The organism is Stagnimonas sp. FW305-C-60, assembly GCF_058782965.1.
On sequence record NZ_JBYSYF010000010.1, the window covers coordinates 1 to 55,123 of the forward strand.

The following is a 55,123-nucleotide window of genomic DNA, read 5'->3' on the forward strand; positions in this document are numbered from 1 at the left end:
GCTACGCAGGGGTGTGCTTTCTTTTGCTTACTTTTCTTTGCACAAGCAAAGAAAAGTGAGTCGCCAAGAGGCGAAAAAAGACCTCAAACCCTACACACCTAAAAGAGCGCGAACGCGCGAACCACACAGCAGTAAGCCAACGCGAAAGCACTGCACTCCGCCACGGCATTCCCCCTCCCCTAGCCTGGCCGGCCATTCCGCCCAGGCATGTGCAACGGTGTTCATCGGTACAGGGGAGAGGAGCCGCCGACTCAAACCGCAGGCAGAGGAATGAACTCGGTCTCTCCCGGCACTTCCGCAAACCGCCGCTCCGCCCAATCCCGCTTGGCCTCTTCGATGCGCTCGGCACGGCTGGAAACGAAGTTCCACCAGATCTGCCTAGGGCCATCGACCGGCGCGCCGCCCAGCAGCATCACCCGCGCCCGGGCATCGGCTTGCAGTTGCACCGCCGCACCGGAAACCAGCATCGCCATCTGACCTTCCTCGATCCAGCGCGCGCCAAGGCGCACCCGGCCGTTGACCGGGTAGACCGCGCGCTCCTGGTAGTCGTCCGGCACCGCCAGCGTCGAACCGGCCGGCATCTCGGCGTGGACGTAGAACGTCGGCGCGCGTAGCGCCACCGGCGAAGTCAGGCCGTAGGCGCTGCCGGCGATCACCCGCAGCGCCACGCCGCCAATCTCCGCCTGCGGCAGGCTGGCGGCCGGATGGTGCACGAAGCTCGGTTCGCATTCCTCGTCGGCGGCGGGTAGCGCCACCCAGGACTGGATGCCGTGTATCGGGCGGTCCAGCAGCCTGTCTGCCGGCGTCGAGCGCTCGGAATGCACGATGCCCTGTCCGGCGGTCATCCAGTTCACCGCCAGGGGTTCGATGTCCTGCTCGTTGCCGAGGCTGTCGCGGTGGTGGATGCGGCCCTCGAACAGATAGGTGACGGTCGCCAGGCCAATATGCGGATGCGGGCGCACGTCCATGCCGCTGCCGGCCTTCAGTGTCGCCGGGCCCAGGTGATCGAAGAAGATGAAGGGGCCGACGGTCTTGCGATGCCCGATCGGCAGCACCCGGCGCACGGCAAAGCCGCCGAGGTCACGCGGGCGGCCAGGGATGAGATCGAGAATGGGTTCCATGGTCACTCCTGGGCGGACTTGTAGACCACGCCGTCCTTCATCACGAAGGCGACGCGCTGCAGGGTGCTGATGTCGGCCAGTGGATCGCCGGGCACCGCGATGAGGGCGGGTGGGGTGGCCAGCAGCAGCGGGCCGGCGAGCAGGGCAATTCGCATTGCGGTTCCTTCCATGGACATACGCCGATGGTAGCCGCAGGCCGCCGCCAAAACGAAAACGGGGCCCGCTTGAGGCCCCGTTTCCATTTGCCGCCGTTTACTCGAAGGCGAAGTGCTCGACCGGCAGCTTGGTCAGCGTCTTGCTCGGCTTGACCATCGCGCTGGCGTGGCCCTTGGCGCGCGGCAGCAGATGGTCGAAGTAGAAGCGCGCCATCGCCAGCTTGGCCTTGTAGAACTCCGGCTTCTCGGCGCCGCCGTGGGCCAGCTTGTCGTTGGCGACCGAGGCCTGCAGCGCCCAGAAGTAGGCCATCATCACGTAGCCGGAGTACATCAGGAAGTGATGGCTGGCGGCGCTCACCACGTCGCGGTCCTTGCGGGCGCTGAGCATGATGCGCATGGTCAACAGGTTCCACTCGGCGGCGTAGCGGCCGAGGTCGGTGGCGTAGCGGCGCAGCTTGGGGTTGCGCAGGTGGTCCATCGCGAACTTGGCGATGGTGCCGGTGAACTCGCGCACGCACTTGCCGCGGGTGGTGAGCAGTACCTTGCGGCCCAAGAGGTCCAGCGCCTGGATGCCGGTGGTGCCTTCATAGAGCGTGGAGATGCGCGCGTCGCGGGCGATCTGCTCCATGCCGTGTTCCTTGATGTAGCCGTGGCCGCCGAACACCTGCATGCCGAGGTTGGCCGACTCCAGGCCCATCTCGGTCAGAAAGCCCTTGAGGATGGGGGTGAAGAAGCCTAGCTTGTCGTCCCACTCCTTGTACTTCTTGGCGTCGCTTTCGAGGATGCCGTTGACCATGTGATCCGCGTACTGGGCGGCGAAGTAGATCATCGCCCGGCCACCTTCGGCGAAGGCCTTCTGGGTCATCAGCATGCGGCGCACGTCGGCGTGATGGATGATGGCGTCGGCGACCTTGTCCGGCTCCTTCTTGCCGGACAGCGCGCGCATCGAGCGGCGCTCCTTGGCGTAGGCCAGCGCACCCTGGAAGCTCAGCTCGGCATGCGCCACGCCCTGCACGGCGGTGCCGATGCGGGCGGTGTTCATGAAGGTAAACATGGCTTCCAGGCCCTTGTTCGGCTCGGCGATCAGATAGCCGGTGGACTGCTCGAAGTTGAGCACCGCGGTGGCCGAGGCCTTGATGCCCATCTTGTGTTCCAGCGCCGAGCAGACGACGTTGTTGCTGCCGTCCAGCGAGCCATCGGCCTTGACCTTCATCTTCGGCACGATGAACAGCGAGATGCCACGGGTGCCGGCCGGCGCGTCGGGCAGGCGGGCGAGCACGATGTGGACGATGTTCTCGGTCAGGTCGTGGTCACCGGAGCTGATGAAGATCTTGGTGCCGGTGATGCGGTAGCTGCCGTCGGCATTGGCCTCGGCCTTGGTCTTCACCTGGCCCAGGTCGGTGCCGCACTGGGGCTCGGTGAGGCACATGGTGCCGCCCCAGCGGCCCTCGGTGAGCGCCGGCATGTAGAGATCCTTCAGCTCCTGCGAGGCGTGCTGGAGGATGGTGTTCATCGCGCCCAGTGACAGGCCGGGGTACATGGTGAACGACCAGTTGGCGGTGCCCATCATTTCCGACTTCACCAGGCCCAGCGACATCGGCAGGCCCTGGCCGCCGTACTCGGTGGGGTGGGAGAGACCCTGCCAGCCGCCGGCCACGAACTCGTCATAGGCCGCCTTGAAGCCCTTGGGCGTAGTCACCTTGCCGTCCTTGAGGGTGCAGCCCTCTTCGTCGCCGGAGAGGTTCAGCGGCGACAGCGTCTGCTCGCAGAACTGGGCGCAGGCGTCGAGGATGGCGTTGACGGTTTCCGGGTCGGCGTCCTTGCCGTTGGCAAGGCTGGCGTAGTGGGCCGGGTAGTCGAACACCTCGTTCATCAGGAAGCGGGTGTCGCGCAGCGGGGCTTTGTAGGCGGGCATGGAAATCACTCCGAAAATTGGCGGGGCGAAGGATGGGCGAGGTAAGCCGCCTTGCCATTGGCCGCAATGACGCGAGTCTGAGGCGCCGCAGTGCAGCAAAACGAGTCCCGACGGCCGTTTGGGCCCCTCTCAGCCGCGTGCCAGGGGCGGCAGGCGTGGCTTGAAAGCCTCCAGTTCCACCAGGGCGTGCTGATAGGCGCTGTCCAGCAGCCGGTCCAGGGCCTTCCATTGGAACAGGCCGACGCCGGCGGTGGGCATGCGGATCAGGCAGTCGGCATGCGCCGCCTGGCCCCGGCTGCCGCCGGCGCTGGACAGCGTCGCCGAGCGCAGCAGGATGTCGAACAGGCCCGGCCGCGGGCTAGGTCCCGTCCAGTGGAACAGCGCGTCGAAGTCGGGGCCGGAGACCCCTTCGGCGCGCAGGGCGGTGTCGCTGCTGACATCGCAGGCGATCACCGCACCCCGGCCGAATTGGCGCATCACGTCGGCCGGCAGATTGTTGATCACCGCGCCGTCGGCCAGCAGCTCCTCGTTCCAGACCATCGGCGGAGCGATGCCGGGCACCGCCATGCTGGTGCCCACCCAGTCGCGCAGCCGGCCGCTCTCGTGCACCACCGCGACGCCGCGGGTGAGGCTGGTGCTGACGCAGAAGTAGGGCGTGGCCAGCTGCTCCAGCCGGCGCTCGCCGAAGATCGTGCCCAGCCGCTGGCGGAACTTGCGGGTGCGCAGCAGCGCCACCCGCGGCAGCATGTAGTCGTTGAGGAAATTGCGTTGCACGAAGGTCTCGCGCATCAGCTCGGTGATCTCCTCCACCGGCCGGCCCTCGGCATGCAGGGCGCCGATGAAGGCGCCCATGCTGGTGCCACCGATCAGGTCGATGGGGATGCCCAGTTCGCGCGCCGCCCGCAGCAGGCCCAGGTGGGCGAAACCGCGCGCGCCGCCACCGCCGAGTACGAAGCCCACCGCCTGGCCGACCAGGCTGCGCGCCAGCGCCGGCACGTCCTGCGCATCGCGTAGGAAGTAGTGCAACTCGGCGCCGGCCGCCTGGCACCAGCCCAGCGGCTCGCTGGCGCTCAGCGCGCCGCGCGGCCATTGCAGCGCCACCGAGACCACCGCCTCGACATCGGTTTCCGCCAGCAGACGCAGCATCGGCGTCTGCCGCGCGCTGCCGCTGTTTTGGTCGGCCACCACCAGGATGCGGTCGGCCTGGCGCATGCAGCGCCGCGACCAGGGGCCGGGCTGCTCGTCGGCGAGGTAGATCAGGTAGGCGTATTCGCTTTCCTGCGCGCTCAGCCAGCGGACTAGGCGGGCATTGTTGGCGGCGTCATCGAAGCGGCTCCGGGCCATGCCGGCGCCCAGGGCCGCGTCCACCGTGGCGGCGTCGAGCAGGCAGACCCGGCCGAGCTGGCCGTAGCAGGCCCGCAACTGCTCGCCGAGCGCGTGGACGTCGACGCCCGGCGTGGCCGGCAGCAGGCAGAGCGTGCGCGGCCCGGGCGGGCCGGGGTCGGGGTTGCGCAGACGGTCGAGCAGGCGCGCCACCACCACCTGGGAGATTTTCAGCAACGCTTCCGGATGCTGGCGCAGCAGCGCCATCAGTGTCTCACGGTCGAGGCTGAGGATGGCGCTGTCGCGCACCGCCCGCACCGTCGCGGTATGGCGTTCGCCGGCCAGCATCACGATCTCGCCGATGGTTTCCAGCGCGCCAATCTCACCCAGCGCCTGTTCGACGCCGGAAGTCTTGCCATAGGCGCGCAGGCGGCCGACGCCGACCACGTACAGCGCGGCGACCGTATCGCCCTGCTGGAACAGGGTTTCGCCGGTGTGCAGCAGCCGCAGCTGGCAGCGCTCGGCAAAGGCTTCGATGACTTCGGTCGGCAGGCCGTGGAAGGCCTTGGTCTGGGCCAGCAGGCTGGCGGCGGAGCGACGGTCGGTAGGCATGACGGCAGGTTCTGGTGATGCCTGGCAGTCTATCGGCGGACTGAAACCTTACAATCTGCGCCCCCACCGGCCGCCAGAGCAGCTTAGAGCCATGTCCGAGCCCCTCAACAGGAAGTCCAAGACCATCACCGCGGGCGTTGCCCGCAGCCCCAATCGCGCCATGCTGCGCGCCGTCGGCTTCGGCGATGGTGACTTCGTCAAGCCCATCGTCGGTCTGGCCAATGGCCACTCGACCATGAACCCCTGCAATGCCGGCATCCAGCCGCTGGCCGAGCGCGCCGCCGCGGCGCTGAAGGCGGCCGGCGCCATGCCGCAGTCCTTCGGCATCCCCACCGTCACCGACGGTATCTCGATGGGCACCGAGGGCATGAAGTACTCGCTGGTGTCGCGCGAGGTGATCGCCGACGCCATAGAGACCGCCGTCTCCAGCCAGTGCATGGACGGCGTGCTGGTGATCGGCGGCTGCGACAAGAACATGCCGGGCGCGATGATCGGCATGCTGCGCATGAACATCCCTGGCGTGTTCGTCTACGCCGGCACCATCAAGCCCGGCAGCTGGAAGGGCGTGCCGCTGACCGTGGTGTCGTCCTTCGAGGCGGTGGGCAGCTTCCAGGCCGGCAAGATGAGCGAGGAAGACTTCCTCGGCATCGAGAAGCACGCCTGCCCCAGCGTCGGCGCCTGCGGCGGCATGTACACCGCCAACACCATGTCGAGCGCCTTCGAGGCCCTGGGCATGTCGCTCCTGGGCTCCAGCCAGATGGCCTCGCCGGACCCGGAGAAGGCCGATTCCGCCGCCGACTCGGCGCGCGTGCTGGTGCAGGCCATCGCCAAGGACCTCAAGCCGCGCGACATCGTCACCCGCAAGGCCATCGAAAACGCCATGAGCCTGATCATGGCCACCGGCGGCTCCACCAATGGCGTGCTGCACTTCCTCGCCATCGCCCATGCCGCGCAGGTGCCGTTCACGCTCGATGATGTCGAGGCGATCCGACTGCGCACGCCGGTGCTCTGCGACCTGAAGCCCAGCGGCAAGTACGTGGCGGTGGACTTCCACCGCGCCGGCGGCGTGCCGCAGGTGCTGAAGATGCTGTTGGTGCACGGCCTGCTGCACGGCGACGCGCTGACCATCACCGGCGAGACCCTGGCCGAGGCCCTGGCCAGCGTGCCGGACGCGCCGCGCGCCGACCAAGACGTCATCCGTCCCTACGACAAGCCGATGTACAAGCAGGGCCATCTGGCCGTGCTCAAGGGCAATCTCGCACCCGAAGGCGCGGTGGCGAAGATCACCGGCCTGAAGAACCCGGCCATCACCGGCCCGGCGCGCGTCTTCAACAGCGAGGACGAGTGCATGGCGGCGATCATGGCCAATGGCATCAAGCCGGGCGATGTGGTGGTGATCCGCTACATCGGCCCGCGCGGCGGCCCCGGCATGCCGGAAATGCTGGCGCCGACCAGCGCTCTGGTCGGCCAGGGTCTGGGCGAGAGTGTCGGCCTGATCACCGACGGCCGCTTCTCCGGCGGCACCTGGGGCATGGTGGTGGGCCATGTCGCGCCGGAAGCCTACGTCGGCGGCCCGATCGCCCTGGTCGAGGAAGGCGACAGCATCACCATCGACGCCAAGCAGCAGCTGATCCAGCTGAATGTCGACGACGCCACGCTCGCCGCCCGCAAGGCCAAGTGGGTGCAGCCGCCGCCGCGCTACACCCGTGGCGTGCTCGGCAAGTTCGCCAAGCTGGTGAGCACGGCTTCCAAGGGCGCGGTCACCGACGGCGAGTAGTTCGCGCCAGGGCCTGTTAACGCCGCAGCGAGCCCCGTAGCGTTAACAGGCCCTAAAGCCGGTAGAAACGCCGGGCGTTGGCGGTCGTGCGCGCCGCCAGCGCCTCCAGGCTCTCGCCGCGCAGTTCCGCCACCGCCTGCGCGACATAGGGCAGATAGCTCGGCTCGTTGCGGCGGCCGTCGATGCCGGGTTTGTCGCTGTGCAGGCTGGACGGCCGCTGGCCGCGCGGGATGTTCTGCGGCAATAGATACGGCGCATCGGTCTCGATCAGCAGACGCTCGGCCGGGATGTGCGGCACCACCTCGCGCAGCGGCGCGCCGCGCTTCTTGTCGCAGGCCCAGCCGGTGATGCCGATGTAGCAGTCCAGCTCGGCGTAGCTCTCCATCGCTTCGCGGCTGTCGGTGAAGCAGTGCACGCAGGCATCGACGAGTTGCGGCCGGTATTCGCGCAGCATCGGCAGAAAATCGACATGCGCGCCGCGCTGGTGCAGGAACACCGGCTTGTTCAGCGCGATGGCCAGTTCAAGCTGCGCCGCAAACACCCGCCGCTGCACCTCGCGCGGTGAGAGGTCGCGGTAATAGTCCAGCCCGCATTCGCCCAGGCTCACCAGCTGCGGCAGCGTCGCCAGCTCGCGGATCAGCTCGGCGTCTTCGGCACTCCAGTCGCTGGCGTGGTGCGGATGCAGGCCGGCGGTGCAGGACAGCCGCGCCGGATCGGCCGCCGCCAGCACCGCCACCTGTTGGTTGGACTCACGGCAGGAGCCGGTCAGCACGATGTGCTCCACGCCCGCCGCCCAGGCGCGTTCGAGCACGGCGGGGTAGTCCGGCGCGAAGCTTTCGTGCGCCAGGTTTGCGCCTATATCGATCATGGGGTCTTGGCTTCGCTGTCGCTGTCGGCCACCGAGGGGAAGCACTCGTGGCTCCACAGGGTCTGCTGCTCGGTGTGCAGCGGCTGGCCCGGCGGCGGGGTCACCTCGAACACGTAGTTGATCTTGAAGCGCAGCAGGCGGTGCTCGCGGTCGGCGCTCAGTTTGTCGGCGTTCCACTGCCGGCACAGGTACTTGCCGAACCAGAGGCGGTGGCGGGCGTAGTCCTTCTCGGCCAGGCGGCCCAGGTAGGTGTGCCAGCGGATGTTGCGGTGGCTCTGCGAGAGCTGCTCGGGCTTGTCGTAATCGGGCGCCTGTCCGGGATGCAGTACATCGACGTTGTCACCATTGGCGAGCAGACCGTCGACCACCATCCAGCCGTCGTCCTTGAGCGGGTAGGGCGCGAACATGTTCCAGAACTGTTCCAGCCGGCTGAGCTGGAACAGCGGCCGCAGGCCGTCCTGCACGCTGGCCGGCAGCACCTGGATGGTGCTCAGGTTCCAGGCCGCGACCAGCACCAGGGCCAGCGCCGCCAGTCTTTGCCCGCCTGCGCCGGTTTCAAAGCGGGTCTCGCGCTCGGCCAGCAGCGGCGCGCTGAGCTTGGCGAAGGCATCGCGGTGGCGGCCGACGAAGTCGTAGGCGCGCTCGCCAGCGCCGGCCAGCGCCGGCGCTGACAGCGGCCGGTACAGCCAGCCGAACAGCGGCGAAGCCTGCAGCAGGCGCAGGTAGGCCTGCCACTTCAGGTAGGCGCGGTCGTCCTGGTCGATCACCACCCAGGACCAGTTGGCCTCCAGCAGCGCGCGGGCACGCGGATGCGGCTGTGCCGGCTGGATGCTGGCCTGCTGCAGGCCGAGGAACACCCGGAACAGCTGGCTGGTCTTGCGGCAGAAGCCGCAGTCCTGGTCGTAGTAGATCGCCAGCCGCTGCTGCGCGCGTGGTCGACGCGCGCGCCAGTCCCAGAACCAGGCGCCCAGAAAGACGGTGAGCGAGCTCAGGCTCACGAAGGGGAAATGCCCCAGCTCCAGACACAGCAGGAAGCCGACATGCAGACTCATGAAGGCCAGCATCAGCAAGGCGCGCAGGACGGTGCCGAGGCGGCCGGGCAGCAGCGGTGCGAGCAGGATCGCCGGCGGGCCGAGCAGCTCCAGCCACCAGACGTAGGCGGTGAGTCCCTGCAGCAGGTCGGGGAAGTTGAGCAGCCACTGGCCCAGCGGCGTGGCGTAGCGATCCAGGCTCAGCGCGTAGTAGACCGCCGTGTAGTCGGGCAGCCACTCCGGCCCGCTCTTCAGGATGGCGCTGTAGAAGTACACCGACATCACTTGCAACAGCAGGCCGGCGCTGGCCCAGGACAGATGGCGCGGGTCTTCCGGTGGCGGCTTGGCCGAGAGCGCGGCATCGGCGCTCCAGCGCGCGCCCAGCGGCAGCAGGCAGGCCCAAAACAGCAGGCAGGCCATCAGCAGATCGCCGCCGATCAGCACCAGGGGATTGCGGTTGCTCAGCCAGCCCCACATCAAAAAGCTCAGCACCGCCGCCAGCCGCGTGCGCCAGCCCAGCAGCAGGGCCAGCGCCGCCAGCGCCTGCACTGCCAGCAGCAGGCCGGTGATCAGTGGCGTGCCATTGATGAGGTAGATCGACAGGTGCCAGGGCGTGTCGGACTGCACCAGCCAGCTGCGCGGCATCACCCCGGCGTCGCTGTAGAGGCTGCTGAGGTCGCAGTAATGCCGGAGTACGTCGAACAGCAGCACCGAGGCCAGGGTGGCGCGGAACAGGGCCAGCGTGCGCAGGTCGATGCCGAAGATGGCATGCAGCCGCGGATGGCGGACGGCGAGGCTGTCGGAACTCATGGGCGGAACGTGAGCGGCAATAAAAAGGGGAGCCGGCTGGCTCCCCTGCATTCAAGCAAAAAACGGCTCAGCGCGGGGCGAGGTCGCCCATCTGGCCGCTGCCGCCGTCGAGCCAGTCGGCGTATTCGGCGCTGCGGCGGTCCTCGCCATTGGCGCTCTGATCGGTGTAGCCACCGAGCAGACCCCCAAGCAGGCCACCGCCGGTGGTGGTGCCGCCGGTGGTGGTACCACCCGCCGAGCTGCCGCCGGAAGAGCTGCCGGCGGCCGGGTCGGGCGTGTCCTTGGAATCGGCGACCTGCGAGATCGCAAAGCCGACGCCGACCGCGCCGACCGCCAGCAGGGTCCAGTCCAGCGCCGAGTAATTGCTGAACATCCCGCCCTCGCTACCACCGCTGCCCTCGTCCTGGTTGGCGCTCAGGCGGCGGGTGAACGGCAGGCCGTTGAGACGCGCGCTCTCGAAGCCATTGCGGTCGAAGGCGAGCTGGGCGATGGGAGCGGCGCCACGCAGTTCCGAGCGGCTGTCATGATCCAGGCGCAGGCCGTAGAAGAACTGGCTGGGCACCTGCTTCGCCTGTCCGTAGCCGATCGACAGATAGGCCCGCGCCTCCGGCGCCTCGTCACGCGGCGCGGCGGCAAACACCAGGCCGACACTGCTGACCAGCAAAGCAAGGGTTTGGACAGTCTTCCGCATGAGATCTCCTTAAAGGCCGCCAATGGTTTGTTATCACTACGATTGTGCCGTACGGCAGCGGCACTTCCGACTATAGATTCGGGCCAGGGCACTGGCAAGCCACAATCGCGGGCTTTTGTAGTGCGCGTGCAAGCTCTTCAGACTAGCGCTCCTTAACCGAAATGCCGGCCTGCCATGTCCGATTCCAGCGAACTCGATCAACCCCTGCCTGCTCCTGGTCAGAGCCGCGCCGGACTGGTGCGCGGTGCCGCCGGGCGCGTCGAGATTCTGTTCGCAGCACCCGCGCAGCCAGTGCGCGGCGGCGTGCTGATCTGCCATCCGCATCCGCTCTACGGCGGCGCGCTCAGCAACAAGGTCACCTACAGCCTCGCCGCTACCGCGCTCAAGGCCGGCTTTGCGGCGCTGCGCTTCAATTTTCGCGGCGTCGGCAAGAGCGAGGGCTTGCACGATGATGGCGCCGGCGAGACCGAGGACGCGGTGCTGCTCGCCGAATGGCTGCGGCAGCGGCTGCCGGCCGGCGCGCCGCTGGTGCTGGCGGGTTTTTCCTTCGGTTCCTACATCGCCCTGAAGGCCGCCAGCCGCGTGCAGCCGGCAGCGCTGATGAGCGTGGCGCCGCCCTTGGGCAAGTACCTGGGCTACCAGGCGCCGCCGCACCCGCACTGCCCCTGGCGGGTGCTGCATTCACGCGACGACGAGGTGGTGTCCTACCAGACCACGCTCACCGAGTTGCAGCAGTACCAGCCGATGCCGGAGCTGATCACGGTGGATGGCTGCGGCCACTTCTTCCACGGCCGCCTGAACGAGGTGCAGGACGCCTTCGGCGGCCTGCTCGACGCGGTGTTCGGCCCGCCCGCCTGAGTGCGCACCGCTGCTATCCTCAGCGTGCGTCAACACAGCCTAGAACTACACAACAAACCTGGAGATTATCGATGCGCGCATTTGCCGCCCTGTCCTTGAGTCTGTTCGCCGGTGTCGCCGCTGCGTCCGACTTTGACCTGCTGCCCGGTGGCAGCCAGGCCGATTTCCGCAGCATCGCCAAAGACATCGTTTCGACCCTGGACTACAAGGCGCTGAACCCCGCCGAGGCCGGTGGCCTCACCGGCTTCAGCCTCGGCGCTTTCGCCACCTACGCGCCGACGCAGGACAAGGGCGCCTGGCAGCGCCTCACCGGCGAAGAGGTCGATGCCATCGGCATGGTCGGCGTCGGCGCCACCAAGGGCCTGCCCTTCGACATCGACGTCGGCGCCTACTACTCGCAGGTGCCGAGCACCGACGCCAAGCTCTTTGGCGGCGAGATCCGCTGGGCGGTGCTGCCGGGCGGCGTCGCCACGCCGGCCGTCGCGCTACGCGCCAGCTACAGCAAGCTGAGCGGCGAGGACGATCTGAGCTTCGACTCCAAGGCGGTGGATGTGTCCATCTCCAAGGGCTTTGCCTTTCTCACGCCCTATGCCGGCGCCGGCTATGTCTGGGGCACGGTCACCCCGGGCAGCGGCCTGGGCCTGAGCGAGGAGGAGGTCAACCAGGCCAAGTTCTTCGCCGGCCTGCGGGTGGCGCTGGGCTTCCTGCAGCTCACCCCCGAGTACAGCCGCAGCGGCGACAGCAACGCTTACAGCCTGCGGCTGGCGCTGGGCTTCTAAGCGGCCTTGCGCTGACTGCGCGCTGGTTGAGCGGACTCAGCCCGCGCGCAGTTCGTAGAGCGCCTGCTCGCAGAACAGATTCGGCAGCAGGCGGATGGCGAGACCGCCGTGATGGCGGCGGTCGAGCAGGGCGCGCCGCGACACCGCCCAGCCGCGCTCTTTGCACAGGGCTTCGAAGTCGGCCACCGTGCAGAGGTGGATGTTGGGGGTATCGAACCAGCGCTCCGGCAGCGAGGGCGTCACCGGCATGTGCCCGGCCAGTAGCGCTGCGCGCACCCGCCAGTGCCCGAAGTTGGGAAAGGTGACGATGGCGGTGCGGCCCACCCGCAGCATTTCCGCCAGCACCGCGTCCGGCCGCTGCAGGGCCTGCAGCGCCTGGCTCATCACCACCACGTCGAAGGCGCCATCGGCGAAGTCCGAAAGGCCCTCGTCCAAGTCCGCCTGGATCACGTTGATGCCGCGCGCCACCGCGGCGCGGACGTTGTCCGGGTCGATCTCCAGGCCATAGCCGCGCACCTTGTGGCTGGCGGCCAGATGCGCGAGCAGGGTGCCGTCGCCGCAGCCGAGGTCGAGGATGCGGCTGCCTTCGGGGATCCAGGGGCTCAGTGCGGCGAGATCGGCGCGCAGCGGCGAAAGGGCGTTCATGCTACCTCCTCCGCCACCCGCTGCAGATACGCCCGCAACACCCCGTGGTACTGCGGTATCGGCATCAGAAAGTCGTCATGCCCCAGCTGCGAGTCGATCAGCGCATAGCTGACCTCGCGGCCAGCGGCCACCAGGGCGCGGACGATCTCGCGCGAGCGCGCCGGCGAGAAGCGCCAGTCGCTGGAGAAGGCGATCACCAGGAACCGGGCGCTGGCCTTGCGGTAGGCGGCCAGCAGCGAGCCACCGGCATCGCGCGCGGGGTCGAAGTAGTCCAGCGCCTTGGTCATCAGCAGATAGGTGTTGGCGTCGAAACGATCAACGAAGCTCTGGCCCTGGTGGCGCAGATAGCTTTCCACCTCGAACTCGACATCGAAGTTGAAGGCCGGCATCGCCGACTTCAGCTCGACGCCGAACTTGGCGCGCATCGCCTCGTCGGACAGATAGGTGATGTGGCCGAGCATGCGCGCCAGCTTCAGGCCGCGCGAGGGCACCACGCCCTGGGCGGCGTAATGGCCGCCGTGAAAGTCCGGGTCGCTGAGGATCGCCTGGCGGGCGATCTCGTTGAAGGCGATGTTCTGCGCCGACAGCTCCGGCGCCGAGGCGATCACCACCGCGTGCCGCACCCGCTGCGGAAACTCGATGCTCCACTGCTGCACCTGCATGCCGCCCAGCGAGCCGCCGACCACCGCCGCCCATTGGCGGATGCCCAGGCGGTCGGCCAGCCGCGCCTGCGAGCGCACCCAGTCGCCGACGGTCAGCAGCGGAAAGTCGGGGCCGTAAGGCGCGCCGGTTTCCGGGTTGAGGCTGGTGGGGCCGGTGGAGCCCGCACAGCCACCGAGGTTGTTGAGCGCGACCACGAAGAAGCGGTCGGTGTCGATCGGCTTGCCGGGGCCGATGCAGTTGTCCCACCAGCCGGGCTTCTTGTCGTCGGGCGCGTGCAGGCCGGCGGCATGGTGATCGCCAGACAGCGCATGGCAGATCAGCACCGCATTGCTGGCCTGGAGGTTGAGCCGGCCATAGGTCTCGACCATCAGCTCGTAGTGCGGCAGGCTGCGGCCGCAGTCGAGTTGCAGCGGCTGCTCGAAGACGAAGCGTTGCGGCGTGACGACGCCGATATTTCCGGGGCTGGGATTCACCGCAGGATCAGGGGCAGCGGGATCAGCCGGTTCAGCACCTGCAAAGCCAGCATCACCACCAGCGGCGAGAGATCCAGGCCGGAGATCGAGGGAATGAAGCGGCGCACCGGGCGCAGCAGCGGCTCGTTCATGCTCCACAGGATGTTGGCGGCCGGGTTGTTCACCCCGGGGCCGAGCCAGGACAGGATCGCCTGCACGAACAGGCTCAGGGTGTAGAGATTGATGGTCAGCACCAGGCACTTGAGCAGCGCGTACCAGACCAGGCTGGCGCTGCCGATGCCCAGGCCGAACATCCAGCCGATCAGCAGCATGTAGAGCACCGCCACCACCAGCAGCACCGCCAGCGCGGCGGTATCGAGCTTCTGCCAGCGCGGGATCAGCTTGCGCAGCGGCAGCACCGGCGGGTTGGTGAGCTTCCAGATGATCTGCGACAGCGGGTTGTAGAAGTCCGCCCGCACCCATTGCAGGATCACCCGCAGCAGCAGGGCGCCCAGGTACAGGTCGAACAGGGTGGTGACCAGGAAGAACAGTGCGTTGGAAGAGTTCGGGCCCATGGGTCGGGTTCAGGCTCTAGGGAGCGAGGTCTAGGGCATCGCCCAGCTGCTTGGCGCGCGCATCGGCACGCGCCAGCGCTTCGGCGAAGATGGCGCGCAGGCCGGCGGATTCAAGATGCTGCACCGCCGCCTCGGTGGTGCCGCCCTTGCTGGTGACATTGGCGCGCAGGGTGCTCACATCCTGCCCCGCCTCGGCGACCATGCGGGCGGCGCCGATGCAGGTCTGGGCGGCGAGCTGGGCGGCGACCTCGGGCTTCAGGCCCAGGGCGCTGCCGGCCTCGCGCAGGGCCTCGACCAGCAGGAAGAAATAGGCCGGCCCGGAGCCGGACAGGGCGGTGACCGCGTCCAGCTCCTCCTCGCGCTCCACCCAGACGCAGGCGCCGGCGGCGGCGAGCAGGGTCTGCGCCAGCTCGCGCGTGGCGGCCGGGGTGGTCGGCGGCGCGTACAGGCCGGTGATGCCGGCGCCGAACAGGGCCGGGGTGTTGGGCATGGTGCGCACATAGCTGAGGCCTGGCCCGAGCAGGCGTTGCAGGGTTGCCAGGCGCACGCCGGCGGCGATCGACAGCGCCAGCGCGCCGGGCTTGGTGGCGACGCTGGCCAGGGCCTCGCGCATCTGCTGCGGCTTCACCGCCAGCACCAGGGCGTCGGCGTCGGCGCTGACTTCGGCGGCGCTGGAGGCCACCCGCACCCCGAACTGCTGACGCAGCCAGTCGGCGCGCGCCGCCAGGGGCTCGGCGACCGCGATCTGCGCCGCCGGCCAGCCGGTCTTGAGCAGGCCGCCGATCAGGGCGGCCGCCATGTTGCCGCCGCCGATGAAGGCGACGCGGGCGGTGGGGGCTGGCAGGGTCACGGTGGTGGCGTAGGGCAGGCGAAAGGGCGGTCCGGAAAGCGCCGCGTATCATACGCGACCCCCGAAGCCAGACCGACCTCGGTATTGCCTCCAAACCCTCGCCGCTACAGGACTCCCGCGCGTGAAGCTGAAAGCCCCCCTAAGCCGTTTCGACGCCGCCACCACCAAGCTGCTGGCCGACTACCGCGCCCGCATCGAGGCGGCCCGGGTCTATGACGTCGCCAAGGTGACGCCGCTGGAAGAGGCCCGCAAGCTCTCGGCCCGGCTGGGCAACCGCGTGCTGCTCAAGCGGGAAGACCTGCAGCCGGTGTATTCCTTCAAGCTGCGTGGCGCCTACAACAAGATCGTCCGGCTCACCGACGAGCAGCGCGCCCGCGGCGTGGTCACCGCCAGCGCCGGCAATCACGCGCAGGGCGTGGCCCTGGCCGGCAAGCGTCTGGGCATCCCGGCGCTGATCTGCATGCCGCGCACCACGCCGACGATCAAGGTCGATTCGGTCCGCGCCCTGGGCGGCAAGGTGGTGCTGCACGGCGATGCCTACGACGACGCGCTCGAGCACGCCCAGCAGCTGATCGCCGAACGCGGCCTGACCATGGTCCATCCCTACGACGATCCGGACGTGATCGCTGGCCAGGGCACCATCGCCAAGGAGGTGCTGGAGCAGCTCGGCGAGACGCCGCTGGACGCGATCTTTGTCCCGGTGGGTGGTGGTGGCCTGCTGGCCGGCGTCGCCGCCTGGATCAAGTCGGAAAGCCCGAAGACCCGGGTGATCGCGGTGGAGCCGGAGGATTCCGACTGCTTCGCCCGCGCCCACGAGGCCGGCCGGCGGGTGGAGTTGAAGCAGGTCGGCCTGTTCGCCGACGGCGTGGCGGTAAAGCAGGTCGGTGCCGAGACCTGGCGGGTGGCCCGGCATCTGGTCGACGAGGTGCTGCGGGTGGATGTCGATGAAATCTGCGCCGCGATCCGCGACGGCTTCAACGAGAACCGCACGATCTGCGAGCCGGCCGGCGCCCTGGGTGTGGCCGGGCTCAAGAAGTGGGTGGCGCAGCACGGGCTCGGCGGCTTGAACCTGGCGGCGGTGGTGTCCGGCGCCAACATGAACTTCGACCGCCTGCGCCACGTCGCCGAGCGCGCCGAGCTGGGCGACCACAGCGAGGCGATCCTGGCGGTGACCATCCCCGAGCAGGCCGGCAGCTTCCGGCGCTTCCTGAAGCAGCTCGGCCGCCGCGTGGTCACCGAGTTCAACTACCGCTACGCCGGCCCCAAGGAGGCGCATGTCTTCGTCGGCTTCAAGGTGGCCAGCGACGCCGAGACCGCCGAGCTGGTCGCGCAGTTGCGCGCGCTCGACTACCCGGTGGTGGATCTGAGCCAGGACGAGATGGCCAAGACCCATGTCCGCTACATGGTCGGCGGCCGCGCGCCGGGCTTGCTGGACGAGCAACTGTTCCGCTTCGAGTTCCCTGAACGCCCGGGCGCCTGCCTGGATTTCCTCAACGCCATCGGCACCCGTTTCAACATCTCTCTGTTCCACTACCGCAACCACGGCGCTGCCTACGGCCGGGTGCTGGTCGGCTTGCAGGTGCCGCGCGGGCAGTCGCGGGAATGCCGGGAGGCGCTCTCCAGCCTCGGCTATCCCTATTGGGACGAGAGCGCCAATCCCGCCTACGCGCTGTTTCTGGGTAGCCTGGAGAAGTAGTCCGGGCGGTGACTAGAACAGGTCTACCGCCGAGTTGAGCTGGGCGGTGGGCGCCTCGTGCTGCTTGACCAGCTGCGCGTAGTCGCAGACCTGGTTCCGGCCATGGGCCTTGGCGTGGTAGAGCGCCTGGTCGGCATGCCCCACCGCATCGCTCATCAGCACCTCCGGCTTGAGCTCGACGAATCCAATACTGACGGTGATCTGTTCCAACTGCGGGAAGCGGTAGGACGACACCTGGCGCCGGTAGCGCTCCAGCGCGGCCTGCGCCTCGATCAGGGTCTCGGCTTCGAGGATGACGATGAACTCCTCACCGCCATAGCGGAACAGCAGGTCGTCGGTGCGGAAGCACTGCTGCATCACCCGCGCCACCAGCAGCAGCACCTCGTCGCCGAACAGGTGCCCGAAGCTGTCGTTGACCCGCTTGAAATGGTCGATGTCGATCACCGCCAGCCAGTAGCGGCCGCCGTGCTGCGGTGGCCGCTGGCCCTCCGGCCCGCGGCGGCTGGAATGGCGGGCGGCGCTGTACATCAGGCGGCTGACGCTGGTTTCCAGCGAGCGGCGGTTGAGCAGGCCGGTGAGGGTGTCGCGCTCGGTGGCGCGCACCAGGTCCAGATAGTTCTGGTAGAGCTGGACGATGGCTTTGGTCAGGCGGAAATCGTTGTCATTGTGGCGCGCCACCTCGACCACGATCAGTTCGTGCACCACGCCGCCATCCATGACCGGATGGATGTACAGCGGACTACCCTCTTCGTTGGCCGACTGCAGCGGCTGACTGGTTTCCACGCAGTGGCGCATCGGCTCGCTGAGTTCCACGGTGGCGCTGGAGAACAGCTTCAGCTCGTAGCCGTTGAGGCTGCTGGGCGAGCGCAGGGCCTGAAAGTCTTCCAGCCAGGTCTGGCCGCCGCGGGCGCGGACATGGCGCAGGAAACGCGTGGCGTTGGCGTCCAGCGCCTCCATCACGGTCTTTAGCAGGCTCAGACGCAGATCGTCGCCATTTTTCTGACGGCTGATCTGGACGATGGATTCGACCAACTCGGAGGTGCGGGTATCGCGCATGGGAGTCTCGGCGGTAACAGGCCCTTAGCGGCGGCATTCCGGCCGACTTGAGGCGTTTTTCGCCAGCGCTTTCGGTGGGGGCGGCGCGATAGACTGCGTGCCATGAGCAACAGCAAGAACCTGTACCGAGTCACCTTCCGCCATCAGGACCAGATCTGGGAGATTTACGCGCGCGGCATCAGCCACGGCGGCCTGCTGGGCTTCATCGAGGTCGAGAAGCTGGTGTTCGGCGAGCGCAGCAGCATCATCGCCGACCCCGGCGAGGAAAAGCTCAAGTCCGAGTTCGAGAACGTCGAGCGCACCTACATCCCGGTGCATGCCATCGTCCGCATCGACGAGGTGAGCAAGATGAACACGCCGCGCATCTCCGCCGGTGGCGAGTCCGGCAAGGTGATGCCCTTCCCCATGTTCACCCCGGCCGGCAAGAACTGATGCGCTGTCCGCAGCCCTGGCTGGTTTGGGGGGTAATCCTGCACTGCGGTTGCGCCAGGGACGGCAAGGCATGATCCGCTTTGCCATGCTGGGCTCCGGCAGCAAGGGCAATGCGACGCTGGTGGAAGCCGGCGGTGTCCGCGTGCTGGTCGATTGCGGCTTTGCGGTGCGCGAAGTCGAAAGCCGCTGCGCGCGCCTGGGCTTCGATGTCGCCAGCCTCGACGCCATCCTGGTCACCCACGAGCACGGCGACCACCTGGGCGGCGTCGCCCGCCTGGCCCGCGCTTACGACCTGCCCGTCTACCTGAGCCGTGGCACCTATGCCGCCTGGACCGACAAGGACGTGCCCGAGGCCAGCTACATCAGCCCGCACGAGGCCTTCCACATCGGCGCGCTGACCATACGGCCGTTCCCGGTGCCGCATGACGCCCGCGAGCCCTGCCACTTCGCCTTCGAGCACGGCGGCCGCAAGCTCGGCGTGGTCTCCGATCTGGGCTCGATCACCTCGCATGTGCGCTACGTGCTGCGCGACTGCGACGCCCTGCTGCTGGAAACCAATCACGATCCTGAGATGCTCGCCAACGGCCCCTATCCGCCGCGCCTCAAGCAGCGGGTGGGTGGCAACCTCGGCCATCTCTCCAACGCCCAGGCGGCCTCGCTGGTGCGCGGTATCGAGCGTGAGCGCCTGCAGCATCTGGTGCTCACCCATTTGTCCGAGAAGAACAATCTGCCGGAGCTGGCACGCTCCACCATCTGCGAGGCCCTGGAAGACGATCCCGCCTGGTGTCTGTGCGCCGATCAGCAACTGGGCCTGTCCTGGCGCGAGATCGTCTGAAGGCCTAGAGCCCGTTCCAGATCAGCGTCGCTCCTAGAACCAGGCTGGCCACCACATCTGCCCAGGCCACCCGGAGCAGGGCCGCGTTGCCGCCGCCCTCCAGCCCGGCGATAAGCACATAGCCCAGCATGCTCAACAGCCCCGCGCCGGCCAGCGGCGCACGCCAGGCCGGCACAAAGGCGGCGGCGATCATCGCGCCGCCGAGCAGACCGAACAGCAGGGCGCGATGGCGCAGCAGGATGCGCAGGCTGGGGTCGGTCACCTCCAGCCCGTACAGCGCCCGCAGTTGCGTCTGACCGAGCAGGCCCAGCGCCGGCAGGGCGTTGAGCAGCCCAGCCAGCAGCAGGGCGGTGGCCAGCGCCAACTCGGCCCGGCTCATCCGTGCACCGGCGCGCGGCTGGCCGGGCGGCTGCTGGTAGTCGGGGCCAGCAGCAGGTAGAGCAGGGCGCCGATCGAGCCCAGCGTCAGGGTCATGAGCAGATAGGGCCAGACGGTGCGACCGCTGGCCTGGGCATCGCGCCACATCCAGACCATCACCAGCACGCCCATCAGCACCAGATCGGTGAACACCTGGATGCCGGCGGGGTGCATATGGGCTTTCAGCAGACCGAAGTAGCCGACGGTCTGAAGCACCCACAGCGAGTAGGCGGTGAAGGGCAGCAGGAGCAAGAGAACCAGCGGGCGGGGCAGCGACATGGCACATCTCCTTCGGGGTTTGGGGTTTGCCCGGCCAGACTCCGCCCGCACCGCGCCCGGCTCAACGACCCGACAGGTAATGAGGTTTGATGACCCACGAGGTAATACCGGCGGCGACAGTGCGGGCGCAGAATCGCCGCCATGAACAAGTCCGCCGCCACTGCTGTCGACGCCGCCGCCCATGCTCACCCCGCCGCCGACTTCGCCGGCCTGCTGCGCGAGCGGCGGCGCGGGCAGGGCTATAGCCAGATGGCCCTGGCTGGCGATGCCGGCCTGTCGCAGCGGCATCTCAGCTTTCTCGAATCCGCCAAGGCCAGGCCGAGCCGGGCGATGGTGCTGCAACTGGCGGAGGCCTTGGCGCTGCCGCTGCGCGAGCGCAATCGCTGGCTGATCGCCGCCGGCTTCGCGCCGCTGTTCGCCGAGCGCCCGCTGCACAGTCCGGACATGGCGCCGGTGCGGCAGGCGCTCACCCTGCTGCTCAAGCAACAGGAGCCCTATCCCGCGGCGGTGGTGGATGCCGGCTGGAACGTGCTGCAGGCCAATGCCGCCACCCAGCGCTTGCTGACGTTGATCGCCCCCGGCGGCGACGTGGCGGCGCTGTGGCGGCGGGTCTGCGGCGAGGCACCGCCCAATCTCATGAAGCTGACCTTTCACCCCGAAGGCCTGCGCCCCTTCATCAAGAACCTCGACGAGCTCGGCCCGGGCCTGATCACCCGCGCCATCCGCGAGGCCCGCGAGAGCCCGGCGGCGGCCGAGGTGCTGGAGACGGTGCTGGCCTATCCCGGCATCCCGCCCCGCTGGCGCCTGGCCGAGCTGTGGACCCCGCTGGCGCCGGTGCTGCCCACCCGCCTGGGTCTGGGCGAGGTCAGCCTGAGCTTCATCACCATGCTGTGCAGCTTCGGCACCCCGCTGGACCTCACGGCGGACAATCTGCGGGTGGAGTGCTTGTTTCCGGCGGATGAGTTCACTGACCGGTTTTTGCGCCAGGCCTGAGCTAGGCCCGCTGGTAGCCCGGATGCAATCCGGGGTTGTGCCAGTGCCGATGAAGATCCCGGATTGCATCCGGGCTACGCTGGCTTGGACTGTCGTTCACCCCAAACTGCTGCTGAATGAACTTGGAAATAGTTCTCCAGACCCCCCGCCCTTCTTCTTAAGGATTTCGTTCTGGGCCGCAGTGAGATTCTCGATGGCTCGCTTGAACGCTCGGTCCCCATCGGGAAAACCGACAATGTCGACCTGTAAGGCTGCCTCAAGGTTCTCTCGCGTCAATACCAAGATCCCTTGCTCCGTTGCGGCTTCCAGCTCTGCGGCCACCTCCGCTCTGGGCAGCGACGTCACAAGCAGCGGCAGTACCGGAGTCGCGACAAATCCTGCTGCAACGAGACGGTCTTTGACGACGATAGCGCGCCTCGCGAGCTTTGCGAGCTTGCTGTCTTCCTTCAGAAGGCCAATGGTGCACTCCACAATCGCCATTGATCCGTTGGGCGCGACGACAATTGCGTCGGGGCCGTCCTTTGCCTGGTCTGCGAGGCCCATATGGACCTGCGAAAAGCCCATCAGCCATAACATCCAGCACACAGCGGTCTCGAACTGCGACTGCACATGGCCCTTGTAGGGCGGCGCGGGCAGCAGGTACGACCGTAGGAGCGTCATCGAGGTGTCGACGGACTCGTAGGCGCTGAGGCGCGGATTCTGGAAGTGGCGGGGATCGACGAGCCAGTAGGAGTGATGAGCTTGGCCTGCATAGATCGCCACACACTGCAATAGCGCGCCGACCGGGATTTCGACTTCCTTCATGCCGACGCGATCTACTCCGCTCGGTTGCCAGAAAAGGTCCCTTCCCGAGATGGATTTCCTCGCAACGACCCGCCCTTTGTCGCGCACAAGGTAGTTGATCTTCGCCCGATCAATTCGCATTCCCTTCGGTAGCCAAAGGCCCAGCTTGGCGGTGCCGCCATCGACCGTTGAGCTCATAGAGACTTCGATCGGGCTTGTCGCGATTACCTCCAGACGGCACCGGCCGCCCAGGTTTCCGGGCAGTTCCAGCGATCCCAGAAGTTCGGAGAGTGAGTCGTACGGCGTGGTGGCAGCGCGCAGCTCCCAGGTGATTTCGGGCCGCACCAGCTCTGCCGGGATGTCGGCACCAAGTACAGACAGGATCGCGACCCTTCTGCCAGTCTGCATGGCCTCCGGAACCTGCAGCTGCGGGGGCGGTACGTGAAGGCCAGACTGCGCGCTGACTGGAAATACGAACCGATCACCAGTCGATTTCTGTGATACGGCTTCGCCGGCAGCGAGGGCCTCGACCAACTCTCGTCCCGAGCGTTGGAAGGCGGACAGCGGGATCGTACCGGCGACGAGATTTCCCAGCCGAAACTGAAAAGCACGCAACTGCTGGCTGTGGCGAAGCCACAGATTGGCGGAGACCAGCTCGACGACTTCGCCGCGCTGGATGCCCAGGAAACAGAAGCTTTTGTCACGGTAGGACCCGATCCATGGATCCAGGTGAAGAAAGTAGGTCTCAAAGTGCTGGGGGATGAAGGGGTCAGTCACTGTGGGCGCGCCGGAAGCTACGGAATTGACTCAGCTTAGCGGCCGTGCACGGCTTCCAGGTGCGGTCTATAGCGCGTATTGCGCAACGTCAGACGGACGCTACCGACGTCGCGCCAGCATGAGAGGACGCTCTGTGCCGCTTGAATGCGCTTCAGCCACCCTTCGATCATTTCGTGTCCGCGAAAGATGACTTTCGAGCAGAAGAGGAACCGGTAGCAACCAATGCGAAGGACGGTAGGCGTGGCGCCGAACCCTGTTTGGCTCAGCCCGCCATCGGCGAAACACCGATCAGCGCCCGGTGCAGCCAGACCACAAAGCCGACGTAGAGCGCGAGGCCGGCGACGACGGCAATCGCATCGTTCCAAGCGGTCGCCGGCGCGCCCGGCGGCGGCACGACGTTGGCGCGGCGCTTCACCGAAATGCGGTCGGCGACCGCCCAGGCGAGAAAGCCACCGAACAGCAGCACATCGTGCAGGCCGCCGTTGACGAGCAGGTGCGCCAGCGCCCAGAGCTTGGTGGCGACCAGCATCGGGTGCTTGGCGGCGCGCTGGATGCGGCCGGGCAGGTAGGCGGCGAGCAGCAGAGGGAACACCGGCAGCATCAGCAGCATGGACAGATGCCGCAGGCCGGCCGGCGGCTGATAGAGCCAGACCGGTTGCATCCGCGCCTGGCCGTAGCCGATGACGATCAGCGCGAAGCCGGCGATGGCGACGAGGCTGTAGACGCCCTTCCAGGGCCAGAGACCCAGGCGCTCGACAGCGCCGGCGCGCAGGCCGGGCGTGAAGATCGCCACCGAGTGGATGCCCAGAAATAGCAGTAGACCGGCGATCAGCAGACTCATGTGTGGGATTCCTAGTTGGCTCTTTGGCTGGCTGGTTGCGGCCGGCACCTTTTGCGGGCGCGGGCCTTGCGGTTTGCAGTGTAGCCCCCGGCTTGTCTGGAGTGGCTCGGCGACCGAGTCGCCCCCACCCTGACCTTCCCCTGCAGGCGGGGGAGGGGACGCAGAGAGTGGTGTCGGTGCCGGGGGATGGGCGCCCCAACTTGGTAAAATCGCGGTCTGCCCGCCGTAGGCCGCCTCGCGACCATGTCCCTGCACATCCTCCCCAGCGCCACCGTCCTCTCCGATTTCCGCGTGGCCCGCCTGCTGGAGCGGCTCCAGGCCCATGCTCCCGGCCTCAAGGGCCTGGTGGTGCAGGACTTCTTCCTGGTTGACGGCGAGGCCAGCGAGGCCGAGCTACGGCGCCTGCTCGGCGAAGGCCCGGAGCGGCTGCCGACGGCCGACGGCACCCTCTACGTGGTGCCGCGCGTCGGCACCCTCTCGCCCTGGTCCTCGAAGGCCACCGACATCGCCAAGGTCTGTGGCCTGTCCGGCGTCAAGCGCGTAGAGCTGGGCCGGGCGGTGTTGCTGTCCGGCGTCGCCAGCCTGCCGGTGGCGGCCCTGGCCGAGCTGCACGATCCGATGATGGAGTCGGTGCTGAGCGAGGCCGGGCAGCTGGCCAGCGTGTTTGCGGTCGGTACGCCGCGTCCGCTGCGCACGGTGGATGTGCTCGGTGGCGGCGTGGCGGCGCTGGAAGCCGCCAACAAGGACTGGGGCCTGGCGCTCTCCGCCGAGGAGATCGCCTATCTCGTCGACTATGCCAGCAAGGCCGGCAAGAACCTCACCGACGCCGAGCTGATGATGTTCGCGCAGGTCAACAGCGAGCACTGCCGGCACAAGATCTTCAACGCCGAGTTCACGGTGGACGGCGAGACCGCCCCGCTGTCGCTGTTCCAGATGATCAAGGAGAGCTACAAGGCCAGCCCGCAGGGCGTGCTCTCGGCCTACTCCGACAACTGCGCGGTGGTCGAAGGCCATCAGGCCATGCGCTTTTTCCCCGAGGCCGACCACCACTACCGCGAGCACGCGGAGCCGGTGCACATCCTGATGAAGGTGGAGACCCACAATCACCCCACCGGCATCAGCCCGCATCCGGGCGCCGCCACCGGCGCCGGCGGCGAGATCCGCGACGAGGCCGCCACCGGCCTCGGCGGTCGTCCCAAGGCGGGCCTGTGCGGCTTTTCGGTGTCCAACCTGCGCATCCCCGGTTTCACCCAGCCCTGGGAGGCCGACTTAGGCCACCCGAGCCGCATGGCCAGCGCGCTGCAGATCATGCTGGAGGCGCCGATTGGTGCCGCCGCCTACAACAACGAGTTCGGCCGCCCGAATCTGGCCGGCTACTTCCGCACTTACGAAGCCCTCACGCCGGACGGCCGCGCCAGTGGTTCTGAAGGCTCGCGCCTACGCGGCTTCCACAAGCCGATCATGATTGCCGGCGGCTACGGCAACATCCGCGCCGAGCATGTGCAGAAGAAGGTGGTGGTCGAGGGCGCGGCGCTGATCGTGCTCGGCGGCCCGGCGATGCTGATCGGCCTTGGCGGCGCCGCCGGCTCCTCGATGGCGACCGGCGCGCAGACCGCCGATCTCGACTTCGCCTCGGTGCAGCGCGCCAATCCGGAGCTGGAGCGCCGCTGCCAGGAAGTGGTCGACGCCTGCTGGGCGCTGGGCGAGGGCAACCCCATTCTCTCGATCCACGACGTCGGCGCCGGCGGCATCTCCAACGCCCTGCCGGAGCTGGTGCACGCCGACGACCGCGGCGGCCATTTCCAGCTGCGCGAGGTGCTGGCCGCCGACCCGGCGCTGTCGCCGATGGAAATCTGGTGCAACGAATCGCAGGAGCGCTACGTGCTGGCGGTGGCGCCGGAGTCTGTGGCGCTGCTGAAAACCCTGTGCGCCCGCGAACGCTGCCCGATGGCGGTGGTCGGCACCGCCACCGCCGAGCGCCTGCTGCGGGTGGAAGACCCGCTGCTGGGCAGCGACACCGTGCACATGCCGATGCCGGTGCTGCTCGGCAAGCCGCCGCGCATGCGCCGCAGCAGCACGCGCGCGCCGCAGCGGTTTCCGGCGCTGGCGACCGCAGGCATCGACGTCAAGGAGGCGGCGCAGCGGGTGCTGCGTCACCCCAGCGTCGCCTCCAAGTCCTTCCTCATCACCATCGGCGACCGCACCGTCGGCGGGCTCACCGTGCGCGACCAGATGGTCGGCCCCTGGCAGGTGCCGGTCGCCGACTGCGCGGTGACTGCCACCGGCTTCGAGGCCACCACCGGCGAGGCCATGAGCATGGGCGAGCGCCCCGTTCTGGCCCTGCTCGATGCCCCCGCCTCCGGGCGCATGGCGGTGGGCGAGGCGATCACCAATCTCGCCGCCGCGCGCATCGAGAAGCTCGCCGACGTGCGGCTCTCCGCCAACTGGATGGCGGCCTGTGGCCAGGGCGATGAGGACGCGCGCCTGTTCGACACCGTCAAGGCGGTCGGCGCCGAGCTGGCGCCGCAGCTGGGCATCGCCATTCCGGTCGGCAAGGACTCGCTGTCGATGAAGGCGCAGTGGCAGCAGGACGGCGAGGCCAAAACCCAGACCGCGCCGCTGTCGCTGATCGTCTCCGCCTTCGCGCCGGTGATCGACGTGCGCCAGTCGCTGACCCCGCAGCTGGCCGCAGAGCCGGCCACCGCGCTGCTGCTGATCGACCTTGGCAACGGCAAGAACCGCCTGGGCGGCAGCATCCTGGCGCAGGTCTACCAGCAGCTGGGCGATGTCGCTCCCGATCTCGACCAGCCCGAGCAGCTCAAGGCCGCGTTCGCGCTGGTGCAGAAGCTCAACCAGCAGGGCCGGGTGCTGGCCTACCACGACCGCAGCGATGGCGGCCTGTTCGTAGCCGTGGTCGAGCTGGCGCTGGCCGGCCGCAGCGGCGTCAGCGTGCAGCTGGAGGGCCTGGGCACCGATCCGCTGGCGGCCCTGTTCAACGAAGAGCTGGGCATGGTGCTGCAGTTGCGCGCCGCCGATGTCGCCGCGGTGATTTCCGAGGCCGAGGCTGCGGGCCTGACGGTGGCGCAGATCGGCGAGCCGACCGCCGAGGACTATGTGCGCTTCAAGCACGGAGCCCGCGAGCTGTTCGCCGACACCCTGGAGCCGCTGCACAAGACCTGGGCCGAGACCAGCTACCGCATGGCTGCGCTGCGCGATCACCCGGACTGCGCACGCGAGGAATTCGCCGCCACCGGTGCGCCGCACGATCCGGGTCTGTCGGTCAGGCTGGGTTTCGATCCGTCGCCGCGCGTGCTGGCGCCGGTGCTGGGCAAGCGGCCGAAGGTGGCGATCCTGCGCGAGCAGGGGGTCAACGGCCATATCGAGATGGCCTATGCCTTCCACGCCGCCGGCTTTGAGGCCGTGGACGTGCACATGTCCGACGTGCTCGAAGGCCGCGTGCGGCTCGCCGACTTCGCTGGCTTCGCCGCCTGCGGCGGCTTCAGCTACGGCGATGTGCTGGGCGCCGGTCAGGGTTGGGCGCGCAGCATTTTGTTCAATGAGCGCGCGCGCGAGGAGTTCCAGGCCTTTCTCGCCAATCCCGAGCGCTTTGCGCTGGGCGTCTGCAACGGCTGCCAGATGATGGCGGCCCTGCAGTCCATCGTGCCGGGTGCCGAGCACTGGCCCTTGTTCCGTCGCAATCGCAGCCAGCAGTTCGAAGCGCGCTGGAGCATGGTCGAACTGCTGCCCTCGAAGAGCCTGTTCTTCGCCGGCATGGAAGGCTCACGCCTGCCGGTGGCGGTGGCGCACGGTGAGGGCCGGCCGGAGTTCCGCGCCGCCGCCGATCTCGCCGCGCTCAAGGCCAACGGCCAGCTGGCGATGCGCTTCGTCACCAATGCCGGCGCGGTCGCCAGCCACTACCCGGCCAACCCCAATGGCGCGCCGGAGGGCATCACCTCGATCTGCAACGCCGATGGCCGGGTGACCATCCTGATGCCGCATCCCGAGCGCACGATCGCCGGCACCGTCGGCAGTTGGTGGCCAAAGACGAACGGTGCGAAGACGCCTTGGTTCCGAATGTTCGAGAACGCCCGCGCCTGGGTGAAGTAGCTCGGGCTGGGCGCCATCGTCGCGGGGCTGCTACGCGGCCCTGCGCTCCTCAGGCGCCACCCCTCGCGCACTAATCGCTGGCACCGTTGGCAGTTGGTGGCCGAAGGCGAACGGTGCAAAGACGCCCTGGTTCCGGATGTTCGAGAACGCCCGCGCCTGGGTGAAGTAGCTCGGGCTGGGCAGACATGAAAAGGCCGCCCTCGGGCGGCCTTTTCATGTCGGGGGAGAGAAGCCTAGTCGCCCTCGTCGCCGTACATCAGCTCGCGTGGCGGATTGCCGTCGTAGACCTTGCCCAGCCGCTGCTGCAGATAGGCGGTGCGCACGAAAATGTAGGGGTCGATGGCGTTGTCGATCAGCGAGTCCGCGCTTAGGTAGCGCGAGCGGGTGTCGACCAGATCCAGCGCGTTCATCGGCAGATTCACCTCGGACTCGATGTAGGGGCTGGTGCCGGTGTAGTAGTCGCCGCCACGGCCGAGCAGGTCGCGATTGGTGGTGGGCCCAAGGATGGGCAGCATCAGATACCAGCCGGGACCGACGCCGTAGCGGCCCAGGGTCTGACCGAAGTCTTCGTCGTGGCGCGGCATGCCGGCGTCGGTGGCGACGTCCATCAGGCCGACGAAACCAGCGGTGGAGTTGAGCAGGAAACGGCCGGTGTCAGACGCCGCCTGCAAGGGCTTGCCCTGCAGCAGGCCGTTGACGATGTTGCGCGGCTCCTTGAGGTTGTTGAAGAAGTTGCTGACGCCGCGCTGGGCGACGTTTGGCATTACTTCGCCATAGCTCTTGGCCACCGGCCGCAGCACATAGCGGTCGGCGGTGCGGTTGAAGCGGAACATGGCGCGGTTGAACGGCTCCAGCGGGTCGGCCGGATCGTCGGGCGGCGTGTGGGCGCAGGCAGACAGGGCCAGCACCAGCGCCAGGCTGAGAAAGCGGAAATTCATGCGGACTCCGTGACAGTGAGTACCGACTGCAGTTCAAAGAAGCGTACCAGCGCCAACAGCTGCGGCGGCAGGCCGGTGAAGCGCAGCGGCAGGCCGGCGGCCCGGGCGCGGCGGGTCAGTTCCAGCAGCAGGCCCAGGGCAGCGCTGTCGGTCTGGGTCACGCCGGACAGGTCCAGGCTGCCGGCGCGCGCCCATGCGCTGGCCTCGGCCAGGCGCTGCGGCACGGTGCGCATGCTCAGCTCGCCAGTGATGCGGACACTGCTCATGGCGGTGCTCATCAGGCGCCCTTGGCGCCTTCCTTGAGGTAGTCGCTGCCGCTTTCGACGCGCTGGATCAGGCCGTCGAGGCCAGATTTCTTGATCTCGGCATTGAACTGGCTGCGGAAGTTGGTGACCAGCGAGAGATTTTCGATGATCACGTCGTAGATCTTCCATTCGCCATTGCTGCCAGGACGCATGGCGAAGGCCAGGTTCACCGGAGGTGCGTTCTTGCGGATCAGCTTGGCGCGCACGGTGGCGTCGTTGGCATCGGCGGCCAGGCGCAGCGGCTGAAACTCCGCTTCCACCGAGTCGTAGTTTTCCAGGAGCGCGTCGGCGTAGCTGCGGATCAGCGAGTTCTTGAAGGCATTGGCGAAGCGCGTGCGCTGGTCCTCGTTGGCGGTGCGCCAGTTCTTGCCGAGCACCAGCTGGGCGATGTAGCGCACGTCGAAGTGCGGCACCAGCTTTTCATCGACCACAGAGTAGAAACTCGCCTTGTCGGACGAGTAGGCCTGATGATTGGCGCGGATCAGATCGCGCATCTCTTCGGTGGCCTGCTTGACGGTGTCATCCGGGGCCAAGGGGGTGGCCTGGGCGCTGCCCAGACCCAGGAGTAACAGCAGAGGTAGCAGTAAGCGTTTCATTGAACCCTCCTAGGGCTTCTTTGTTGTTGGTGCCACGGCATCGGCGAGCTTGCCCAGCGCCTCGGCGAGCTTGTCGTCTTTTTTCTCGGTCATCGAGGCCACCAGCTGGCCGATCAGGTTTTCCAGTACCAGGGCCGACTGGGTGAGCTTGATGTCGTCGCCTTCCTTCAGCGAGTTCTCGTCACCACCCGGCTCCAGGCCGATGTACTGCTCGCCCAGGAGGCCGGCGGTGAGGATCTTGGCGCCGGAGTCCTTGGGAATATTGGTCTGCGTCTTGCTGATTTCCAGGCTCACCACCGCCTCGAAGCTGGTCGGGTCGATGCTGATCTTGCTGACCCGGCCGATGGTGACGCCGGCGATCTTCACCGCGTTGCCGGGCGAGAGTTTGCCGATGTTGTCGAAATGGGCGGTGACGGTATAGCTGCCCTCACTGCCGCCGACGTCCTTGAGGCTGGCGACCCGCAGGGTCAGCACCAGCACGGCGGCGACGCCGAGACAGACGAAAAAGCCGACGAGGATTTCCAGAGCGCGGGAATGCATGGCATCAATCCTGTAAACGGAGGTACTGAATCCGAAGTGAATGTCGAAAACGTCTAAAGCATCAACGCGGTGAGCACGAAGTCGAGCGCAAGCACCGCCAACGAGGAGATCACCACGGTATTGGTGGTCGCGCGGGCCACGCCGCCGGAGGTCGGCTCGGCGTGATAGCCCTGGTAGACCGCGATCCAGGAACAGGCGAGGCCAAACACCAGGCTCTTGATCATGGCCTGGCGGATGTCCTCGAATTCCAGCGACTCGCGGATGCCGGCCCAGTAGCTACCGGCGTCAACGCCCAGCAGGCTGACGCCGATGGCGTGGCCGCCGGCGACGCCGATCGCCATCATGCTGAAGATGAAGGCCAGCAGCGGCATCGAGATCAGGCCGGCCAGAAAGCGCGGCGCGACCACGCGGCGCATCGGGTCCACCGCCATCATCTCCATGCCGGAGAGCTGGTCGGTGGCCTTCATCAGGCCGATCTCCGCCGCCAGCGCCGAGCCGGCGCGGCCGGCGAACAGCAGCGCGGTAACCACCGGACCAAACTCGCGCACCACCGCCAGGGCCACCGCCACGCCCAGCGATTCCGGCGAGCCGAACAGCTGCAGCGTGTGATAGAACTGCAAGGCCAGCACCATGCCGACGAAGCTGCCGGACAGCACCACGATCACCAGCGAGAGCACGCCCACCGAGTAGATCTGCTGGGCCAGCAGGCGCGGCCGCAGCAAGGTTTGCGGCACCGCCAGGAGCAGGCTGAACAGGAAGAACTGCGCCCGCCCCAGACTTTGCAGGAAGCTGCTGATGGCGCTCACTTGCGCGCTCCCAGCAGATCGTCGGCGTAGGGCGCCGCCTTGTAGTGAAAGGGCACCGGGCCGTCCGGCTCGCCACGCAGGAACTGCTGCACCCAGGGCGATTCGGAGTGGCGCACGGTGTCGGGCTCGCCGACGCCCAGCACCTTGCCGCCGGCGATCACGTAGACCTGGTCGGCGATCGACATCACTTCCTGCACGTCGTGGCTGACCACGATGCTGGTCAGGCCCAGCGCGTCGTTGAGCGAGCGGATCAGGCGCATCAGTACGCCCATGCTGATCGGATCCTGGCCGGTGAAGGGTTCGTCGTACATGACCAATTGCGGGTCGAGCACCACCGCGCGGGCCAGCGCCACGCGCCGCGACATGCCGCCGGAGAGCTGCTCGGGGTAGAGGTCGCGGGCGCCGCGCAGACCCACGGCATTGAGCTTGAGCAGCACCAGATCGCGGATCAGCGCCTCCGGCAGCGCGGTGTGCTCGCGTAGCGGGAAGGCGACGTTCTCGAACACGCTGAGATCGGTGAGCAGGGCGCCGTTCTGGAACAGCATGCCCATGCGCTTGCGCAGCTCGAACAGCTGCGGCCGCGAGATGGCGTGGACGTCGGTGCCGTCGAAGTGGATCTGGCCGGCGCTCGGCCGCCACTGGCCGCCGATCAGGCGCAGCAGGGTGGTCTTGCCGGAGCCCGAAGGGCCGAGGATGGCCGTGACCTTGCCGCGCGGGATGTCGAGATCGATTCCGTCGTAGATAACGCGCGGGCCGTGCGAGAACTTGAGGCCCCGCACGCGCACCAGGGCGCTGTTGGAGTCATTGGTCATGCGGAGAGCGTCAACTGATGGGCCTGAGCAGCGTTAAGTAGCGAAGTTGCAGGGGCATAAATGTTACCGGGCGGTATTGTATGCGATTCGGCCGGCGGCCCCTGATTCATTTGGTGATTGTGCCTACGTCTCGCACGCCTTATTGGATGCCGCCATGCGCCATCGGTTCCTTCCGTTGTTGCCGCCGCTGACCGCCGGGCTACTGCTGACCGCCTGCACCGATCATGCGCCGCGGCGGCAGGGCGCCAGTACGATGCCGAGCCAACAATGGGCGGATTTCCTCGCCGACTGCCGGCACCGCGAACAGTGGCAACAGCCACGTTCGCCAGATTGCCCGCAAACCGAGCAACCTGCGCTGGAACCCTTGATGCCGCCGATGCCCAGCCTGCCGACACTGCCAGGTGGTTTGATTCGCTAGCGGCCCACCGGGTTTGAAGGGGCTGCCTGCAACTGCCGGAGCAGTTGCGGCACCAGGTCTTCCGCCACCGCCGACACCGTCGCCGGTCCGCCAAGGTCGGCGACCTGGGTCATCGCCAAGCCGCTGTAGCCGCAGGGATTGATGCGCGAGAACGGCTCCAGGTCCATCGCCACGTTCAGCGACAGGCCGTGCATGCTGCGACCCTGGCGCACCCTCAGGCCCAGAGAGCCGATCTTGTGCCGCCGCCCGGCGACATCGACATAGACCCCCGGCGCTTCGCGGTCGGCGTAGGCGGCGATGCCATAGCCAAGCAGGGTATCGACCATCGCCTGCTCGATGCGGCTGACCAGGCTGCGCACGCCGTAGCCGCGACGGACGATGTCGATCAGCGGATAGGCCACCAGCTGGCCTGGGCCGTGATAGGTCACCTGGCCGCCGCGATCGCTCTGCACCACCGGGATGTCGCCCGGCATCAGCAGATGCTCGGGCTTGCCGGCCTGACCCTGGGTGTAGACCGGCGGATGTTCCAGCAGCCAGATCTCGTCTGGCGTTTCCGGCCCACGCGCCTGGTTGAAGCGGCGCATCGCCTCGAAGCTGTCTTCGTAGGCGACGCTGCCGAGATGCCGGACGCGGATTTCGTCCACGCTATTTGAGACTTAGAGCTTGTGAAGAAATCGTAGCGAGCATGCCCAGTCGCAATGAGCCGAACCGACTAAAGGTTCGGCGAGCGCAGCAACCGCAGCGCACTTGTGTGCGTGAGGATTGCGAGCACCGCATGAGGCGGCGAATGGGCAGCGCAGTAGATTTATTCACAAGCTCAAGCGAACCAGAGGCGGATGGTGTCAATCAGCCGCTTCCACCAGCTGCCGGCCTCCACCGCCTGCAGCACCACCAGGGGCTCGCTCTTCACCAGCTTGCCGTCCACCGAGATGTTGACGGTACCGACGCGCTGACCCTGGCTCAGCGGCGCGATCAGGGTGCCATCGACCTGCGGCTTGGCCTCGACCTTCTCGGCGGCGCCACGTGGCAGCGAAAGGTAGATCGGCTCCAGCGTGCCGACCTGCACGTCGTCGGCCAGGCCCTTCCAGACCCGCACGCTGCCGGAAGGCTGATCGGCGCCCAGGAGCTTCACGCTCTCGAAGAAGCGGAAGCCCCAGTTGAGCAGCTCCAGACTGGCTTCGGCGCGGTACTTCTGGCTCTCGGTGCCCATCACCGCCGCCACCAGGCGACGGCCGTCGCGGCTGGCCGAGGACAGCAGGCAGTAGCCGGCGGCGGCGGTATGGCCGGTCTTGATGCCATCGACGCTGCGGTCCATGGTCAACAGGATGTTGCGGTTGCCCTGCTTGATGCCGTTGTAGGTGAAGTCGGGCAGCGAGAACCACTTGTAGTAGTCGGGGAAGTCATGGATCAGCGCGCGGCCGAGCAGGGTCACGTCGTGCGCGGTGGTGTAGTGCTCGGGGTCGGGCATGCCCGGCGCGTTCATGAAGTGGCTGTTCTTCATGCCGATCTTGGCGGCGTATTGATTCATCAGGTCGGCGAAGGCGCCTTCGCCGCCGGCGACATGCTCGGCGAGGGCCACCGAGGCATCGTTGCCGGACTGGGTGATGACGCCGTGCAGCAGGTCTTCCACCCGTACCCGCGAGCCGACATCCAGAAACATGCGTGATTCGCTGGAGTCGATGCCCTGCTTCCAGGCCTTTTCGCTGATGAAGGCCATGTCGTCGAGCTTGATCCGGCCCTTCTTGATCTCGTCGAAGACGATGTAGGTGGTCAGCACCTTGGTGATCGAGGCCGGCTCGACGCGCGAGTCGGAATTGCTCTGGGCGAGCAGCTCCCCGGACTGGAAGTCCAGCAGCGCCCAGCTGGCGGCCTGGAGCGCCGGCGGATCGGGGATGGCGGCCTGGGCGGTGGTCAGAACCGTAGCGGCGGCGAGGGCAAGCAGGAAGCGTTTCATCGAGAACCGGAAAGGTGAGGTGAGAGAGGTCGCGGCGGCGCGAATTTTTAAGGCTGGGGCGAAAAACCAGGCGCGGACGTTTGGCTCTGGCATTGCCGGCCCAGGAGATCTGCTGCAAGACGAATGGCGAGGCGATGACATAGTTTACTGCGATGCCGTCGGCGACTGGTTCAGAGATCGTTCAGCGGCGGCTATTCGACCACCGGGTTGGCCATGATCTTCTGGGTCTGCAGCTTGCGCCGTGCCGCTTCCAGGCTGGCGAAATCGCGGAAGGGGCCGGCGCGCAGTACCTGCTCTTCGCCATCGCCGGCGGCGCTGGGGGTGGCGATCAGCTCGGTCTGGCCTATGCCCATGCGTCCGAGCCGCTCCTGCAGGGCGATGGCCTCGATGGGGTCGTCGAAGCGGCCAACCTCCAGGTAGCGTGGACGGCCAGTGCTGTTTTCGATCGACTGGCTACCCTGGTCGGTGGTGAGCACTTCCAGCAGTACGTCCGAGGAGCCGTGATGCAGCAGGTCGATCTTGGCCGCCGCGGCATAGGAGAGATCGACGATGCGGCCGGGGTGGAAAGGCCCGCGGTCGTTGATCTTCACCACCACGCTGAGGTTGTTGGCGAGGTTGGTGACACGCGCATAGGTCGGCAGCGGCAGGGTCTTGTGCGCGGCGGTCATCGCGAACATGTCGTACTTCTCGCCGCTGGCGGTGCGCCGGCCGTGGAATTTCTTGCCGTACCAGGAGGCGCGGCCGCGCTCCTGAAAATTGCGGGGTATCTCCGGCAACACCTCGTAGCGCTCGCCCAGCGCCTCGTAGCTGGGTGGATTGCCGTACTTGCTGCGTGGTTCCTCTCGCGGCACCGCGTCCGGGGTATTGGCGACGTCGACGGGAATCTCGTCGCGGTCGGGCGCGTAGTCCTTGTCCGGCGTCGGGCAGTTGGCGCAGCGCTTGCCGGCCACCACTGGCGCCATCCGGGTGCCGCCGGTCTTGCCGCCGGTGACTGGCGGCAGACTGCTGGCGCAGCCCACGAGCAGCAGGGCCGCCAGAGCGGCTAGGCAGGCGGTCCTGGTCACGAGCCGGTCTGGGCCTGTTGCAGCTCGGCGGCGAGCTGGGTCACCGCCATCGCGTAGAAGATGCGCGGGTTGTAGGACATCACCGCGTAGAAGTTGGGCAGCGCCAGCCAGTATTCGGGACCATTCGGGCGCGGCAGCTCGACCAGGCCCGCGGGCAGATCGGCGCTCAGCTCGGCGGCCGATTCCACCCCGAACTGCCTCCAGCCGGCGATGGTGGCGTTGGGCTTGCGCAGATTGCGCTCGGGCGCGTCGCCGGTGAGGCTCACCGTGCGTACCGGCGCCAGCAGCGGCTCGCCGCGGCGCCAGTGCATGGCCGGCCGGTCCGGTGGCACATAGGCGTTGAAGTAGCGGGCGATCGAGCCGATGGCATCCGGGATGCTCCAGAGATCGACACGGCCGTCGCCGTCATAGTCCACCGCCAGGTTCAGATAATTGCTGGGCATGAACTGCGCCGCGCCCACCGCGCCGGCATAGGAGCCCTTCACCGCCGTCGGCTCGAAGCCGAAGTTGCGGCAGAAGGCGAAATAGGCCGCCAGTTCGCCGAAGAAGAACGGTTGCCGGGTCGGGTGCTCGTAGCCCTGGGTGACCAGGGCATCCAGCACCCGGTGCTTGCCGGTATAGCTGCCGTACTTGGTTTCCACGCCCATCACCGCCGCGATCACCGGCGGTGGCACGCCGTACTCGGCCTCGGCGCGCTCGAAGTAGGGCGCGTAGTCCTGCAGCAGTTGCAGTCCGCGCTCGGCCTGCTTGGGGAAGACGTGCAGGGCGCGGTAGTCGTCCCAGTAGACGCTGGTGGTTTCCTTGTTCTGGCGCTCGGCCTGGATGAGCTGCGGCAGCTGCTCGGCCTGGGCCAGGGCCTCGTCGACCTTGACCAGATCGGCCGCACTGAAGCCGTAGTCACGCACCAGCCGCTGATGCAGCTCGGCGGTCTTGGGGTGTTCGCGATAGTCGGCCTCTGCGCCCTGGGCGAGGGCGAGCAGCAGCAGGGCGGAAAGGGCGGCGGGCCTCACGAGCTCAGGAGCTTCCGGTGGGTATGGATGGACATCAGCATACCGAAGCCGGCGAGCAGGGTGACGGCGGAGGTGCCGCCGTAGGAGAGCAGGGGCAGGGGCACGCCGACCACCGGCATCAGGCCCATGACCATGCCCATGTTGATGAACACGTAGATGAAGAAGGTCAGCGCCAGCGAGCCGGCGAGCAGGCGCTGGAAGCTGTCGTGCCCGCGCAGGGCGATGAACAGGCCGCGGCCGACCACCAGGGTGTAGAGGGTCAGCAGCAGGATCACGCCCATCATGCCCATCTCCTCGGAGTACACCGCGAAGATGAAGTCGGTGTGCGACTCCGGCAGGAAGTCGAGCTTGGCCTGGGTGCCGTTCATCCAGCCCTTGCCGAACACGCCGCCGGAGCCGATGGCGATCTTGCTCTGGGTGATGTGATAGCCGGTGCCGAGCGGATCGCGCTCGGGGTCGAGGAAGGTCAGCACCCGCTGCCGCTGGTAGTCGTGCATCCGGTACCAGAACACCGGCGCGGCGGCGGCGGCGGCGGCCAGGGCGCCCAAGATCCAGCGCCAGCCCAGCCCGCCCAGATACAGGGCGAAGCCGCCGGAGACGATGATCAGCAGGGCGGTGCCGAGGTCGGGCTGCAACATCACCATCACCGCCGGAAAAGCGATGATCAGCAGGGTGATCAGCACCACCCGCCAGCTCGGTGGCAGCGGCCGGCCGTGCAGCCAGGCGGCGACCATCATCGGCATGCCCAGCTTCATCATTTCCGAAGGCTGAAAGCGGATCACCCCGAGATCCAGCCAGCGCTGCGCGCCCTTGGCGTGATCGCCCAGCACCAGCACCAGCGCCAGCAGCACGCAGGCGACGCCGTAGAACCAGGGCGCGGCGGCGCGGTAATAGTCGGGCGGCACCTGCGCCAGCGCCGCCATCACCATGAAGCCCAGCAGCAGTCGCTGCAACTGCGCCAGCAGCGCGTCCAGCGAGTGACCGGAGGCCGAGTAGAGCGTCACCAGGCCGACGATGCCGATGCTCACCAGCAGGCTCAGCAGCCAGAGGTCGATGTGCAGGCGCTGCAGGCGCTCGCTCCAGGTGGCGGGCGTGCGGGGCGTGGGGGTGAAGGCGGTGCCGGTATTCATCGATAGCCTCAGTGCGGCGGCTTCAGTGCGGAGCGGCCGGCTTGGCCGGGTCGTCCTCGGACGGCGGATTGACCGCGTCGCCCTGCACCGGCGGCGGCGTCGGCGGCGCCTGGAAGCCGGCTTCGGCATCATCGACCGCAATGGCGTCGGCCGGGTTCTCGCCAGCCGCCGCCGGCGGGCGCTGGGCCGGGATGGTCAGCAGCGGCGCGGCGGGAGTGGCTGCGGCCGGCGTTTGAGAGCCGCGCTCGCTGGGCGTGACAAAGCCGTCGAACTCGGTCTCCGCGCCTTCTTCGGTGGCGCTCACCGGTTCGTCCGGTGTCGCCGGCAGGGACGCCGTGGCATAGAGGACCTTGCCCAGCAGGTATTGATCCATGATCTGCCGCGCCACCGGCGCCGCGACGCTGCCGCCATGCCCGGCGTGCTCGGCGAGCACGGCGATGGCGATGCGCGGCTTGTCGGTGGGCGCGAAGGCGATGAACCAGGCGTGATCGCGCAGGTGCTTGGGCGTGGCGTTGAGTTCCGGCGCATCCTCGTCGGCCTGCGAGAGGCCGGCGACCTGGGCGGTGCCGGTCTTGCTGGCGATACGGTAGGGCGAGTCCTTGCCGATGCGGTAGGCGGTGCCGCCGGGCGAGTGGGTGACCAACTCCATGGCGGCGATCACGTCGTCGTACTCGTGCGGCTCGCGCTCCGGCATGGCCGGCAGCGGCTTGGCGGGTACGCCGGTGATGTTGCCGGTGAGCGGGTCTTCGATGGCATGCACCAGATGCGGCTCGAAACCGCCGCCGCGCATCGCCAGCCGGGCGGTGGCCTGCGCCATCTGCAAGGGGGTGATCTGCCAATAGCCCTGGCCGATGCCGATGTTGAGGGTCTCGCCGGGGAACCAGGGCTCCTTGCGCACGCGGCGTTTCCAGGCGCGCGAGGGCAACAGGCCGCTGCGCTCGTTGGGCACGTCGATGCCGGTGGCCTTGCCGAAGCCGAACTGCTCCATCACCTCGTCGATGCGATCGATGCCGAGGTTGATCGCCAGCTGGTAGTAGAAGATGTCGCAGCTCTTGGCCAGCGCCCAGGGCATGTCCAGGCTGCCGTGGCCAGTGCGCTTGTGGCAGCGGAACTTGCGACTGGAATTGGGCAGGTAATAGGTGCCGTTGCAGGTGACGCGCTGGTTGTTGTCGGTCTCGCCGTAAAGCAGGCCGGCGAAGGTCATGAACGGCTTGATGGTGGAGCCGGGCGGGAAGGTGCCCTGCAGGGCGCGGTTGTAGAGCGGCCGGCTGGGATCGTTCTGCAGCGCGCGGTAGTTCTTGGTGCTGATGCCTTCGACGAAGGGGTGCGGGTCGAAACCGGGCTTGCTGACCAGAGTCAGCACCTCGCCGGTCTGCGGATCGATGGCGGCGATGGCGCCGTCCAGCTCGCCCAGCGCGCGCTCGGCGATGTTCTGCAGGCGGGCGTCGAGGCTCAGGTAGAGGTTGCGGCCGGGTGCGCCGGGGCGCTGCTCCAGTTCGCGCAGCGGCCGGCCGGCGGCATTGGCCTCGACGATGCGCGCGCCGGGTACGCCGCGCAGTTCGTCCTCGTGGCTCTTCTCGACGCCCAGCTTGCCGATCTGGTTGATGCCCTGGTAGTCGCGCTCGTTGAGCTTGGCGTAATCGGCCTCGGAGATGCCACCGACATAACCGATCACATGGCTGGCGGTGGGGCCCATGGTGTAGGTGCGCGACAGGCCGGCGGTGATGTCCACGCCCTTGAAGTTGTAGCGGTTGATCTCGAAGCGGGCGACTTCTTCCGGGTTGAGGTTGGTGCGCAGCGGCACGCCGCGGTAGCGCGGGGTCTTGCGCACCCGGTCCTTGAAGCGGGCGATGTCGCCGGGGGTGAGGCCCATCACCGGGGTCAGCTGCTCCAGCAGGGCGTCGAGGTCCTCGACCTGCTCGCGGGTGACTTCGAGATTGAACGAGGGCCGGTTCTGCGCCAGCAGGGCGCCATTGCGGTCGTAGATCAGGCCGCGCACCGGCGGCATCGGCACCACCCGCATGCGATTGTCGTCGGCGCGGGTGCTGTAGTAGTCGTGCTGCAACACCTGCAAGTCGGCGAGGCGGGCGATCAGCAACAGGATCAGCAACAGCAGGACGATGGCCGCGACCAGCACCCGGCTGGAGAAATTGCGCTTCTCTTCGTAGAGATCCTTGAGCGCGTCGTAGCTGTTCATGGCCGGCCGCGGGGGCCGCGCAGCGCATCCATCACGCTGCACACCAGCGGCCAGAACAGCACCGTGGTGATGATCGGCAGAAAGCGCAGGCTGGGCTCGGCGGAATGCCGGGCCATGCCGTCAAACCAGAACTGCAAGAGCGCGTAGACCGCCCAGACCGGCGTCAGGGTCAGGGTCTGCTGCCAGAGTGGGAACAGCCCCAGCGAGCTGCGCAGGCGGGTGAGGGTGTAGGCCAGCAGGATCAGGCCCATGGCGTGCTGGCCCAGCGGCGTGTTGTAGAGCGCGTCGCAGGCCAGGCCGGTGAGGAAGGCGATGAGAGTCATCGGCAGGTTGGGGCCGTAGAAGGCCCAGTAGCCGATCAGCAGGGCCACCCACATCGGCCGCAGCGCGGCGAGGGCGTCGGGCAGGGCCACGATCTGCAGCATCAGGGCGATCAGCAGGCTGAGGGCGAACAGGCTGCGGGTGAGGGCGGCGGTCATGGCTTGTTCGCCTTCGGCGGCGACGCCGGCGGGACGGCGGCAGGCTCGGCTTCGGCGGGAGCCTCCACCGGCTCTGGCCGCTGGCTCCACACCAGCAGGGCTTGGCGGCCCTGATCGAGCCGCGCTGCCGGGTAGGCGCTGGCCTGCATGAAGTGCTCGCCGGTGGTGCGCCGCACGTCGAAGATCTCGCCGACCGGATAGCCTCCGGGAAAGCGCCCGCCCAGCGAGGACGACACCAGCAGATCGCCGACCTTGACGTCGGCATTGCCGGGCAGGAAGGGCAGGGTCAGCACCCGGCCATCGCCACCGCCGCGGGCGATGGTCTGCAGGCCGGTGCGGTTGATCTCCACCGGGATGCCGTGGCCGGGGTCGGTGATCAGCATCGCCGTGGAGCCGGAGGGGTAGACCCGGATCACCTGGCCCATCACGCCGTAGGCGTCGACCAGCGCCTGGCCGAGGTAGACGCCGTCCTTCTCGCCCTTGTTGAGACTGATCTGGTGGCGGTAGGGGTCCTGGCTGGTGGCGACGATCTCGGCGATCAGCACTTTTTCTTCCAGCGCCGAGGACGAGGCCAGCAGCTGGCGGATGCGGCGGTTCTCCGCCTCCAGCGCGGCGAAGCGCAGCAGGCGCGCCTGCTGCTTGAGCTGCTCTTCCTTGAGCTGGCGGTTTTCGCTCAGCAGCGACTGGTAGGAGCGCACCCCGGCGGTGGCATTGCTCACCCCCTGCGGGACGGCGGCCAGCCACTGCACCGGTTGCAGCAGCCACTGGATGCCGCCGCGGACCTGCAACAGCAGATCCGGGCTGCGCTGGTCGGCAAACCAGAGCCCGAAGGACAGCACCAGCAGCAAAAGGGTGCGAAAGCCCAGCCCCGGTCCGCGCGGGAACAGGGGTTGGGCGGCGCGGCGGGAACGGGCCATTTAGGACGCTGTCCGAGGCGAAGCAAACATGATTCGAGCGGCCGTTGTGAGCAGGTTCAAGGGCAAGGCGCACGGGGCGCAACAGCCGCAGCGTGGCAGCGCCACGTGAGGACTGTGAGCACCGCGCAACGCAGCCATTGAACCGCGCAGCAGGCCGATCAATCGATGTTGAACTTGTCGCCCTGCTGGTCGAGCATGTCCAGCATCATGCCGCCGCCGCGCGCCACGCAGGTGAGCGGATCGTCGGCGATGATCACCGGCAGGCCGGTTTCCTCGCTGATCAGCTTGTCGAGATCGCGCAGCAGGGCGCCACCGCCGGTCAGCACGATGCCGCGCTCGGCGACGTCGCTGCCGAGTTCCGGCGGAGTACGCTCCAGCGCCTGCTTGACTGCCTTGACGATGCCGGCCAGCGGCTCCTGCAGGGCGTCCAGCACTTCGTTCGAGTTCATCGTGAAGTTGCGCGGCACGCCGGCGGCGAGGTGGCGGCCGACGATGTCGATCTCGTGCACTTCGTGGCTGGGGAAGGCGGTGCCGATTTCCTGCTTGATGCGCTCGGCGGTGGCCTCGCCGATCAGCATGTTGTACTGGCGACGCACGTAGCTGACGATGGCCTCGTCGAACTTGTCGCCGCCGATGCGCACGCTCTCGGCATAGACGATGCCGTCCAGCGAGATCACCGCGACTTCCGAGGTGCCGCCGCCGATGTCGACCACCATCGAGCCGCGTGCCTCGCTGATCGGGATGCCGGCGCCCAGCGCCGCGGCGATCGGCTCTTCAATGACATAGACCTTGCGGGCGCCGGCGTTTTCCACCGACTCGCGGATCGCGCGGCGCTCGACCTGGGTCGAGCCATAGGGCACGCAGACCACCACGCGGGTCATCGGCCGCATCATGTGGCGGCCCTTCTGCACCTTGCGGATGAAATGCTGCAGCATCTTCTCCGTCACCGTGTAGTCGGCGATCACGCCATCGCGCAGCGGGCGGATGGTGGAGATGTTGGTGGGCGTGCGGCCGAGCATGCGCTTGGCGTCGATGCCCACCGCTTCGATCTTCTTGGCGCCGCGGGCGTCCAAGCGGATGGCCACGACCGAGGGCTCGTTGAGCACGATGCCTTCGTCGCGGACGTAAACCAGGGTGTTCGCAGTGCCGAGGTCAATCGAGAGATCGTTGACGAACAGGCGGCTGATGGCGTCTAACATCTGAGGGTGATTCCGGAAGCAGGGGGGATTGGCCGCTGGCGGCCGGGTGAACATGCTACGCGTCCAGTGTCGTGCAGCCCTCCGCTGCAAACACTAAAATTGTGCATCTGCACATCATATCAATGATTTTTGCCCCCGATGAGCCTGACCCCCGAACAAGTGCAGCAAGTTGCCCATCTGGCCCGGCTGGAGCTGAAGGCCGAGATGGTCCCGACCTACGCCCAGCAGCTCTCCAACATCCTGGCGATGGTGGATCAGCTCACGGCCGCCAACACCCAGGGCGTGAGCCCCATGGCCCATCCCCTGGGCCTGACCCAGCGTCTGCGCCCGGACGTGGTCACCGAGACCAATCGGCGTGAGGTCTACCAGGCCCACGCGCCGGCGGTCGAAGACGGCCTGTTCCTGGTGCCGAAAGTCATCGAATAGTTCCGGGAGGCGCAAGGGACGAGGAGCGAGGCGCAACGGCGCCCGCTGTTCACGCCTTGCCCCTCACGCCTCACGCCTCACGAGAAAAAATGCATACCCTGTCACTCAAAGAACTCAGCGCGGGCCTGGCGGCGAAGAAGTTTTCTTCGCGCGAGCTGACCCAGCACTATCTGGCCCGCATCGCCGAGCGCGATGGCGCGCTCAATAGCTATGTCACCGTCACCCCCGAGATCGCGCTGGCCCAGGCCGATGCCGCCGACGCCCGGCTGGCCCGTGGCGAGGCGGGGCTGTTGACCGGTATCCCGCTGGCGCAAAAGGACATTTTCTGCACCGAGGGCGTGCGCACCGCCTGCGGCTCGAAGATGCTCGACAAGTTCATCGCGCCCTACGACGCCACCATCGTCAAGAAGCTGCATGCCGAGGCCGGCATGGTCCTGCTCGGCAAGCTGAACATGGACGAATTCGCCATGGGCTCGTCGAACGAGACCAGCTGGTACGGCCCGGTGAAGAATCCCTGGGATCTGAGCCGTGTGCCCGGCGGTTCCTCCGGCGGCTCGGTGGCCTGCGTCGCTGCCGGCCTGGCGCCGGTCGCCACCGCCACCGACACCGGCGGTTCGATCCGCCAGCCCGCCGCCTTCACCAATCTCACCGGCATCAAGCCGACTTACGGCCGGGTGTCGCGCTACGGGATGATCGCCTTCGCCTCCAGCCTGGATCAGGCCGGTGTGGTGGCGCGCTCCACCGAGGACGCGGCCCTGGTGCTGCAGGCCATGTCCGGCTTCGATGCGCTGGATTCGACCAGCATCGAGCGCCCGGTCGATGACCTCGTCGGTGGTCTGGGTGCCTCGATCAAGGGCCTGAAGATCGGCCTGCCCAAGGAGTACTTCGCCGCCGGCATGGCGCCCGGCGTGCGCGCCCGGGTGGACGAGGCCATTGCCCAGTTGCAGGCGCTCGGCGCCGAGGTCCGCGAGATCAGCCTGCCCAATGCACCGCTGTCGGTGCCGACCTATTACGTGGTGGCACCCGCCGAGGCCAGCAGCAACCTCGCCCGCTTCGACGGTGTGCGTTATGGCCATCGCAGCGCCGAGGCCAGGACGCTGGAAGAGCTCTACAAGAAGAGCCGTGGCGAGGGCTTTGGCGCCGAAGTGCAGCGCCGCATCATGATCGGCACCTATGTGCTCAGTCATGGCTATTACGACGCCTACTATCTGCAAGCGCAGAAGGTGAGGAAGCTGATCTACGAGGACTTCAAGCGCGCCTACGAAACGGTGGATGTCATCCTGGCACCGACCACGACGGGCACTGCCTTCAAGTTCGGCGAGAACAGTGACGATCCGGTGGCGATGTACTTGAACGACATCTACACCATCGCCGCCAATCTGGCGGGCATCCCGGCCATGAGCCTGCCCTGCGGGTTCAGCGAGGGCCTGCCGGTCGGCTTCCAGCTGATGGGCAATTATTTCGACGAAGGGCGTCTGCTCAACGTCGCGCATCAATACCAGCTGGCGACCGATTTCCATCGCGCCACGCCGAAAGGGTTTTAAGCCATGACGATTCCAGCCGGCTGGGAAGCGGTGATCGGACTCGAAGTCCACTGCCAGCTTCTCACCAAGACCAAGATTTTCTCCGGCGCCTCGACCACCTATGGTGCCGCGCCCAACACCCAGGCCGACGCGGTGACGCTGGGCCTGCCTGGCGTGCTGCCGGTGCTCAATCGCGAGGCGGTGACTTACGCCGTCAAGTTCGGACTCTCGGTCGATGCCAAGATCGCCGAGACCTGTGTGTTCGCGCGCAAGCACTACTTCTATCCGGACCTGCCCAAGGGTTACCAGATCAGCCAGTACGAGCTGCCGATCGTCGAGCACGGTCATCTCGACATCGAGGTCGATGGCGTGAGCAAGCGCATCGGCATCACCCGCGCGCATCTGGAAGAAGACGCCGGCAAGTCGCTGCACGACGCCTTTCCTGGCTTCACCGGCATTGACCTCAACCGTGCCGGCACGCCGCTGATCGAGATCGTCTCCGAGCCCGACATCCGCAACAGCGCCGAGGCGGTGGCTTATCTCAAGAAGCTGCACCAGCTGGTGGTGGCGCTGGGCGTGTGCGACGGCAACATGCAGGAAGGCAGCTTCCGCTGCGATGCCAACGTCAGCGTGCGGCGCGGGCCGGATGCGCCCTTCGGCACCCGCACCGAAACCAAGAACATCAACTCCTTCCGCTACGTGCAGCAGGCCATCGACTACGAGATCGAGCGCCAGATCGAGGTAATCGAGTCCGGCGGCAAGATTTACCAGGAAACCCGGCTGTTCAACCCGGATACCGGCGAGACCCGGGCGATGCGCTCGAAGGAAAACGCCAACGACTACCGCTATTTCCCCGATCCCGATCTGCTGCCGGTGGTGGTCACCGCCGCCGACCTTGAGCGCATCCGCGCTTCGATGCCGGAGCTGCCGACCGCCAAGAAGGCGCGCTTCGAGAGCCAGTACGGCCTGTCCGCCTATGACGCCAACCTGCTGACCAGCGAAACCGCGCTGGCCGACTACTACGAGACCGTGGTCAAGGCCAGCGGCGCCGAGGCCAAGACCTGCGCCAACTGGGTCACCGGCGATCTGCTGGCCTCGCTCAACAAGTCCGGCAAATCCATCGAGGAATCGCCGATTTCCGCCAGCCAACTGGCCGGCCTGATCGCGCGCATCGCCGACAAGACCATCAGCGGCAAGATCGCCAAGGACGTGTTCGAGGCGATGCTGGCCGGCGAGGGCGAGGCCGACTCGATCATCAAGGCCAAGGGCCTGGTGCAGATCACCGACGAGGGCGCGATTGCCGCCGCCATCGATGCGATCATCGCCGCCAACCCACAGCAGCTGGCCGATTACCGCGCGGGCAAGGACAAGCTGTTCGGCTTCTTCGTCGGTCAGGCGATGAAGGCGACGCAGGGCAAGGCCAATCCCGACGCGCTCAATCGTCTGCTCAAGGAAAAGCTGGCGGGCTGATGGCGAATCGTCTGCTGCCGTTTTTGATCGAGAACCGCGGCGTCCGCGGCTTTGCCGTCGAGATCACCGAGGGTATTCCCGACCTGCTGGGCTGGCGCGACTACCCGCCGGATGTGCTCCGCCAGCTTGGCCATGCCCTGGCGGCGACACCGCTGCTGGCGGCCGATCTGCCCCCGGACGCGCGCTTCAATCTGCAGTTCCAAGGCCAGGTCGGCGCCGATGCCGAGGCGCCGGTGAAGCTGCTGGTGACCCAGATCGACGCGCAATTGCAGATGCGCGGCATGGCCAAGTTCGCGCCGGAGGCGGCCGGCGATTTCCAGGCTCTGCTGGGCGGCGGCACTCTCGCCTGCCTGATCGAGCCGCGCCACGGCGGCGAGCGCTACCAGGCGCTGGTCGGCGTGTTCGGCGATTCGCTCTCCGAGGCCTTGCAGATCTACTACGGACAGTCCGAGCAGTTGCTCACCCGCGTGCGCCTGGGTGCCGCGCCGGACAAGTTCGTCGGGCTGATGCTGCAGCGCCTGCCGGAGAACAGCAGCGACGACGACTGGGTGCATGTCCATCATCTGGTGCAGACCCTGGAAGAGCCGGAGCTGCTCGCCACCGACGCCGAGACGCTGTTGCGGCGCCTGTTCGCCGAAGACACGGTGCGGGTGTTCGAGTCGCGTCCCATCACTCTGCAATGCCAGTGCAGCCATGCGCAGATCTCGGCGATGCTGCTGGGCCTGGGCGAGGAGGAGCTCAAGCCCTTGCTGGTCGAGCGTGGCCGCGTCGATGTCACCTGCGAGTTCTGCGGCAAGGAGTACGGCTATCGCGAGGTCGAGGTGCGCGAGCTGTTCGCCGCCTCGCAGGCGGAGTCCAGCGAGCACCGGCTGCAATGATCCTGCCCCGGTACCGCGTCGAGGCCTCGGGCATTCCCGGTGCCGGCAAGGGCTTGTTCCTCGACGAGGCGGTGACCCGTGGCCGGGTGCTGATCGCTCCCGACAACATCCACACGGTGTGGCCAGAGGCGCGACTGCGCCAGTACCCGGCCGACTCGCTCGAAGTCGAGTCCAGCGTGCGTTGGTTCGAGGATCAGTTCTCGCTGACGCCGGAATGGAGCGACGAGTGCTACGTCAATCATTCCTTCACGCCGACGGCGCTCTGGCATCTGGGCTTCGTGTTCGCCGGCGACGACCTTGCCGCCGGAACCGAGATCACTGTCGACTACCGGCTGGTGATCGGTAGCGGCGAGGTGCTGCCCTTTCGCGATGCGCTGACCGGCCAGGACATCGTCGGCCTGCCCTGGCAGGACAATCTGCGCAGCAGCGCCAGCCGGTTGCTGGAATTGCTCGGCTGAGCCGGCGGTCTGGCGGCTCGGTGCGAACAGGGCCAGCTGGTGCATCCACCGCGCCCGAACCCGCGTATCAGGGCTTGCCGTAGCAGGGGGTATAAGCTGCCCCGGCACTGATCCTTGCCTCGTTCGGGAGCCCGCGCCTTGTCGCCGCTAAACGCCTTTCTGCTGTCGGTGCTGATCGTCTTCCTGGCCAAGACCGGGGCCTGGCTGCTACAGCGGCGCACCGGCAATGCCGGCATCGTCGATGCCATCTGGGCGTTCAGCCTGGGTGGGCTCGCGGTCTTCTATGCTCTGGTGGGCAGCGCGCCTGCGGAAACCCGGTTGACCCTGGCGGTGCTTGGCGGCCTCTGGGGCCTGCGCCTGGGCAGCCATCTGTGGAGCCGCACCTGGGGGCATGCCGAGGACTGGCGCTACGCCCAGCTGCGTGCCGAGTGGGGGAGCGCGGCCAACCGCAAGATGTTCGGCTTTTTCCAGTTCCAGAACCTGTTCACCCTGCTGCTGTCCGCCAGCGCCTTTCTGACCGTGGCCTACCGCCCGGACGAGGCACCGAACTGGGCTCAGGCCCTGGCACTCGGTATCTGGGTCTCGGCGGTGCTGGGCGAAACCCTGGCCGACAACCAGATGGAAGAGTTCCGTCGCCTGCCGGAGAACCGGGGCCGGGTTTGCGACCGGGGGCTCTGGTACTACTCCCGCCACCCCAACTACTTCTTCGAATGCCTGCACTGGCTGGCCTATGTGCCGCTGGCGCTGGGCAGCCCCTGGGGCTGGCTGAGCTGCGCCGCGCCGCTGGTGATGGCCGGTCTGCTGCTGAAGCTATCCGGCATACCCATGCTGGAAAAAGGCCTGATGCAGCGCAAGCCGGACTACGCGGACTACGTGGCGCGCACCAGCGCCCTGATTCCCTGGCCGCCCAAGTCGCGCACCTAGCCGCGGTTGCGGCAGCTCGTCCCACTTTTCTCACTGCACCCGACAAGGCGCTCTTAAGCTCCATGGACATCATCGATCTCTGCGAAAAGGGCCTGATCCCCGACGCGCTGACCCGCTATGGCATGCGTCAGCTGATCAAGACCCGGCTGACCGACGCGGCCAACCTCGATGGCGAGGAACGTTCGCGGCGGTTCAACCGCTTTCTCGACGAACTGCGGGCGGCGCCGATCGCCATCGAGACCAAGGCCGCCAATCAGCAGCACTATGAAGTGCCTGCGGAGTTTTTCCATGCCCACCTCGGGCCGCAGCTGAAGTACTCCTGCTGCCTGTATCCGACCGGGCGGGAGACCTTGGCCGAGGCCGAGCAGAAGATGCTGGAGCTCTACGCCGAGCGCGCGCAGTTGGAGGACGGCATGCGGATTCTCGACCTCGGTTGCGGCTGGGGTTCGCTCTGTACCTGGCTGGCGCAGCGCTACCCCAACAGTCGGATCGTCGGCCTGTCCAATTCCCACGGCCAGCGCGAGTTCATCGAGAACCGCGCCCGCGAACGGGGCCTGGACAATTTGTCCATACACACCGGAAATGTCGCCGAATTCGACTTCAGCGCCGAGCAGCTGGCGGGCGGCTTCGATCGGGTGCTCAGCATCGAGATGTTCGAGCACATGAAGAACTACGGCCTGCTGCTGGAGAAGATTTCCCGCTGGATGAAGGCCGACGCCAAGCTGTTCGTGCACATCTTCGTGCACAAGCTTCTGGCCTATCACTTCGAGGACAAGGAGCAGAGCGACTGGATGACGCGCTATTTCTTCCTGGGCGGCACCATGCCCAGCGAGAACCTGCTGCTGAACTTCCAGGACCAGGTCCGGCTGGAGCGCCAGTGGTGGGTCGACGGCCGCCATTACGAGAAGACCAGCAACCACTGGCTGGCCGGCATGGATGCCCGCAAGGACGAGATCATGGCGATCTTCCGCCAGGGCTACGGCGAGGCCGAGGCGGCGATCTGGTTCCAGCGCTGGCGCATGTTCTACATGGCGGTGGCCGAGTTCTTCGGCTACGCCCAGGGCAATGAATGGGGCGTCGGGCACTACCTATTCAGTAAGCGCTAGTGGCGGGAAAAGTGCGATTGTCGGCAGGAGCGGGCCTGGTCTAGTCCATGCGCAGGATGCTGCGCTGCGGCAGGCTTCCTATCGTTACGCACCCCCAAGCGGCGCGAACGGTGGTAAGGTTCGCGCCGATTTTTTGTCCGATCAAGCCGGTAAAACACGATGGCCGCCGCCTTCCGCAACGAACGTATCCTCAAGGTCCACCACTGGAACGATTCGCTGTTCACCATCACCACCACCCGCGACCCGGGGCTGCGCTTCGAAAACGGCCAGTTCGTGATGATCGGTCTGGAAGTCAACGGCAAGCCGCTGCTGCGCGCCTACTCCATCGCCAGCCCCAATTACGAGGACAAGCTGGAGTTCTTCAGCATCAAGGTGCAGAACGGCCCGCTGACCTCGCGCCTGCAGCACGTCCAGGTGGGCGACGAGCTCTTGGTGGGCGTCAAGCCCACCGGCACCCTGGTGCTGCACGATCTCAAGCCGGCCAAGCATCTCTACCTGCTGTCCACCGGCACTGGCCTGGCGCCCTTCCTCGCCACCATCCGTGATCCCGAAACCTACGAGCGTTTCGAGAAGGTGGTGCTGATCCACGGCGTGCGCATGGTCAACGACCTCGCCTACCATGACTTCATCGAGAAGGAGCTCCCCAACGACGAGGCGCTGGGCGAGATGGTGCGCAACCAGCTGATCTACTACCCGACGGTGACCCGCGAGCCGTTCCGCAACCACGGCCGTCTCACCGATCTGCTGGACAGCGACAAGCTCACCTCCGACATCGGCCTGCCGCCGCTGAATCCGGAAACCGACCGCGCGATGATCTGCGGCAGCCCGGGCATGCTCGAAGACAGCCGCAAGCTGCTCGACCGGCGCGGCTTCGTGGTGTCTCCGCACATCGGCACGCCCGGCGACTACGTGATCGAGCGCGCCTTCGTCGAGAAGTGATGCGGCGGGGCGCCGCCGCGCTGGCAACCGCCCTGTTGCTGGCCGTCTGCGCCCTGGCTGGGGCCTATCAGGGCCCGATCAGCGACCACTTCGACGGTCGGCTTTTCCACAATGCCCAGCCCTTTGACAAGGGCGCCCTGGACCTGTTGCGCTTCGCCCTCACCCGTGAGCCAGGCGCGTGGCGGCGTGACCTCAGTTTGCCGCCGGGCCCCAAGCCCTTGCCCTGGGCCGGGCAGGGCGCCTTGCGGGTCACCGTGGTCAACCACGCCAGCGCGCTGATCCAGTTCGACGGCCAGAACTTGCTGACCGACCCGATCTGGAGCGAGCGCGCCAGCCCGCTGTCCTGGGCCGGGCCGCGTCGCCATGTGCCGCCGGGGCTGCGCTTCGAGGATCTGCCGCGCATCGACGCGGTGCTGATCAGCCACAACCACTACGACCATCTGGACCTGCCGACCCTCCAGCGCCTGGCGGCCGAGCACGACCCGCTGTTCCTCGTCGGCCTCGGCGAGGCCGAGACCCTGCGTGCCGCCGGCCTGGATCGCGTCGTCGAGCTGGACTGGTGGCAGGCGCACACCCTGGCCAATGGCCGCAAGGTCTGGGGCGCGCCCTCGGTGCACTGGACCGGGCGCGGCTGGGGTGACCGCAACCGTAGCCTGTGGTTGTCCTATGTGATCGAAACCGCGGGCGGTCCGGTGTACTTCGCCGGTGATACCGGCTACGGCCCACAGTTCCGGCAGGTGGCCGAGCGCTTCGGGCCGATGCGTCTGGCGCTGCTGCCGATCGGCGCCTACAAGCCGCGCTGGCTCACGGCCTACCAGCATCTCGACCCGGCCGAGGCCTTGCGCGCGGCGTCCGACCTGCGGGCCTCGGCGGCGCTCGCGGTCCACTTCGGCACTTTCGAGCTGGCTGACGACGGGCAGGCTGAGGCCCCGGAGGAACTGCGGCGCCTGCGCCAGGTGGCCGGCTTGCCGGATCGGGCTTTCGATATACCCCGGTTCGGCAGCGGCTATGATTTCGCTCCCCTGTCATCGGCGAGCAATCCATGAGCCGTCTGCTGTTTGCTGTCCTGGCGCTCGTGACGGCCGCTGGCCTGCACGCCTCGGAGCAGAACAAGCCGTTCTACGGCTACGCCTACGATCTCGGTTCCGGCAAGTACCTCTACACCGAGGTGCACGACCCGATGTTCGAGGGCGGCAAGCAGGTCGGCAGCCGCGTCCGCTACGTGGCGCCGGACGGCTCCCTGCTGGGCACCAAGTCCATCGACTACAGGCCGGACTGCTTCGTGCCGGTGTTCCGCACCGAACTGGTGAAGGAAGGCTATGTCGAGGCGATTCTGGGCAGCGGTGCGAACATCGACATGCTCCGCGTCGAAGGCCGTGACAAGCCGGAGAAGCGCAAGAGCGTCAAGAAAGAAGGGCTGATGGCCGCCGACGCCGGTTTCCACTGCCTGCTGCAAGCCAAGCTGCCGGCACTGATCGCCGGCGAGAAGGTCAGCTTCCGTTTCGCGGTGGCCGGGCAGCTCGATACCTTCCGCTTCGAGGCGCGCAAGGTCGGCGAGGCGAGCTTCGAGGGCCGCAAGGCGGTGAAGCTGCTGATCGAACCCGATTCCCTGCTGCGCTACATCGCGCCGGAACTGGAAATGCTCTACGACCCGGTGAGCCGCGATCTCTACGAGTTCCGCGGCATCTCCAACCTCCACGATCCCAAGACCGGCTCCGCCTACATGGCGCGCATCGCCTATTACAGCGTGCCGCCGCCGGACGCCCCCAAGAACCTGCCGCCGCTGCCGCGCTGAGGTCCCATGCTCCACCGTCTAGCTGCCCTGGTCGTGCTCGCCCTGCTCTCGGGGTTTGCCTACGCCGACAACCAGGACTTTGAAACCGCCCTGAAGGCCGCCGCCGAGCGCAATCAGCCGCTGCTGCTCGATTTCCATGCACCCTGGTGCTACTCCTGCTACTACATGAAGAAGAACGTGCTCAATGGTCCCGAATGGACCAAGGTCGAGCGCGACGCCGTGGTGCTGGAAGTGGATGCCGACGCGCCCGAGGGCGCCGCGCTCAAGGAGCGCTTCCAGGTCAAGGCCCTGCCCAGCTATGTGGTGCTCGACAGCCAAGGCGACGAGATCGGCCGCATCAGCGCCGAGCGCACCCGCTGGCAGTTCTATACCGAGCTGAGCGCGATTACCGCCCGCAACACCTCCCTGATGGTGCTGCGCGGCCGCGCGGAGCGCGGTGGCAAGGATGGTGTCGAGGCAACCCGCGAGGTGCTGTCCTCCTACCTGGCCCGTCGCGATCATGAGGCTGGTCTGGCCTGGTTCGCGGCGCTGCCGGAGTCGGGTCGCCAGGAGGCCGGCAAGGACGCGCGGGTGCGTCGTCGCCTGGCGCGGCTGGAGCTACTGAAAGCGGCGGCCGACAAGCAGCCCCAGGCCTGTCTGGCGGCGCTGGGCAAGGCCACCGAGGGCGGCCTGGATTGCGACAGTCCCTACGATTTCGATGCCGCGCTGCAATGCGCCGACGGTCAGCCCAAGGCCGAACTGCAGGCCGCCCTGATGCCCTTGCGCAAGCCCTATGAGCGGCTGCTCGCCGAGCGCGTGCTGAGCCGCAAGGCGAATTGCGCCGACGTGCGCACCGCGGTGTTCGTCGCTGCCGACTACTACCACGCCCTGGGCGACTACAAGGCCGAGGGCGCGGTGATGGTGAGCGCCATCCGTCAGCTGGAGTCGCGGGTGTTCAGCAATCCCAAGGCCGACCGCAATGCCGCCGACAATCTGCGGGTGTTCTACGAGGCCAATGGCAATGACGACAAGCTCGACGCCCTGCTGGCGAAGCTGATCGCCGCTTACCCCGAGGACTATGTCTACCCCAATCGCTACGCCCGCCTGCTGGCCAAGCGCGGCCTGCACCAGAAGGCCTTGCCCTACTACGAGCAGGCCGCGACCCTGGCCTATGGTCTCAACCGCCTGAAGAATGCCGAGGGACAGGCGAAGTCGCTGATCGCCTTGCACCGCGAGGACGAGGCCCGGCGGGTGGTGGCCGAGGCCCTGAAGGCCAACGGCCCCTGGTTCCCGGAAGACGCCGCCCGTCTCAAGAAACTCGTCACCGCTTCCTGATCCGTTTCCTAATCTGCTCCGGAGGCCGCCGCTCCGATGCGGGCGGCCCAATCATGACCACCTCGCCTGAAACTACCGCCCGCCTGCGCGTCAGCTGCCCCGACAAGCCCGGCATCGTCGCCGCCGTCACCAACTTCCTCTACCACCACGGCGTCAACATCACCGAGCTGGACCAGCATTCCAGCGATGCCTACGGCGGCAAGTTCTTCCTGCGTCTGGAGTTCCAGACCCCGACCCTGGACGTCACCGGCGACGCCCTGGTGCGCGCCTTCGGCGAAGTAGTGGCCAAGCCCTACCAGATGGACTGGCGGATCAACTTCGCGGCGGTCAAACCGCGCATGGCGATCCTGGTCAGCAGGCACGACCATGCGCTGATGGAGCTGCTCTGGCGCTATTCGCGTGGCGAGCTCAGGGTGGACATCCCGGTGGTGATCTCCAACCACCCCGACCTGCGCGAGGCGGTGGAGGGCTTCGGCGTGCGCTTCGAGCAGGTCGCCATCGACGCCAGCAGTCACGCTGCCGCCGAGGCGCGGATGCAGGAGCTGCTGCAAGGGCAGGCCGACTTTCTGGTGCTGGCGCGCTACATGCGCATCCTCTCGGCCGAGTTCGTGGCGCGCTGGCCGATGAAGATCATCAACATCCACCACTCCTTCCTGCCCGCCTTCGCCGGTGCCGACCCCTACCAGCAGGCGGATGATCGCGGCGTGAAGCTGATCGGCGCGACTGCCCACTACGTCACCGCCGAGCTGGACCAGGGTCCGATCATCGAGCAGGACGTCGGTCGCGTCAGCCACCGCCACAGCGTGCCCGACCTGCGCCGCCTGGGCCGTGATCTCGAACGCCAGGTACTGGCGCGCGCGGTGCGCTGGCACGTCGAGGAGCGGGTGATCGTGCACGGCAACAAGACGGTGGTGTTCGCCTGAACGGACTGGGCAGGGGGACCCCGTAATTCCTGCGATCCCTCATTCAAGGCATACCTAATAGTCCGCAACTGAACTAGCCTTCAGGTTCTCAATGGACTGAGCAGTGCTGAATGAGCTCCGCGGCATCTCCAGCGGCTGGCCCCGCTGTCTGCGACTTTCAGGTCGCGCGCAAGAACCTGCATGACTGCCGCTTTGTCGCACCCGAGCGATCACCCAGCGCACCCTTGCAGGCCGACGAGGTGCAGCTGCGGGTCGACAAGTTCGCCTTCACCGCCAACAACATCAGCTATGCGGTGTTTGGCGAGGCGATGTCCTACTGGCAGTTCTTTCCGGCGCCCGAGGGCTGGGGACGGATCCCGGTCTGGGGCTTCGCCGAGGTACTGGCCTCGCGGCATAGCGAGGTCCGTGTCGGCGAGCGGCTGTTCGGTTACCTGCCGATGTCCACCCACCTGCGGCTGCTGGCCGGCAAGGTCAACGAGCGCAGCATCCAGGATGCTTCGCCGGCGCGCGCGCGGCTGTCGCCGGTCTACAGCAGCTTCAGCCGGGTGCTGCGCGACCCCGGCTATTTCCCGGCTCGCGAGAACGAGCAGGCGCTGCTGCGGCCGCTGTTCATGACCGCCTTTCTGATCGACGATTTTCTCGACGAGCAGGCGGCCTTTGGCGCCGAGCAGATTCTGCTGTCCAGCGCTTCCAGCAAGACCGCGCTGGGCTTGGCCTTTCTGCTCCGCCGCCGCCGTCGCGGCGAGGTGATCGGCCTGACTTCGGAGGCCAATGTCGGCTTCTGCCAGCGCAGCGGCTACTACGACCGGGTGCTGGCCTACGAGCAGCTGCCAGCACTGGCCGCCTCGCGCCCCACAGTGTTCATCGACCTCGCCGGCGACGGTCGCCTGCTGCGCGGCGTGCATGAGCAGTTCCGCGAATGTCTGCGCTACAGCTGCATGGTCGGTGGCACGCACTGGAAGCAGCGCGAGACGCAGCACCAGCTGCCCGGCCCACGGCCGGAGTTCTTCTTCGCGCCTACCCAGCTGCGCAAGCGCCAGCAGGACTGGGGCGCGGTTGGCCTGGAGGAGCGCTACGCCCAGGCCTGGCGGCCCTTCCTGCTGTCGGTGGGCAGCTGGATGCGGGTGGTGCACCAGCGCGGCCCGGCGGCGGTGGAAAAGGTCTATCGCGATGCGCTAGAAGGCCGGGCGCCGCCGGAAGTGGGCTACATCCTGTCGCTCAGCTGAGCCGCTCGCGAACTCCCTGGCGTTGTCGCTCGAAGCTGCGCTGGGGCTTTTGTGAACTCGGCCTGCACCACGCCAGCGCCGGCGCGTCGTCCGGGCCGGCGGGGCGCAGTTGCATCAAGCTTCCCAGGCGACCTTGCTGCGGGTCTCGCCTTCCTTGCGGATCAGCTCGCAATAACGCTGCTCGACCTGCGGGCGCTTGACCTTCATGGTCGGGGTCATCAGGCCGTTGTCGATGGTCCAGGGCTCCTTGACCACCACGATCTTGGCGATCGCCTCGTGCGGCTCCAGGTTGGCGTTGACCGCTTCCATGTCGGCGATCAGCGCCGCCTCGATCTCGGCGCGCGGCTTCAGGCGGCCGGCCTCGTTGAGGCTGACCAGCATGATCGGCTGCTTCAGCTCGCTGCCGACGAAGCAGAGCTGGTCGATGTCGGTATT

Annotated in this window: 54 protein-coding genes (1 of these 54 cut by a window edge); 22 read left to right on the top strand and 32 right to left on the bottom strand. The window is 67.3% G+C overall.

Features of this window, described 5'->3' with window-relative positions; genetic code table 11:
- Nucleotides 1-251: 251 nt before the first annotated feature.
- The 4 genes from AC3WT6_RS17140 to AC3WT6_RS17155 form a co-directional block, all read right to left on the bottom strand.
- Complete coding sequence (locus tag AC3WT6_RS17140) at nt 252-1,121, bottom strand: pirin family protein (protein ID WP_492654820.1); 870 nt, start codon at nt 1,119-1,121, stop codon at nt 252-254.
- A gap of 2 nt (nt 1,122-1,123) precedes the next feature.
- Nucleotides 1,124-1,276 carry a hypothetical protein gene (locus AC3WT6_RS17145; RefSeq protein ID WP_492654873.1) on the bottom strand — a complete coding sequence of 51 codons (153 nt, stop codon included), beginning with the start codon at nt 1,274-1,276 and terminating at the stop codon, nt 1,124-1,126.
- Between the two features lie 97 nt (nt 1,277-1,373).
- A complete protein-coding gene (locus AC3WT6_RS17150; RefSeq protein WP_492654821.1) occupies nt 1,374-3,191 on the bottom strand; it encodes an acyl-CoA dehydrogenase C-terminal domain-containing protein in 1,818 nt (605 codons plus the stop codon).
- A gap of 129 nt (nt 3,192-3,320) precedes the next feature.
- Entirely contained in the window at nt 3,321-5,126 is a 1,806-nt protein-coding gene (locus AC3WT6_RS17155; RefSeq protein WP_492654822.1) for a patatin-like phospholipase family protein, read from the bottom strand.
- Nucleotides 5,127-5,217: 91 nt separating this feature from the next.
- Between AC3WT6_RS17155 and ilvD the strand changes: the two genes are divergently transcribed.
- Nucleotides 5,218-6,903 (top strand): dihydroxy-acid dehydratase, encoded by a 1,686-nt coding sequence (ilvD, locus tag AC3WT6_RS17160; RefSeq protein WP_492654823.1) that lies wholly within the window; start codon nt 5,218-5,220, stop codon nt 6,901-6,903.
- Between the two features lie 52 nt (nt 6,904-6,955).
- Here the strand turns inward: ilvD and AC3WT6_RS17165 are convergent, their stop codons facing one another.
- The 3 genes from AC3WT6_RS17165 to AC3WT6_RS17175 form a co-directional block, all read right to left on the bottom strand.
- Entirely contained in the window at nt 6,956-7,771 is an 816-nt protein-coding gene (locus AC3WT6_RS17165) for a TatD family hydrolase (RefSeq protein ID WP_492654824.1), read from the bottom strand.
- Nucleotides 7,768-9,612 (bottom strand): DCC1-like thiol-disulfide oxidoreductase family protein, encoded by a 1,845-nt coding sequence (locus AC3WT6_RS17170; protein ID WP_492654825.1) that lies wholly within the window; start codon nt 9,610-9,612, stop codon nt 7,768-7,770. Before AC3WT6_RS17170 ends, AC3WT6_RS17165 begins: the two co-directional genes overlap by 4 nt.
- A gap of 67 nt (nt 9,613-9,679) precedes the next feature.
- Entirely contained in the window at nt 9,680-10,303 is a 624-nt protein-coding gene (locus tag AC3WT6_RS17175) for a hypothetical protein (protein WP_492654826.1), read from the bottom strand.
- A 174-nt stretch (nt 10,304-10,477) separates the two neighbouring features.
- On the opposite strand from AC3WT6_RS17175, the gene AC3WT6_RS17180 reads away from it, so the two are divergent.
- A complete protein-coding gene (locus AC3WT6_RS17180) occupies nt 10,478-11,161 on the top strand; it encodes an alpha/beta hydrolase (protein WP_492654827.1) in 684 nt (227 codons plus the stop codon).
- A gap of 71 nt (nt 11,162-11,232) precedes the next feature.
- Nucleotides 11,233-11,940: a hypothetical protein gene (locus AC3WT6_RS17185; RefSeq protein WP_492654828.1), complete on the top strand. Its 708-nt coding sequence runs from the start codon at nt 11,233-11,235 to the stop codon at nt 11,938-11,940.
- Nucleotides 11,941-11,976: 36 nt separating this feature from the next.
- Here AC3WT6_RS17185 and metW read toward each other — a convergent pair whose 3' ends face one another.
- Genes metW through proC form a run of 4 tightly spaced genes read right to left on the bottom strand, consistent with a single transcriptional unit; the run spans nt 11,977 to nt 15,125 of the window.
- The gene (gene metW, locus AC3WT6_RS17190; RefSeq protein ID WP_492654829.1) at nt 11,977-12,585 is read right to left on the bottom strand and encodes a methionine biosynthesis protein MetW; all 609 of its coding nucleotides are present in this window, start codon (nt 12,583-12,585) and stop codon (nt 11,977-11,979) included.
- Entirely contained in the window at nt 12,582-13,721 is a 1,140-nt protein-coding gene (gene metX, locus AC3WT6_RS17195) for a homoserine O-succinyltransferase MetX (RefSeq protein ID WP_492654830.1), read from the bottom strand. Before metX ends, metW begins: the two co-directional genes overlap by 4 nt.
- On the bottom strand, nt 13,718-14,275 hold the full coding sequence (locus tag AC3WT6_RS17200; RefSeq protein ID WP_492654831.1) for a YggT family protein: 558 nt from the start codon (nt 14,273-14,275) through the stop codon (nt 13,718-13,720). The genes metX and AC3WT6_RS17200 overlap by 4 nt, the downstream gene beginning before the upstream one ends.
- A gap of 16 nt (nt 14,276-14,291) precedes the next feature.
- The gene (gene proC / locus AC3WT6_RS17205; RefSeq protein ID WP_492654832.1) at nt 14,292-15,125 is read right to left on the bottom strand and encodes a pyrroline-5-carboxylate reductase; all 834 of its coding nucleotides are present in this window, start codon (nt 15,123-15,125) and stop codon (nt 14,292-14,294) included.
- Nucleotides 15,126-15,294: 169 nt separating this feature from the next.
- On the opposite strand from proC, the gene ilvA reads away from it, so the two are divergent.
- Nucleotides 15,295-16,821, top strand: a complete 1,527-nt coding sequence (gene ilvA, locus AC3WT6_RS17210) for a threonine ammonia-lyase, biosynthetic (protein ID WP_492654872.1) — start codon at nt 15,295-15,297, stop codon at nt 16,819-16,821.
- 12 nt (nt 16,822-16,833) lie between these two features.
- Here ilvA and AC3WT6_RS17215 read toward each other — a convergent pair whose 3' ends face one another.
- On the bottom strand, nt 16,834-17,877 hold the full coding sequence (locus AC3WT6_RS17215) for a GGDEF domain-containing protein (protein ID WP_492654833.1): 1,044 nt from the start codon (nt 17,875-17,877) through the stop codon (nt 16,834-16,836).
- A 102-nt stretch (nt 17,878-17,979) separates the two neighbouring features.
- On the opposite strand from AC3WT6_RS17215, the gene AC3WT6_RS17220 reads away from it, so the two are divergent.
- Nucleotides 17,980-18,309, top strand: a complete 330-nt coding sequence (locus tag AC3WT6_RS17220) for a DUF1820 family protein (protein ID WP_492654834.1) — start codon at nt 17,980-17,982, stop codon at nt 18,307-18,309.
- Between the two features lie 70 nt (nt 18,310-18,379).
- Entirely contained in the window at nt 18,380-19,144 is a 765-nt protein-coding gene (locus AC3WT6_RS17225) for an MBL fold metallo-hydrolase (RefSeq protein WP_492654835.1), read from the top strand.
- Between the two features lie 4 nt (nt 19,145-19,148).
- Here AC3WT6_RS17225 and AC3WT6_RS17230 read toward each other — a convergent pair whose 3' ends face one another.
- Nucleotides 19,149-19,523: a phosphopantetheine adenylyltransferase gene (locus AC3WT6_RS17230; RefSeq protein ID WP_492654836.1), complete on the bottom strand. Its 375-nt coding sequence runs from the start codon at nt 19,521-19,523 to the stop codon at nt 19,149-19,151.
- A complete protein-coding gene (locus AC3WT6_RS17235; RefSeq protein WP_492654837.1) occupies nt 19,520-19,840 on the bottom strand; it encodes a DUF2834 domain-containing protein in 321 nt (106 codons plus the stop codon). Before AC3WT6_RS17235 ends, AC3WT6_RS17230 begins: the two co-directional genes overlap by 4 nt.
- A 141-nt stretch (nt 19,841-19,981) precedes the next feature.
- Between AC3WT6_RS17235 and AC3WT6_RS17240 the strand changes: the two genes are divergently transcribed.
- Entirely contained in the window at nt 19,982-20,833 is an 852-nt protein-coding gene (locus AC3WT6_RS17240; RefSeq protein WP_492654838.1) for a helix-turn-helix domain-containing protein, read from the top strand.
- A gap of 96 nt (nt 20,834-20,929) precedes the next feature.
- Here the strand turns inward: AC3WT6_RS17240 and AC3WT6_RS17245 are convergent, their stop codons facing one another.
- Both AC3WT6_RS17245 and AC3WT6_RS17250 read right to left on the bottom strand, forming a co-directional pair.
- Nucleotides 20,930-22,393: a hypothetical protein gene (locus AC3WT6_RS17245; RefSeq protein ID WP_492654839.1), complete on the bottom strand. Its 1,464-nt coding sequence runs from the start codon at nt 22,391-22,393 to the stop codon at nt 20,930-20,932.
- Nucleotides 22,394-22,655: 262 nt separating this feature from the next.
- Nucleotides 22,656-23,234, bottom strand: coding sequence for an NnrU family protein (locus tag AC3WT6_RS17250; RefSeq protein WP_492654840.1), 579 nt, complete (start codon nt 23,232-23,234; stop codon nt 22,656-22,658).
- A gap of 243 nt (nt 23,235-23,477) precedes the next feature.
- On the opposite strand from AC3WT6_RS17250, the gene purL reads away from it, so the two are divergent.
- Nucleotides 23,478-27,341, top strand: coding sequence for a phosphoribosylformylglycinamidine synthase (gene purL / locus AC3WT6_RS17255; RefSeq protein WP_492654841.1), 3,864 nt, complete (start codon nt 23,478-23,480; stop codon nt 27,339-27,341).
- A gap of 233 nt (nt 27,342-27,574) precedes the next feature.
- On the opposite strand, the gene AC3WT6_RS17260 is transcribed toward purL, so the two are convergent.
- From AC3WT6_RS17260 to AC3WT6_RS17285, 6 genes are read right to left on the bottom strand one after another with little or no spacing between them, the layout of a single operon-like run.
- A complete protein-coding gene (locus AC3WT6_RS17260; RefSeq protein WP_492654842.1) occupies nt 27,575-28,279 on the bottom strand; it encodes an MlaA family lipoprotein in 705 nt (234 codons plus the stop codon).
- Nucleotides 28,276-28,557 carry an STAS domain-containing protein gene (locus tag AC3WT6_RS17265; protein ID WP_492654843.1) on the bottom strand — a complete coding sequence of 94 codons (282 nt, stop codon included), beginning with the start codon at nt 28,555-28,557 and terminating at the stop codon, nt 28,276-28,278. The genes AC3WT6_RS17260 and AC3WT6_RS17265 overlap by 4 nt, the downstream gene beginning before the upstream one ends.
- Entirely contained in the window at nt 28,557-29,180 is a 624-nt protein-coding gene (locus AC3WT6_RS17270) for an MlaC/ttg2D family ABC transporter substrate-binding protein (RefSeq protein ID WP_492654844.1), read from the bottom strand. The genes AC3WT6_RS17265 and AC3WT6_RS17270 overlap by 1 nt, the downstream gene beginning before the upstream one ends.
- Nucleotides 29,181-29,189: 9 nt before the next feature.
- A complete protein-coding gene (gene mlaD, locus AC3WT6_RS17275; RefSeq protein ID WP_492654845.1) occupies nt 29,190-29,720 on the bottom strand; it encodes an outer membrane lipid asymmetry maintenance protein MlaD in 531 nt (176 codons plus the stop codon).
- 53 nt (nt 29,721-29,773) lie between these two features.
- Nucleotides 29,774-30,526, bottom strand: coding sequence for a lipid asymmetry maintenance ABC transporter permease subunit MlaE (mlaE, locus tag AC3WT6_RS17280; protein ID WP_492654846.1), 753 nt, complete (start codon nt 30,524-30,526; stop codon nt 29,774-29,776).
- Nucleotides 30,523-31,338 (bottom strand): ABC transporter ATP-binding protein, encoded by an 816-nt coding sequence (locus AC3WT6_RS17285; RefSeq protein ID WP_492654847.1) that lies wholly within the window; start codon nt 31,336-31,338, stop codon nt 30,523-30,525. Before AC3WT6_RS17285 ends, mlaE begins: the two co-directional genes overlap by 4 nt.
- Nucleotides 31,339-31,492: 154 nt before the next feature.
- Between AC3WT6_RS17285 and AC3WT6_RS17290 the strand changes: the two genes are divergently transcribed.
- Nucleotides 31,493-31,756: a hypothetical protein gene (locus AC3WT6_RS17290; RefSeq protein ID WP_492654848.1), complete on the top strand. Its 264-nt coding sequence runs from the start codon at nt 31,493-31,495 to the stop codon at nt 31,754-31,756.
- On the opposite strand, the gene lipB is transcribed toward AC3WT6_RS17290, so the two are convergent.
- The 9 genes from lipB to AC3WT6_RS17335 all read right to left on the bottom strand — a co-directional run bounded on the left by lipB (nt 31,753) and on the right by AC3WT6_RS17335 (nt 41,706).
- Nucleotides 31,753-32,400, bottom strand: coding sequence for a lipoyl(octanoyl) transferase LipB (lipB, locus tag AC3WT6_RS17295; RefSeq protein ID WP_492654849.1), 648 nt, complete (start codon nt 32,398-32,400; stop codon nt 31,753-31,755). The two genes, AC3WT6_RS17290 and lipB, sit on opposite strands and share 4 nt — an antisense overlap.
- Nucleotides 32,401-32,573: 173 nt before the next feature.
- Entirely contained in the window at nt 32,574-33,710 is a 1,137-nt protein-coding gene (locus tag AC3WT6_RS17300; protein WP_492654850.1) for a D-alanyl-D-alanine carboxypeptidase family protein, read from the bottom strand.
- 191 nt (nt 33,711-33,901) lie between these two features.
- Nucleotides 33,902-34,774, bottom strand: a complete 873-nt coding sequence (locus AC3WT6_RS17305) for a septal ring lytic transglycosylase RlpA family protein (RefSeq protein ID WP_492654851.1) — start codon at nt 34,772-34,774, stop codon at nt 33,902-33,904.
- Nucleotides 34,771-35,784 (bottom strand): lytic murein transglycosylase, encoded by a 1,014-nt coding sequence (locus AC3WT6_RS17310; protein ID WP_492654852.1) that lies wholly within the window; start codon nt 35,782-35,784, stop codon nt 34,771-34,773. Before AC3WT6_RS17310 ends, AC3WT6_RS17305 begins: the two co-directional genes overlap by 4 nt.
- Nucleotides 35,781-36,914: a rod shape-determining protein RodA gene (rodA, locus tag AC3WT6_RS17315; protein ID WP_492654853.1), complete on the bottom strand. Its 1,134-nt coding sequence runs from the start codon at nt 36,912-36,914 to the stop codon at nt 35,781-35,783. The genes AC3WT6_RS17310 and rodA overlap by 4 nt, the downstream gene beginning before the upstream one ends.
- Before the next feature lie 22 nt (nt 36,915-36,936).
- Nucleotides 36,937-39,111 (bottom strand): penicillin-binding protein 2, encoded by a 2,175-nt coding sequence (gene mrdA, locus AC3WT6_RS17320; protein ID WP_492654854.1) that lies wholly within the window; start codon nt 39,109-39,111, stop codon nt 36,937-36,939.
- A complete protein-coding gene (mreD, locus tag AC3WT6_RS17325; RefSeq protein ID WP_492654855.1) occupies nt 39,108-39,590 on the bottom strand; it encodes a rod shape-determining protein MreD in 483 nt (160 codons plus the stop codon). Before mreD ends, mrdA begins: the two co-directional genes overlap by 4 nt.
- Nucleotides 39,587-40,507 (bottom strand): rod shape-determining protein MreC, encoded by a 921-nt coding sequence (gene mreC / locus AC3WT6_RS17330; RefSeq protein ID WP_492654856.1) that lies wholly within the window; start codon nt 40,505-40,507, stop codon nt 39,587-39,589. The genes mreD and mreC overlap by 4 nt, the downstream gene beginning before the upstream one ends.
- A 158-nt stretch (nt 40,508-40,665) precedes the next feature.
- A complete protein-coding gene (locus AC3WT6_RS17335; protein WP_123212320.1) occupies nt 40,666-41,706 on the bottom strand; it encodes a rod shape-determining protein in 1,041 nt (346 codons plus the stop codon).
- A 138-nt stretch (nt 41,707-41,844) separates the two neighbouring features.
- Here AC3WT6_RS17335 and gatC point away from each other — a divergent pair, with 138 nt between their 5' ends.
- The 13 genes from gatC (at nt 41,845) to AC3WT6_RS17400 (ending at nt 54,688) form a co-directional block, all read left to right on the top strand.
- The gene (gene gatC, locus AC3WT6_RS17340; protein WP_492654857.1) at nt 41,845-42,132 is read left to right on the top strand and encodes an Asp-tRNA(Asn)/Glu-tRNA(Gln) amidotransferase subunit GatC; all 288 of its coding nucleotides are present in this window, start codon (nt 41,845-41,847) and stop codon (nt 42,130-42,132) included.
- Nucleotides 42,133-42,221: 89 nt separating this feature from the next.
- Nucleotides 42,222-43,676 (top strand): Asp-tRNA(Asn)/Glu-tRNA(Gln) amidotransferase subunit GatA, encoded by a 1,455-nt coding sequence (gatA, locus tag AC3WT6_RS17345; RefSeq protein ID WP_492654858.1) that lies wholly within the window; start codon nt 42,222-42,224, stop codon nt 43,674-43,676.
- 3 nt (nt 43,677-43,679) lie between these two features.
- The gene (gene gatB, locus AC3WT6_RS17350) at nt 43,680-45,125 is read left to right on the top strand and encodes an Asp-tRNA(Asn)/Glu-tRNA(Gln) amidotransferase subunit GatB (protein WP_492654859.1); all 1,446 of its coding nucleotides are present in this window, start codon (nt 43,680-43,682) and stop codon (nt 45,123-45,125) included.
- Nucleotides 45,125-46,003 (top strand): Hsp33 family molecular chaperone HslO, encoded by an 879-nt coding sequence (gene hslO / locus AC3WT6_RS17355; protein ID WP_492654860.1) that lies wholly within the window; start codon nt 45,125-45,127, stop codon nt 46,001-46,003. The genes gatB and hslO overlap by 1 nt, the downstream gene beginning before the upstream one ends.
- Nucleotides 46,000-46,461, top strand: coding sequence for an SET domain-containing protein-lysine N-methyltransferase (locus AC3WT6_RS17360; protein ID WP_492654861.1), 462 nt, complete (start codon nt 46,000-46,002; stop codon nt 46,459-46,461). Before hslO ends, AC3WT6_RS17360 begins: the two co-directional genes overlap by 4 nt.
- A gap of 138 nt (nt 46,462-46,599) precedes the next feature.
- Entirely contained in the window at nt 46,600-47,385 is a 786-nt protein-coding gene (locus AC3WT6_RS17365) for a DUF1295 domain-containing protein (RefSeq protein WP_492654862.1), read from the top strand.
- Nucleotides 47,386-47,447: 62 nt separating this feature from the next.
- On the top strand, nt 47,448-48,491 hold the full coding sequence (locus AC3WT6_RS17370; protein ID WP_492654863.1) for an SAM-dependent methyltransferase: 1,044 nt from the start codon (nt 47,448-47,450) through the stop codon (nt 48,489-48,491).
- 159 nt (nt 48,492-48,650) lie between these two features.
- On the top strand, nt 48,651-49,430 hold the full coding sequence (locus AC3WT6_RS17375) for a ferredoxin--NADP reductase (RefSeq protein ID WP_492654864.1): 780 nt from the start codon (nt 48,651-48,653) through the stop codon (nt 49,428-49,430).
- Nucleotides 49,430-50,476: an MBL fold metallo-hydrolase gene (locus AC3WT6_RS17380; protein ID WP_492654865.1), complete on the top strand. Its 1,047-nt coding sequence runs from the start codon at nt 49,430-49,432 to the stop codon at nt 50,474-50,476. Before AC3WT6_RS17375 ends, AC3WT6_RS17380 begins: the two co-directional genes overlap by 1 nt.
- Nucleotides 50,473-51,225, top strand: coding sequence for a hypothetical protein (locus AC3WT6_RS17385; RefSeq protein WP_492654866.1), 753 nt, complete (start codon nt 50,473-50,475; stop codon nt 51,223-51,225). Before AC3WT6_RS17380 ends, AC3WT6_RS17385 begins: the two co-directional genes overlap by 4 nt.
- A 6-nt stretch (nt 51,226-51,231) precedes the next feature.
- Nucleotides 51,232-52,539 carry a thioredoxin family protein gene (locus AC3WT6_RS17390; RefSeq protein WP_492654867.1) on the top strand — a complete coding sequence of 436 codons (1,308 nt, stop codon included), beginning with the start codon at nt 51,232-51,234 and terminating at the stop codon, nt 52,537-52,539.
- Nucleotides 52,540-52,592: 53 nt separating this feature from the next.
- The gene (gene purU, locus AC3WT6_RS17395) at nt 52,593-53,462 is read left to right on the top strand and encodes a formyltetrahydrofolate deformylase (RefSeq protein ID WP_492654868.1); all 870 of its coding nucleotides are present in this window, start codon (nt 52,593-52,595) and stop codon (nt 53,460-53,462) included.
- A gap of 110 nt (nt 53,463-53,572) precedes the next feature.
- Nucleotides 53,573-54,688, top strand: coding sequence for a DUF2855 family protein (locus AC3WT6_RS17400; RefSeq protein WP_492654869.1), 1,116 nt, complete (start codon nt 53,573-53,575; stop codon nt 54,686-54,688).
- 114 nt (nt 54,689-54,802) lie between these two features.
- Here the strand turns inward: AC3WT6_RS17400 and AC3WT6_RS17405 are convergent, their stop codons facing one another.
- Nucleotides 54,803-55,123: the end of an AMP-binding protein gene (locus AC3WT6_RS17405; RefSeq protein WP_492654870.1), read on the bottom strand. It continues 1,332 nt past the right edge of the window; 321 of the gene's 1,653 nt are visible here — the last part of the coding sequence; its start codon lies off the right edge, out of view; its stop codon occupies nt 54,803-54,805.

What these genes read in the sequence shown, in the direction of transcription:
- gatB (WP_492654859.1), top strand. Translation starts at nt 43,680, where the DNA reads ATGACGATTCCAGCCGGCTGGGAAGCGGTGATCGGACTCGAAGTCCAC.
- mlaD (WP_492654845.1), bottom strand. Translation starts at nt 29,720, where the DNA reads ATGCATTCCCGCGCTCTGGAAATCCTCGTCGGCTTTTTCGTCTGTCTC.
- AC3WT6_RS17335 (WP_123212320.1), bottom strand. Translation starts at nt 41,706, where the DNA reads ATGTTAGACGCCATCAGCCGCCTGTTCGTCAACGATCTCTCGATTGAC.
- AC3WT6_RS17290 (WP_492654848.1), top strand. Translation starts at nt 31,493, where the DNA reads ATGCGCCATCGGTTCCTTCCGTTGTTGCCGCCGCTGACCGCCGGGCTA.
- AC3WT6_RS17375 (WP_492654864.1), top strand. Translation starts at nt 48,651, where the DNA reads ATGGCCGCCGCCTTCCGCAACGAACGTATCCTCAAGGTCCACCACTGG.
- AC3WT6_RS17390 (WP_492654867.1), top strand. Translation starts at nt 51,232, where the DNA reads ATGCTCCACCGTCTAGCTGCCCTGGTCGTGCTCGCCCTGCTCTCGGGG.
- mreD (WP_492654855.1), bottom strand. Translation starts at nt 39,590, where the DNA reads ATGACCGCCGCCCTCACCCGCAGCCTGTTCGCCCTCAGCCTGCTGATC.
- AC3WT6_RS17235 (WP_492654837.1), bottom strand. Translation starts at nt 19,840, where the DNA reads ATGTCGCTGCCCCGCCCGCTGGTTCTCTTGCTCCTGCTGCCCTTCACC.
- gatA (WP_492654858.1), top strand. Translation starts at nt 42,222, where the DNA reads ATGCATACCCTGTCACTCAAAGAACTCAGCGCGGGCCTGGCGGCGAAG.
- mreC (WP_492654856.1), bottom strand. Translation starts at nt 40,507, where the DNA reads ATGGCCCGTTCCCGCCGCGCCGCCCAACCCCTGTTCCCGCGCGGACCG.
- AC3WT6_RS17400 (WP_492654869.1), top strand. Translation starts at nt 53,573, where the DNA reads ATGAGCTCCGCGGCATCTCCAGCGGCTGGCCCCGCTGTCTGCGACTTT.
- AC3WT6_RS17260 (WP_492654842.1), bottom strand. Translation starts at nt 28,279, where the DNA reads ATGAATTTCCGCTTTCTCAGCCTGGCGCTGGTGCTGGCCCTGTCTGCC.
- AC3WT6_RS17230 (WP_492654836.1), bottom strand. Translation starts at nt 19,523, where the DNA reads ATGAGCCGGGCCGAGTTGGCGCTGGCCACCGCCCTGCTGCTGGCTGGG.
- AC3WT6_RS17180 (WP_492654827.1), top strand. Translation starts at nt 10,478, where the DNA reads ATGTCCGATTCCAGCGAACTCGATCAACCCCTGCCTGCTCCTGGTCAG.
- AC3WT6_RS17175 (WP_492654826.1), bottom strand. Translation starts at nt 10,303, where the DNA reads ATGCGGAAGACTGTCCAAACCCTTGCTTTGCTGGTCAGCAGTGTCGGC.
- purL (WP_492654841.1), top strand. Translation starts at nt 23,478, where the DNA reads ATGTCCCTGCACATCCTCCCCAGCGCCACCGTCCTCTCCGATTTCCGC.
- AC3WT6_RS17165 (WP_492654824.1), bottom strand. Translation starts at nt 7,771, where the DNA reads ATGATCGATATAGGCGCAAACCTGGCGCACGAAAGCTTCGCGCCGGAC.
- AC3WT6_RS17215 (WP_492654833.1), bottom strand. Translation starts at nt 17,877, where the DNA reads ATGCGCGATACCCGCACCTCCGAGTTGGTCGAATCCATCGTCCAGATC.
- AC3WT6_RS17270 (WP_492654844.1), bottom strand. Translation starts at nt 29,180, where the DNA reads ATGAAACGCTTACTGCTACCTCTGCTGTTACTCCTGGGTCTGGGCAGC.
- AC3WT6_RS17250 (WP_492654840.1), bottom strand. Translation starts at nt 23,234, where the DNA reads ATGAGTCTGCTGATCGCCGGTCTACTGCTATTTCTGGGCATCCACTCG.
- mrdA (WP_492654854.1), bottom strand. Translation starts at nt 39,111, where the DNA reads ATGAACAGCTACGACGCGCTCAAGGATCTCTACGAAGAGAAGCGCAAT.
- AC3WT6_RS17155 (WP_492654822.1), bottom strand. Translation starts at nt 5,126, where the DNA reads ATGCCTACCGACCGTCGCTCCGCCGCCAGCCTGCTGGCCCAGACCAAG.
- hslO (WP_492654860.1), top strand. Translation starts at nt 45,125, where the DNA reads ATGGCGAATCGTCTGCTGCCGTTTTTGATCGAGAACCGCGGCGTCCGC.
- AC3WT6_RS17285 (WP_492654847.1), bottom strand. Translation starts at nt 31,338, where the DNA reads ATGACCAATGACTCCAACAGCGCCCTGGTGCGCGTGCGGGGCCTCAAG.
- AC3WT6_RS17240 (WP_492654838.1), top strand. Translation starts at nt 19,982, where the DNA reads ATGAACAAGTCCGCCGCCACTGCTGTCGACGCCGCCGCCCATGCTCAC.
- AC3WT6_RS17140 (WP_492654820.1), bottom strand. Translation starts at nt 1,121, where the DNA reads ATGGAACCCATTCTCGATCTCATCCCTGGCCGCCCGCGTGACCTCGGC.
- gatC (WP_492654857.1), top strand. Translation starts at nt 41,845, where the DNA reads ATGAGCCTGACCCCCGAACAAGTGCAGCAAGTTGCCCATCTGGCCCGG.
- AC3WT6_RS17170 (WP_492654825.1), bottom strand. Translation starts at nt 9,612, where the DNA reads ATGAGTTCCGACAGCCTCGCCGTCCGCCATCCGCGGCTGCATGCCATC.
- AC3WT6_RS17265 (WP_492654843.1), bottom strand. Translation starts at nt 28,557, where the DNA reads ATGAGCACCGCCATGAGCAGTGTCCGCATCACTGGCGAGCTGAGCATG.
- ilvD (WP_492654823.1), top strand. Translation starts at nt 5,218, where the DNA reads ATGTCCGAGCCCCTCAACAGGAAGTCCAAGACCATCACCGCGGGCGTT.
- AC3WT6_RS17185 (WP_492654828.1), top strand. Translation starts at nt 11,233, where the DNA reads ATGCGCGCATTTGCCGCCCTGTCCTTGAGTCTGTTCGCCGGTGTCGCC.
- AC3WT6_RS17145 (WP_492654873.1), bottom strand. Translation starts at nt 1,276, where the DNA reads ATGCGAATTGCCCTGCTCGCCGGCCCGCTGCTGCTGGCCACCCCACCC.
- AC3WT6_RS17200 (WP_492654831.1), bottom strand. Translation starts at nt 14,275, where the DNA reads ATGGGCCCGAACTCTTCCAACGCACTGTTCTTCCTGGTCACCACCCTG.
- AC3WT6_RS17300 (WP_492654850.1), bottom strand. Translation starts at nt 33,710, where the DNA reads ATGAAACGCTTCCTGCTTGCCCTCGCCGCCGCTACGGTTCTGACCACC.
- AC3WT6_RS17380 (WP_492654865.1), top strand. Translation starts at nt 49,430, where the DNA reads ATGCGGCGGGGCGCCGCCGCGCTGGCAACCGCCCTGTTGCTGGCCGTC.
- AC3WT6_RS17360 (WP_492654861.1), top strand. Translation starts at nt 46,000, where the DNA reads ATGATCCTGCCCCGGTACCGCGTCGAGGCCTCGGGCATTCCCGGTGCC.
- metW (WP_492654829.1), bottom strand. Translation starts at nt 12,585, where the DNA reads ATGAACGCCCTTTCGCCGCTGCGCGCCGATCTCGCCGCACTGAGCCCC.
- AC3WT6_RS17150 (WP_492654821.1), bottom strand. Translation starts at nt 3,191, where the DNA reads ATGCCCGCCTACAAAGCCCCGCTGCGCGACACCCGCTTCCTGATGAAC.
- rodA (WP_492654853.1), bottom strand. Translation starts at nt 36,914, where the DNA reads ATGAATACCGGCACCGCCTTCACCCCCACGCCCCGCACGCCCGCCACC.
- AC3WT6_RS17370 (WP_492654863.1), top strand. Translation starts at nt 47,448, where the DNA reads ATGGACATCATCGATCTCTGCGAAAAGGGCCTGATCCCCGACGCGCTG.
- AC3WT6_RS17220 (WP_492654834.1), top strand. Translation starts at nt 17,980, where the DNA reads ATGAGCAACAGCAAGAACCTGTACCGAGTCACCTTCCGCCATCAGGAC.
- AC3WT6_RS17385 (WP_492654866.1), top strand. Translation starts at nt 50,473, where the DNA reads ATGAGCCGTCTGCTGTTTGCTGTCCTGGCGCTCGTGACGGCCGCTGGC.
- purU (WP_492654868.1), top strand. Translation starts at nt 52,593, where the DNA reads ATGACCACCTCGCCTGAAACTACCGCCCGCCTGCGCGTCAGCTGCCCC.
- AC3WT6_RS17225 (WP_492654835.1), top strand. Translation starts at nt 18,380, where the DNA reads ATGATCCGCTTTGCCATGCTGGGCTCCGGCAGCAAGGGCAATGCGACG.